This window comes from Stenotrophomonas sp. CASM114 (assembly GCF_049384325.1).
GTDB lineage: Bacteria > Pseudomonadota > Gammaproteobacteria > Xanthomonadales > Xanthomonadaceae > Stenotrophomonas > Stenotrophomonas muris.
Map to the genome: position 1 here is coordinate 1 of NZ_JBMRGJ010000020.1, position 56,333 is coordinate 56,333.

Sequence of the window (56,333 nt, forward strand, 5' to 3'; positions counted from 1 at the left end):
GGGGTACGCGGGGGACGCCGTGAATCCGTCCCTGGAGGCTTGGCAGCCGCATCCATGCGGCTGACACCCCCGCGTACCCAACCCGACCGGCCTCTGACAGATTTTGGCGGTCTGCCACTCACGGAGAAGAAAGAGAAAATCAAAAGCGGGTCGCGGCGCTGCGCTTGCTTGTGAGCCGAGCATGGCTCGGCTCCACGCAAGGCAATGAAGCGACCCGCCAGGCCGCTTTTGCTTTTGATCTTCTCTTTCTTCTCCGTGGGTAGACGCGCACGGAACCTGTCCGTGGCCGGGTAGATGGGCTGCGCAGGGGCGTGAGCCGCATGGATGCGGCGACCGAGCTTACATGGACGTACTTGCAGCGGCCCCTGCGCAGCCCATCTACCTGGCCTCACCCGTTAACTGCTTTTCGCGACCACCCACGAGGGGCTGCGCCGTTGGCTGGAAACCCTATCCCCCGTGCACGGGCCGGTGCCCGCGCACCGCCATCACCAGCCCGATACCCGCCAGCAGCGACACCGCCGAGGTACCGCCATAGCTGATCAACGGCATCGGAATGCCCACCACCGGCAGCAGGCCGGAAATCATCCCGCCGTTCACCAGTACGTACACGAAGAACGCCAAGCCCAGGCTGCCGGCCAGCAACCGTGCGTGCGTGTCGCGGGCGTGCACCGCGATCCACAGGCAGCGGCCGACCACGAACAGGTACAGCGCAAACACGGTGGCCACGCCGATCCAGCCGAACTCTTCGGCCAGCACCGAGAACGCGAAGTCCGTGGTGTACTCAGGCAGGAAGTCCAGCGTGGCCTGCGTGCCCTGCCCCCAGCCGCGCCCGTCCCAGCCACCGGAGCCGATCGCGATGCGTGACTGCAGGATGTTCCAGCCGGTGCCCAGGGGGTCGGCCGCCGGGTCGAGGAAGGTCAACACACGATCCTTCTGGTACTGACGCAGCAGACCGAACCACGCCAGCGGCGCGGCCACTGCCAGCCCCGCCGCGCCGGTCGCCACCCAGCCCCAGTGCAGGCCCGCCAGCAACAACGCGAACACGCCGCTGGCGGTGACCAGCGTGGCGGTGCCGAGGTTGGGCTGCATCAGGATCAACACCGCCGGCGCGCCGATCAGCACCGCGGCGGTCAGTACCGTGCGCGGCGACGGCGGCAGCGGTTGCCGGTGCAGGTACCAGGCCATCATCAACGGCAGGCTGAGCTTGAGCAGCTCCGACGGTTGCAGGTAGAACACGCCGAGGTTGAGCCAGCGCTGCCCATATTTGCCGGTGCCGATCACATACACCGCCATCAGCGGCAGCATCGACAGCGCGTACAACGCTGGTGTCCACGCGCGCAGGCGCAGCAGCGAAACACGTGACAGCAGCCACATCGCCAGCAGTCCACCCGCAAAGCGCGCCGCCTGCCCGGCCACCGGCCCGGACACACTGTGCAGCACCGCCAGGCCCGCGCCCATCAGGATCAGCAATGCGACCAGCAACGGCAGATCGATCGTGCGCACTGCCTCACGGCAGCCGCCAAACAGTCGTTTCCATTCCACGCACAGCACGCTAGCAACGGGCGCTTGCGTGAAGCTGTCAGGGTGCTTCTGATCTCCGTAGCCGGGCTGTGGGGTCAGATCCCTTTTCCCTGTGGAAAAAGGGATCTGACCCCGACGCCGTACTCAGCCGTAGCCGCCGTGCACCGGGTTGTGACTGCGCACCGCCATCACCAATCCGAAGCCGGCCAGCAGTGACACCGCCGAGGTGCCGCCGTAGCTGATCAGCGGCATCGGCACGCCCACCACCGGCAGCAGGCCGGAAATCATCCCGCCGTTCACCAGCACATAGACGAAGAACGCCAGGCCGGTGGCGCCGGCCAGCAGGCGCGAATACGAATCGCGCGACTGGCTGGCGATCCACAGGCAGCGCCCGATCACCACCAGGTACAGCGCCAGCACGGTGGCCACGCCGATCCAGCCGAACTCCTCGCTCAGCACCGAGAACGCGAAGTCGGTGGTCTGTTCGGGAATGAAGTTCAGGTGCGACTGCGAGCCCTCGCCCCAGCCCTTGCCATCGAAGCCGCCGGAACCGATCGCGATCTTCGACTGGATGATGTTCCACCCGGCCCCCAGCGCATCCATCTCCGGGTCCAGGAACATCATGATGCGGTCCTTCTGGTACGGCCGCAGCAACCAGAACCAGGCCACCGGCGCGACCGCGGCCACGCCACCCACACCCAGGCCAACCCACCACCACGGCAGGCCGGCCAACAACAGCACGAACACGCCACTGGCGGCGATCAGCACACCAGTACCGAAGTCCGGCTGCAGCATCACCAGGCCAGTGGGCACGCCGATGATGACCAGGGCCACGAGCACGGTGTTGAAGCGCGGCGGCAGCGGCATCTTGTGCAGGTACCAGGCCACCATCATCGGCAGGCTGACCTTCAGCAGCTCGGCCGGCTGCAGGTAGAAGAACTTCAGGTCCAGCCACTGCCGGCCGTACTTGCCGGTGCCCAGCACGAACACCGCCAGCAACGGGATCATCGAGATCGCGTAGATCATCGGCGTAGCCGAGCGGATGCGCAGGATCGGCACCCGCGAGATGCCCCACAGCGCGGCCATGCCCACGGCGAAGCGCGCGCCCTGGGCCATCACCAGGCTGTCGCCACCGGCGCTCTTCAGGGTGGCCAGGCCGATCACCATCAGCGTCCCCAGGGCCAGGCACAGCACCCAGTCAAGCGTGCTGAAGAAGCGGCGCAGCATGTCGCCGGCCCAGCGCAGGAACACTCTCATCGTACGGGCTCCGCGACGGTCGGGCGTGGCGTGGCGGGCAACACGGCGGCGGCCGGCGTACCCGGCTGCGGTGCGGGTACAGGTTCCGGCGCCGGCACGCCGACCAGCACCGGATGTTCACCCAGCTGCGCCGCGGCGAGGTCGCCAGCCTGGCGCGCGCCGGCATCTTCGTTGTCGAACGCGGTGGCGCCGATGGCGGTGGTGCCGCGCTCGCTGTCCAGCGGCTGCATGCCCTCGGGCATCTTGCCCAGCAGGTAGGCATCGAACACCTTGCGGGCGATCGGCGCAGCCGCCGAACCACCATAGCCACCGCCTTCCACTGCCACCGCGATCGCGATCACCGGGTTTTCGACCGGCGCGAAGCCGACGAACAGCGCGCGGTGGCGCAGGTGCATCGGCAGGCTCTTCGGGTTCACCGCTGCGGTGCCCTTGCGGCTGATGACCTGCGCGGTACCGGTCTTGCCGGCCATCACGTACGGCGCACCGACCGCCACGCGCCAGCCGCTGCCGCCCGGCCGCATGGTCGCCATCATGCCCTCGCGCACCGCCTGCACGTTGTTGGGGTTGGGGCTGACCGGCTTGCTCTCGCCGGGCGGCGTCGCGGTCCAGTCGCTGTCGAAGCCGTCGCGCTGCTGGATCACCAGGTGCGGGGTGCGCAGCTGCCCGTCGGCCAGCGCGCTGACGCCGCGCGCCAACTGCAGCGGGGTGACCTTCCAGTCGCCCTGGCCGATGCTGATGTTGACCGTATCGCCGGGGTACCAGGCTTCCTTGCGGGTCTTCCGCTTGTAGGCCGGCGACGGCAGGATGCCGCCGATTTCGCCGGTGAGGTCGATACCGGTCGGCTGGCCGAAGCCGTAGTACTCCATGTAATGGTCGAAGCGCTCGATGCCCAGGTCCAGCGCCAGCTTGTAGTAGTAGGTGTTGACCGATTCGGCGATGGACTTGCGCAGGTCGGTCCAGCCATGGCCGCCACGGTGGGCGTCACCCCAGCCGCGCGAGGTGCCCGGCAGATAGAACATGCCGGTGGACAGCACCTTGTCTTCCGGGCGTCGAACGCCCGAATCCAGGCCGGCCAGGCCGATCAGCGGCTTCAACGTGGAACCGGGGGCGACGCCACCGAGCACCAGGCGGTTGAACTGCGGCCGCGACGGGTTTTCGTTCAGCGCCTTGAAGTCGGCATGCGAGATGCCGTTGACGAACAGGTTGGGGTCGTAGGACGGCAGGCTGACCATCGCCAGCACTTCGCCGGTGCGCGGGTCCATCGCCACCGCCGAGCCTTCCTGGTCGCCGAAGGCGGCCACCATGGCGCGCTGCAGGTCGGCGTCGATCGACAGCCGCAGGTCGGCGCCGGACTGCGCGGCGACGCGGCCGATGGTGCGGATCGCGCGCCCCTGCACGTTGGTCTCGACCTGCTCGTAGCCGACCTTGCCGCGCAGCTGCTGCTCGTAGTAACGCTCCAGGCCGGACTTGCCGATGTGGGTCAGCGCGGCATTGCCTTCGCCGAGGATCTCCAGATCCTTGTCATCAACGCGGCCGACGTAGCCGATGATGTGCGCGAACAGATCGCCGTAGGGGTAGCGGCGGGTCAGGTAGGGCTCCAGCTCGACGCCGGGGAAGCGCCAGCGGTCGACCGCGAAGCGCGCCATCTCCTCGTCGCTCATGCGCAGCTTCAGCGTGACCGGCAGGAACTTGCGGCGCGCCTTGCGCGACTTGTTGAACGCTTCCAGCTCTTCTGGGCTGATGTTGATGATCTTCGCCAGCCCTTCCAGGGTGGCGTCCATGTCCTTGACCTTGTCCGGGGTCACGTCCAGGCGGAACGCCGGCACGTTCTCGGCCAGCAGGCGGCCATTGCGGTCGTAGATCATGCCGCGCCCGGGCACCACCGGCCGCGGCTTGATGCGGTTGGCTTCCGAGCGCGTGGCATAGACGTCGTGGTCCAGCACCTGCAGCTTGAAGTACCAGCCGCCCAGGCCCAGCAGGCAGACCAGCACGCCCAGGAAGCCCAGCGCCGCGCGGCGGCGGAACTGTTCGGCTTCGGCGTGCGGGTTCTTGACCTGGCGGCGCGGGATCATGGCTCAGCGCCCGCGCTTGCCGAAGCGCACCGCGTCCAGCAGCACGAACACCAGCGGCCACAGGCCCATGCCCAGCAGCGGTGCCCACCAGTACGACCACGGCAGGGTCGGCTCATCCACCACGATGTGGACCAGCGCGCTGACGATGCGGTCGTTGAACAGCAGGCCGCCGATGGCCAGCATCTGCTGGGACATCGGGAAGAAGCGGATGCGGGCGCGGAAGCGCTGCAGGATGAAGGCCAGCATCACCAGCCGCAGCGCCTGTTCGCCCAGCACGCCGCCGTACAGCAGGTCGGCAACCACGCCGCTGGCGAAGGCGATGCCCAGGCCGACGCGTTCGGGGGCTTCGATGACCCAGTACGCCAGCACCAGCGCCAGCCAGTACGGGCGCAGCGGCTGCAGCAGCGCCGGCAACGGCAGCAGGCCCAGCAGCAGCGCCACCACCAGGCTGGCCGGCAGCACCCACGGGTTGTCGCGCAGGCGGCTCATCGCTGGGCCTCCGGCGTGGTCGGTTGCCGGCCAGCGGCCGGCACTACCGTGGACCCGCCTGGGGTGGAGCCCCCCTCTTGTTGAGGGGGGCGCGCCAACGGCGCGGGGGTAAGGGAGGATGCGCGGGCCGGTTGCGCCGAAGGTGCAGTCGGCTGAGGGGCGCGCGCCGAAGGCGCGGGGGTAAGGGAGGATGCGGGGGCAACAGTCCTCGTTTGCGACGAGGGCTGTTGCCGGCCAGCGGCCGGCACTACCGGGGAGCTGGCCGGAGCCGGCGTCGTTGCCGCTGGCGCGGCTCCCGCAGGCACGCTGGCGCCGGTGGCCGGCCCCCCCGGGGCGGTTTCTTCCAGCTGCAGGCGCAGTCCCGGCGGAATGCGGATCGCCGCCCCCGGGCGCAGCAGCAGCACGTCGCGGCCGCGGTCGAGCTGGGCCGCCGGCTTCAGTTCGCCGACCAGGAAGGCATGGGTGTCGTCCGGGCGCAGGCCGGTGATGGTGCCGACCGGGAAGCCGGCCGGGAAACGCCCGCCGAGGCCGGAGGTAACGATCTCATCGCCCACTTCCACGCCCGCGCTGAGCGGAATGTCGCGCAGCTCCAGCGTATCGCCGCGGCCGTAGACGATCAGGCGCACGCCGTTGCGGGCCACGGTAACGGGCACCGCGTGGTCGGGGTCGGTCAGCAGCAGCACGGTGGAAGTGCCGCCGGTGACACTGATCACCTGCCCCATCAAGCCGCCGGCATCGATCACCGCCTGGCCGACGTGCACGCCTTCGCGGGTGCCGGCGTCGAGCACCAAGCGCTGCTTCACCGGGTCCAGGTCGATGTCCAGGATCGGCGCCAGCTGCACGTCCAGGCCGCTGCGCTCGGCCACGTTCAGCAGTTCGCGCAGCTGGGCATTGTCCAGCGCGGCGGTCTGCAGGCGGGTCAGGCGCGCGTTGGCCAGCAGCAGCTGGTTGCGCAGCTCGCGATTCTCGGTCACCAGCTGGGTATGGCTGGCGGCGGAATCCTTGACCTGGTTGCCGAGCTTGCCGGGCAGGCCGGCCAGCGCCCACACCGGCTGCACCAGGCTGTTGGCCTGCTCGCGCAGGCGCGCCAGCCAGCCGGCCTGGTCGTCGAGCACGATCAGGGTGATGGCCAATGCGAGATAGGCCAGCAACCGCAAGGGGCTGGCGGCATCACCGGATCGGGAGGCAACGGGAGGACCGGCGTAGGGCGGCACGGCAACGATTCAACTGGCAGAAGGCGAAAGGGAAACACGCGGGCGCCCCGCCGGTGCCGGCCCGCCATCACGGCGGGCCGCACCCCGGAAGGGCGCGGCGGGCAGGAACGGCCGGGACGGCTTATTCCGGCGCAAAGAACTCGTTGCCGTGCATGTCCACCAGCTCCAGCGCACGGCCGCCACCGCGGGCCACGCAGGTCAGCGGATCGTCGGCCACCTGCACGTGCAGGCCGGTTTCCTCGGAGATCAGGCGGTCCAGGTCGCGCAGCAGGGCGCCACCACCGGTCAGCACGATGCCGCGCTCAGCGACGTCGGCGCACAGTTCCGGCGGGGTCTGCTCCAGCGCCAGCTTGACCGCGCTGACGATGCCCGACAGCGGCTCGTGCAGGGCCTCGAGCACCTCGTTGGAGCTGATCTTGATCATCTTCGGCACGCCCTCGGCGAGGTTGCGGCCGGAGATTTCCATCTCGATCACTTCCGCCTGCGGGTAGGCGCAGCCCAGCTCGACCTTGATGCGCTCGGCGGTGGCTTCACCGATCAGCATGCCGTGGTTGCGGCGCACGTAGTTGGTGATCGACTCGTCGAAGCGGTCGCCGCCGATGCGGACCGAGGCCGAATAGACGATGCCGTTGAGCGAGATCACCGCCACTTCGGTGGTGCCGCCGCCGATGTCGATGACCATCGAGCCACGGGCCTCGGTGACCGGCATGCCGGCGCCGATCGCGGCCGCCATCGGTTCTTCGATTAGGAACACGTCACGGGCACCGGCTTCCTCGGCCGATTCCTTGATCGCGCGGCGCTCGACCTGGGTCGAGCCGGCCGGCACGCAGACCAGCACGCGCGGGCTCGGGCGCAGCACGCGCGATTTGTGCACCTTCTTGATGAAGTGCTTGAGCATCGCCTCGGTGTAGGTGAAGTCGGCGATGACGCCGTCCTTCATCGGGCGGATGGTGGTGATGTGACCCGGGGTACGGCCCAGCATCTGCTTGGCTTCGGCGCCCACGGCTGCCACCGAGCGGGTGCCACCGATGGCACGGTCCTGGCGCACGGCCACGACCGACGGCTCGTTCAGCACGATCCCCTGCCCGCGCACGTAGATGAGGGTGTTGGCCGTGCCCAGGTCGATGGACAGGTCGTTGGAGAACATGCCACGGAGTTTCTTGAACATCTGAGGAAGGAGTCCTGAGGGGTGTCGTGCCCGCCGCGGGATGGCGAAAAAATGGGCAGAAATCGAGGCCGACAAGCCTAGCAACCCGCCTGCCGCCGAGCAAGGAAAAAACTAGCTGAACCCGCGTCTTCACAGGCTTTCGGCCTGATCGGGCATCACCCGGTTCTGGCCCTGAGCGGCACCAGCGGGTAACCTTTGCGCCGTCGGGCGCCCAAGGGCGCCGTTTGCTTGCCCGCTGAACCGGGCTGGCCCACCCCAAAATTCACCGCATAGGCTTACATCGATGTCCGCTCTGATCTGTGGTTCTCTTGCCTTCGACACCATCATGGTGTTTCCGGACCAGTTCAAGAATCACATCCTGCCGGACAAGGTGCACATCCTGAACGTGTCCTTCCTGGTGCCGCGCATGCGCCGCGAGTTCGGCGGCTGCGCCGGCAACATCGCCTACAACCTGCACCTGCTGGGCGGCCAGCCGATCCCGATGGGCACCGTGGGTTCGGACTTCGGCCCGTACCGCGAGTATTTCGAAGGCCTGGGCATCGACCTGTCGCGCGTGCGCGTGATCGATGAGCTGTTCACCCCGCAGGCGTTCATCACCACCGACCACGACAACAACCAGATCACCGCCTTCCACCCGGGCGCGATGATGCGTTCCTACGAGAACCATGTGCGCGGCGTGCCGGGCGTGACCCTGGGCCTGGTCGGCCCGGACGGCCGCGAAGGCATGATCCAGAACGCGCAGGAATTCCACGAGGACGGCATCCCGTTCATCTTCGACCCGGGCCAGGCCATGCCGCTGTTCAACGGCCCGGAACTGCGCGCCTTCATCGACCAGGCCGACTACGTGGTGGTCAACGACTACGAGTCGAACCTGCTGCAGGAGCGCACCGGGTGGGACGAAAAGGAGATCGTCAGCCGGGTCAAGGCCTACATCACCACCCGCGGCCCGAAGGGCGCGGTCATCCACACCCCGGAAAAGAGCTACGACATCCCGCCGGCGCACGAGCGCCGCGTGGTCGACCCGACCGGCTGTGGCGACGCCTTCCGCGCCGGCCTGATCTACGGCATCCAGAAGGGCTACGACTGGCTGACCATCGGCCGCATGGGCAACCTGATGGGCGCACTGAAGGTCGAGCACCCGGGCACGCAGAACCAGCGCTTCACCTTCGACGAGTTCAACGAGCAGTTCAAGCAGCAGTTCGGTTACGCGCTGGGCGCGTAAGCCGCACTGCCCGCGCATCGCTCGGTGGGTGTCGACCTGGGTCGACACTGCCGGCCGACGGCCGGCACTACCGGAACTTCCGACCGACACGTTGCCTGCTCTCTGTAGAGCCGAGCCCATGCTCGGCTTGCGCGCGCCTGCGCGATCTGACCGCAGAGCAGCCGAGCGTGGGCTCGGCTCTACACGGTCATGCGGCCTGCCAGGCCGCCAACAGCGCGCGGCAATCGGCGAAATGCCAGTCGGCACGGCCGGGCCACGGGTTTTCCGGCAGGTTGACCAGCACGGTATGGGCGCCCGCGGCGCGGCCGCACTCCAGGTCGTAGGCGTGGTCGCCGACCATCACCGCCTCCCTCGCTGCAATGCCCCAGCGCCGCAGGTGCTGCTGCAGGCCATCCGGCGAGGGCTTGGGCACCGCTTCATCACGGCCGACGATGTCGGCATCATCGAACAGTTCCCCGACCCCGATCGCGTCCAGCGTCAGCTTCGCCAGTGCATGATCGTTGCGGGTCAGGATGCCCAGCCGGCAACCGTCGGCTGCCAGCGCACGCAGCAGCGTCACCGCACCCGGCGCCGGCAGCGCCTCCTCGGCCAGCACACGTTCGTGATCCAGCAGCCACTCACGCTTGGCCTGCGCCGGCGCATCCGGCAACGCTGCGATATGGTCCAGGATGTCCTCCTCGGCCGCGATCTGCAGCGCACGGCGGATCGCGGCGAAATCATGCACGGCGACGGTCAGCGTGCCATCCATGTCGAAGACCCAGTGCCGGATCGCGGACAACGCGTGCACTGCGCTGCCCGTCGCGATCATCACTGCCACCACTGCGGCATGCGACTGGCGTCGACACCGCCGGTCTCGAACACGGCCGTACGCGTGCCGCCAGCCTTGACCGGGAACTCGATGCTGATCGACTTGCCCTTGCGCGCCAGCTTCCACAACGCCTTCTGGTCGGTGATGAACAGGGCGATGGCTTCATCGGTCTTCGGGCGCCAGGCCGCCATCGACACCGGCTTGCCATCGTCCACGGTCACCTTCACCGTGCACTGCGGGCAGCGGAAATCGCCGGCCTGCAGCACCAGGTAAGCGTGCCGCTTCCACTCCGGGTGATCGCGGAACACCAGCTGCACCGGCTTGGCGCCGCTGCCATCCACGTCCACCCGTTCCTTGCTGTAGATCTGCGCCGAAACCTGGTTGCCCTTGTTGCCCACCGGGATCTGGTTGTACTGCCACAGCGCCTGCATGCGGCGCAGGTCGCGCGCGGCATCGCCCTTGGCCTTGACCTCGTCGAAGCCCGCGGCGATGCGCTCGGCGGCGGCGGTGTCCTTGTACTGGTCCAGCAGCGAGGCGCCATGCAGGCGCGCGCGTTCCCAGTCCTGCGCGGCCACGGCCATGTCGTACTGCTTGGCCACGTCCTCGGCCTTGGCTTCCTTCTGCGCCTGCACGGCGGCCGCGGCGGCTTCCTGCGCCTTGCGCTCTTCCTCGGGGTTGCTGCAGGCGGCCAGGGCCAGGGTGCAGGCGGTGAGCAGGATCAGTCGTTTCATGGCGGAGGTCCTATGCGAGTGCATCCCGATTCTATCGGCAGCGAAAAGCGGATACAGCAACGGCGGGTTTCCCCGCCGTAGCTGGTGAAGCAGTGACCGGTTGCCGGCCAGCGGCCGGCACCACCGGTTACTTGGCTTCAGCCTTGGCCAGCATGTCCTGGACCGAGGCCGTGGTGATCGGGTGGTAGCCCGGCTTGGCCTTTTCAAAGGCCTGCTTGGCCAGCTCCAGCCCCTTCGGGGTCTTCACCAGTTCGGCGTAGATCGGCAGGATCAGCTTGCGACGGCCGACGCGCTCGATGAACGCGGCAGCACCTTCATTGGCCTGCTCGTAGCCGCTGCGGATCGCCAGCGGGTACCAGCGCATGGCGATCTCGCCATTCGGGGTGCCGGTGAAGTGGAACGCCTTGTCCAGCGTGGCCAGCTTGTCCAGCGGCTGGGTCGCACCCAGGCCGTCGATGAAGCGCACCCATTCCTGCGTGCTCCAGTCGGCGATGACCTGGCTGCTCGGCACGGTGCCGGCGCTGGCGAAGGCAATGCGCGCGGTATCGACGCTGCTGAAGTTGCGCGACTGCGCCTTGGCCGCGAACGCCGGAATGCCCGGCTCGTCCAGCCACGCCTTCAGTTCGGCCTCGGTCACTGCCGAGGGATTCTTCGGCAGCAGGTTCTTCTTCATGTACGCGACGAACTGGTCGGTGTTCGCGCTCTGGAAGGCATGGTCATCGAACCAGCCGCGCAGGAACGGATCGAAGGTCTCGCGGCCGAAGCGCTGCTCCAGGAATTCCAGGAACCACGAACCCTTGACGTAGGCGACCTGGCTGAGGGCTTCGTCGGGGTCACGCTCGTTCAGCGGCGGCAGCGCCAGCGCCTGGTCGGCCGGGCTCATGTCCTTCACTTCGGCCAGCAGGTCGGTCTGGTCGATCTGCTTCTCCATCTCGGCCATCTCCTTGCCGTACAGGGCTTCGGTGATGCGGCCCTGGACGTAGGTGGTGAAGCCTTCATTGAGCCAGATGTCCTTCCAGCTGGCGTTGGTCACCAGGTTGCCCGACCAGCTGTGCGCCAGTTCATGGGCGACCAGCGAGACCAGCGACTTGTCACCGACGATCACGGTCGGGGTGGCGAAGGTCAGGCGCGGATTCTCCATGCCGCCGAACGGGAACGACGGCGGCAGCACCAGCATGTCGTAGCGGCCCCAGCGGTATTCGCCGTAGAGCTTCTCGGCGGCACCGATCATCTTCTCGGTGTCTTCGAATTCCTTGGCGGCCTTGTTGACCATGGTCGGCTCGGCCCAGACGCCGGAGCGGCCGGAGATCGGCTCGAACACCAGGTCGCCGGCGGCGATGGCCAGCAGGTAGGACGGAATCGGCTGCGGCATCTTGAAGGTGTAGTCACCGTCACGCGCGGCCTTCGGATCGTTGTCGGCGCTCATCAGCACCATCACGTCCGGGCGCGAGACCACGTGCGCGCTGTAGGTGAAACGCACGCTCGGGGTGTCCTGCAGCGGCACCCAGGAGCGGGCGTGGATGGCCTGCGACTGGCTGAACATGAAGGGCAGCTTCTTGCCTTCGGTCATCGACGGCGCCAGCCACTGCAGGCCCGAGGCGGTCGGTGCGGTGTGGTAGGTCACTTCCACCTTGGCCGGCTGTTCCGGGGTCTCGATGGTCAGCTTGCTGCCGAACACCTTGTCGACCGGGGCCAGCGCGAACTGCAGCGGGCTGCGCGCGCCATCGGCGGCGACGGCCTCGACCTTGGACACGGTCAGCTCGCGGGTGTCGAGCACCAGCTGCCTGGCGTCCTTCTGCTTCCATTCCAGGGTGTAGGTGGCGGTGCCGCCGATCTGCTTCTGGTCGAAGTCCAGCTTCAGATCCAGCGCGATGTCCTTGATGGCGACCTTGTCCGGCTCGGCATACGAGCTTTCGTCGTGGCTGCGGTTCTCGGCGTTCACGGGGGCGGCGGGGGCCTTTGCGGCAGTCGGGGCGGCGGCGGGCGCGGCCGCCTCCTGGGAGCAGCCGGCGGCCAGGGCCACGGCCAGCGGAAGGAGCATCAGCGGATTACGCATGAATCGGGACCGTTACGGGGATCAAACCCCAATGGTACCTCCCTCCGGCCGCGCAGGCGTTGCGCGGTGCGGGGTAATGCAGGCCGGGGCCGTTCCTGCGCCTCCGGCGCATGCCAACCAAGGTTGGCATCTACAGGTAGGTGCCAACCTTGGTTGGCATCTACAGGCAGGTGCCCACCTTGGTTGGCACGGATCCATCAACGCACGCGGCAGGCCCGTGCCGACCAAGGTCGGCACCTGCCAGAGCGGATGACCGCAGCGGGCGAGTACCAACCAAGTTGGCACCCACCAGAGCAGGGCTTACAGCTTGTAGCCGGAGTGGATCGAGACGATGCCGCCGGTCAGGTTCTTGTAGTGGCAGCGCTCGAAGCCGGCCTGCCCCATCATCGCCTTCAGTTCGTCCTGCGGCGGGTGCTTGCGGATGCTCTCGGCCAGGTACTGGTAGCTGTCCGAATCGTTGGCGAACAGCTTGCCCAGCTTGGGCAGGATCTTGAACGAGTGGAAGTCGTAGATCGGCTTGAACCAGTCCGCGGTGACTTCGGAGAATTCCAGCACGCGGGCCTGGCCGCCCACCTTCAGCACGCGGTACATCTCGCGCAGGCCAGCGTCCTTGTCGGTCACGTTGCGCAGGCCGAAGGCAATGGTGACCAGATCGAAGCTGTTGTCCGGGAACGGCAGGGCTTCGGCGTTGCACTGCACGTAGTCCAGGCCGAGCACGAGGCCGCGGTTGGTCAGGCGGTCACGGCCGACCGACAGCATGCCGGCGTTGATGTCGCCCAGCACCACCGAGCCCTCGGCGCCGACGCGCTCCTTCAGCAGGGCGGCGATGTCGCCGGTGCCGCCGGCCAGGTCGAGCACGCGGTCGCCCGGCTTCACCTGCGCGGTGGCCACGTAGTAGCGCTTCCACGCCCGGTGCACGCCCAGGCTCATCAGGTCGTTCATCAGGTCGTAGTTGCGCGCGACCGAGGTGAACACCTGGCCGACCAGCTTCTGCTTGTCCTTGGCGGCGACGTCGCGGAACCCGAAATGGGTGGTACCGGCTTTGTAGGGGGATTCGCTCATGGCCCCGATTATCGCACCGCCGGGGTCCAGCGGCACCCCCTGCCCGTATGATGGCGGGCCACGACTTACCGGAGCCCCGCATGATCACCACGCCCGACTACCAGGCCCTGCTGCAGACCGCCATCGCCGAAGCCCGCCAGGGCCTGGCCGAGGGCGGCGTGCCGATCGGCGCGGCGCTGTACCACAACGACGGCCGCCTGCTCGGCTGCGGCCACAACCGCCGCGTGCAGGAAGGCGACCCGTCGGTGCATGGGGAAACCGACGCCTTCCGCAAGGCCGGCCGCCAGCGCCGTTACCAGGACACCATCATGGTCACCACCCTGGCCCCGTGCTGGTACTGCTCGGGGCTGGTGCGCCAGTTCAACATCGGCACCGTGGTGGTGGGCGAATCGCGCACCTTCCAGGGCGGCATCGACTGGCTGCGCGAAAACGGCGTCAACGTGATCGACCTGGACAACCCGGAATGCGTGGACCTGCTGGGCGATTTCATCAGCCGTCATCCCGACATCTGGAACGAGGACATCGGCGAATGAGCCACGCGCGCTCGTCTCTGCAACACATTTAATGAACGCTTCAGCGCCGGTGCGCCCTTGTGCCGGCGGCCTTTGCGGGCATCGGCGTGACCGCGCGCACAGTCAGCCAGGCCACGCGCACACATTGCGGTAACACCCCACGCGGCTGACACGCCTACGGTGGGGTCACCGGGGCACCCTTTCCCCGGCGGAGCCAGCCATGTGCGCGCACGCCGTACGCCCTACGACAGACCCGATCCTCGATCCGATCCGCGAACGCTTGCAGCGGCAATATGCGCTGCACCGGCGCGGCGCGCCGTTCTGGACTGCCTATCAGCACATGCAACTGGAGCTGGTCCGCCGCCACCCGCTCGACCACGAACGCCTGTGCAATGCGATGGCCACTCTGGCCGAAGACCTCGGTGCGGTCGAACATGCGCAGTTGATCGGCCATGCCAACGCAGGCTCCACATCCCGCTGACGCGGCATGCACCGCCATATACGCCACACTCGGATGAACCCCCACTCCCTTTCCACTCAACCGAACTGGATTGTCATGCACGCTGAAGTCCCCACCATTCCTCCGGTCATCAACGTTGACGCCGAGCTTGACCACTGGCGCCGCCAACATGCCGAAGGCGCACTGCCGCACAACTCGTTCGGCTCGTACGTGCCGTGGATCAAGTTCGCCTGTGATTCGCTGATCACCCAGCCGCGCGCCAGCGAGGCCGAACGTGACGAGATGTTCCAGACCCAATACGCCCTGCAGATCATGCCGCGGCTGAGCGAAGCCCAGGCCCGTGAGTTCGTCGACCGTTGCTGGCAGCACGTCTACCAGAGCAGCCCGGTGCGCAGCCTGCAGGCGCCACGACTGCAGCGCATGCGCGCCTGACCGCCGCTGCACAACCCCTGCACGGGCCACTGCCGATCATCCTCGTCACCTGAGTGGGACGACGACGATGAAAGCACGCAACCTGTTCAATACGATCGCCAAGAAGGCCGCGGCCGCCACCGGCTCGCCGTGGACCTTCCTGGCTGCAGTAGCGATCGTGGTGATCTGGGGCATCAGTGGCCCGGTGTTCGGTTTCAACGACACCTGGCAGCTGGTGATCAACACCGGCACCACCATCATCACCTTCCTGATGGTGTTCCTGATCCAGCACACGCAGAACGCGGATACTGCCGCAATGCAGATCAAGCTGGACGAGCTGATCCGGGCGACGGCCGAAGCCAACAACGAACTGTTGGATCTGGAAGAACTGGATGAAGCGCGCCTGGAAGAGATCCGCGCCGAGTACGAGCAGATGGCGCGCGAAGCCGGCGATGCGCTCGCGCGGGTGCGCGCCTGCCATGCGGCGCGGCGCGACGATGAAGCGGTATAGCAGGCCTCCGAATGACAATGCCGGCCAACGGCAGGCACTACCCTCGATCTCCAGGTAGGTGCCAACCTTGGTTGGCACAGGGCCAGCCGCCTGCGCTGACGCATCCGTGCCAACCAAGGTTGGCACCTACCAGAAGCACTGCTTACCCGCGCTCGTGCCAGCCGCCGCCCAGCACCTTGTACAGGGTGATGCGGTTGGCCTGCTGCGCCAGCTGCGCCTGCAGCTGGGTCTGCTGCGCGTCGTAGGCGGTACGCCGCGCGTCAAGCAGGGTGACAAAGCTGTCCAGCCCCGCGTCGTAGCGTGCCTGCGACAGGCGATTGGCCTGTTCGGCCGCTTCCACCAGGCGCTGCTGTGAACTCACCTGCTCATCCAGGCTGACATTCAACGCCAGCGCATCGGCCGTTTCGCGGAATCCCACCTGGATCGACTTCTCGTACTGCGCCAGTGCGATATCACGATCCGCGTTGGCGATGGCCAGGTTGGCGCGCAGCTTGCCGCCCTGGAAGATCGGCAGGGTGATCTTCGGCAGGAAGCTCCACACACGGGTGCCGCTGTCGAACAGGTTGGACAGTTCGCTGGAGCCGCTGCCGATGCTGCCGGTCAGCGAGATGCTCGGGAAGAACGCTGCGCGTGCCGCACCGATGTTGGCATTGGCGGCCAGCAGCTGGTGCTCGGCGGCCATGATGTCCGGGCGCTGCAGCAGCACGTCGCTGGGCAGGCCGGCCGGCGGCGGGGCCAGCGCCAGCAGCTGCGGTTCGATGCTGTCCGGCAGCAGTGCCGGATCGAGCTGGCCACCGGCCAGCAGCGCCAGTGCGTTGCGGTCCTGGGCCAGCTGGCCGCGCAGGCGCGCGGCATCGGTGCGTGCGGTCTCGACCAGGGTACGGGTCTGGGTCAGCTCCAGCGCCGAACTGCCGCCGCGTTCGTGGCGGGCCTCGGCCAGGCGCAGCGAATCCTCGTAGGTCTTCAGCGTGGCATCGGCGATCTTCAGCCGCTGCGCATCAGCCCCATAGGTCAGCCACGCGGTGGCGGTCTCGGCCACCAGGCTCAGCTGCGCGTTGCGGCGGTTGGCAGCCACGGCGAAGTACTGCTGCAGCGCCGCCTCGCTGAGGTTGCGCACGCGACCGAACAGGTCCAGCTCGAACTCGGCCACACCCACGCCCGCGCTGAACTGCTCGGTGACACCGGCATCGGTACCACGGCGGTCCATCTGGCCGGTCACGGCCACGCCGGGCACGCGATCGGCGCGCTGCACGCGGTACTGGCCACGCGCGCGCTCGACATTGAGCACGGCCACGCGCAGGTCGCGGTTGTTCTGCAGCGACTGCTCGATCACCTGCTGCAGGCGCGCATCGGTGAAGAAATCGCGCCAGCCGACGGCGGCGACATCGGCCACCTCGCCCTGCGCGGCCTCGGCCGGCCACTGCGCAGGAATCGCCGGAGCGACGGCGGTGTTCTTCGGCGCCAGGGTGGAGCAGCCGGCCAGCGCGAGCGTGGCGGCAATGGAGAGGAACAGGGATGCACTTTTCATGGGGATCACTTCCATCGGTACTGCCGGATGGCAGGAGGCAGTGCCGGCCAGCGGCCGGCACTACCGTTTCGATAACGCCAGCCTGAGGCCGGCATGACCGTTTCAGGTCACGTCGTGGATCTGCGCTTGAACACGCGCTGCACCACCACGAAGAACAGCGGCACGAAGAACACGCCGAGCACGGTGCCGACGATCATGCCGCCGAGCACGCCGGTGCCGATCGCCTGCTTGGCGCCGGAGCCGGCACCGGTGGAGATCGCCAGCGGTACCACGCCCATGCCGAAGGCCAGCGAGGTCATCACGATCGGGCGCAGGCGGTCGCGCACGGCGTGCATGATCGACTCGATCAGGCTGGCGCCCTTTTCCAGGTTTTCCTTGGCGAACTCGACGATCAGGATCGCGTTCTTGCTGGTCAGGCCCACCGTGGTCAGCATCGCCACCTGGAAGTAGATGTCGCGCTCCAGGCCCTTGAAGGTGTTGGCCAGCACTGCGCCGAGGATACCCAGCGGGGCCGCCAGCAGCACCGCGGTCGGTACGCTCCAGCTTTCATACATCGCGGCCAGGCACAGGAACACGATCATCAGCGACAGCGTGTACAGCAGCGGCGTCTGCGAGCCGGCCTGGCGTTCCTGGTAGGACATCGCCGTCCATTCGATGCCGAAACCCGCCGGCAGCTGCTTGGCCAGCTGTTCGATCTCGGCCATGGCATCACCGGAGGCGACACCCGGGGCCGGTTCGCCCTGGATTTCCATTGCCGACACACCGTTGTAGCGTTCCAGGCGCGGCGAACCGTAATCCCAGTGCTTGGTAGCGAAGGCGCTGAACGGCACCATCTGACCCTTGTCGTTCTTCACGGACCAGAGATCGAAGTCCTCCGGCACCATGCGGAACGCCTGGTCGGCCTGCACGAACACACGCTTGACGCGACCACGATCGACGAAGTCATCGATGTACGAGCTGCCCCACGCCGCGGCCAGCGTGCCGTTGATCTGATCGATCGACAGCCCCAGCGAGGTCGCCTTGGCCGCGTCGATGTCGATGCGGAACTGCGGCGTGTCTTCCTGGCCGTTCGGGCGTACGTTGGCCAGCTTCTTGCTGCCTGCGGCCAGGCCGAGCAGCTGGTTGCGCGCGGCCACCAGTGCCTCGTGGCCCTGGCCGCTGTTGTCCTTCAGGAAGAAGGTGTAGCCCGAGGCGGTCCCCAGCTCCGGAATGGCCGGCGGCGGGAAGGCGAAGATGAAGGCATCCTTGATCTGGCCCAGGGCCGCCATCGCACGGCCGGTGATCGGCATCACGCCATTGTCGGCGTCACGCTCGCTCCAGTCCTTCAGCTTGACGAACGCCATGCCCGCGTTCTGGCCCATGCCGGCGAAGCTGAAGCCCTGCACGGAGAACACCGAGTCCACCGCATCCTTCTCGTTCTGCAGGAAGTGGTTTTCCAGTGCCGCGATCGATTCCAGCGTGCGTTCCTGGGTGGCACCGACCGGCGCCTGCACCAGCGCCATCAGCACACCCTGGTCTTCGTTGGGCAGGAACGAGCTGGGCAGGCGCACGAACAGCACGCCCATCAGCACGAACAAGGCCGCCACGATGCCCATGAAGCGCCACGGACGGTGGATGATGCCGCGCACGCCGCGCTGGTAGCTTTCGCTGGTGCGGTCGAAGCCACGGTTGAAGCCATTGAAGAAGCGACCGGCCAGGCCACGGTGGGCGACGTGGTGTTCACCCTTCTTCAGCGGCTTGAGCATGGTCGCGCACAGTGCCGGGGTCAGCACGATCGCCACCAGCACCGACAACGCCATCGCAGAGACAATCGTGGCCGAGAACTGCCGATAGATCACGCCGGTGGAGCCGCTCATGAAGGCCATCGGCACGAACACCGCCGACAGCACCAGGCCGATACCCACCAGCGCACCGGTGATCTGGCCCATCGACTTGCGGGTCGCTTCGAGCGGCGACAGCCCTTCCTCGGACATGATGCGCTCGACGTTCTCCACCACCACGATGGCATCGTCCACCAGCAGGCCGATCGCCAGCACCATCGCGAACATGGTCAGCATGTTCACCGAGAAGCCCAGCATCGCCAGCACGCCGAAGGTACCCAGCAGCACCACCGGCACGGCGATGGTCGGGATCAGGGTGGCGCGGAAGTTCTGCAGGAACAGGTACATCACCACGAACACCAGCACGATCGCTTCGATCAGGGTCTGCACCACGCCCTTGATCGACACGCGCACGAACGGGGTGGTGTCGTACGGGATCTCGGCCTTCAGGCCGGCCGGGAAGAAGCCCTTCATGTCTTCCAGCGCGGCATCCACACCGGCCGCGGTATCCAGCGCGTTGGCGCCGGTGGCCAGGGTGACCGCCAGGCCACTGGCCGGCTGGCCGTTGTAGCGGGTGACGAAGTCGTAGGACTCGGCACCCAGCTCGACGCGGGCGACATCACCCAGGCGCAGCTCGGCACCGTCCTGCGCACCGCGCACGATGATGTTTCGGAACTGTTCCGGGGTCTGCAGGCGCGACTGCGCGTTGATGGTGGCGTTGAGCTGCTGGCCCTTCACCGACGGCGCACCGCCGAGCTGGCCGATCGCCACCTGGGCGTTCTGCGCCTTGATCGCGGCGGTCACTTCCGGCACCGACAGGCCATAGGTATGCAGCTTGTTCGGGTCCAGCCAGATGCGCATGGCGTACTTGCCACCGAACACCTGGATGTTGCCCACGCCCGGCACGCGGCTCAGGCGGTCGACGACATTGGAACCGACGTAGTCGGCGATGTCGTTGGCGTCCATGCTGCCGTTCTCGGACACGAACGCGATGACGTTCAGGAAGCCCGAGCTGGACTTGGCCACGTTGATGCCCTGCCGCTGCACTTCCTGCGGCAGCAGCGGCATGGCCAGCTGCAGCTTGTTCTGCACCTGCACCTGGGCGATATCCGGGTTGGTGCCGCTCTCGAAGGTCAGGGTGATGGTGGCCTGGCCGTTGGACGAGCTGTTGGAGGAGAAGTAGATCAGGCCATCAAGGCCCTTCATGTTCTGCTCGATGATCTGCGTCACCGAGTCCTCGACCACCTTGGCCGATGCACCCGGGTAGGTGGCACTGATTTCCACCGCCGGCGGTGCGACGTTGGGGTACATCGAGACCGGCAGCTTGAACAGGGCCAGGCCGCCGGCGAGCATGATGATGATGGCGATCACCCACGCAAAGATGGGTCGATCGATGAAAAAGCGTGCCATGGGGTTCTCCGCTTACTTCGCGTCGCCGGCCGGGGCGGCAGGCTGGGCGGCTGCCGCCGGCTTGGCCGGTGCGTCGCCCTTCTCGGTGGCCTTGACAGGCATGCCGGGGCCGATCTTCTGCAGGCCTTCGACGATGACCTTGTCACCGGCCTTCAGGCCGTCCTCGACCAGCCACTTGTCGCCGACCGTGCGGCTGACCTTGACCGGGCGCACTTCGGCCTTGTTGTCCTTGCCGACCACCATCGCGGTGGTGTCGCCCTTCGGATCGCGCGCGATGCCCTGCATCGGCACCAGCACCGCGTCGCTGCGCACGCCGCCGCCGATCACCGCACGCACGTACATGCCCGGCATCAGCAGGCCGTCCGGGTTGTCCACCTTCACGCGCAGGCCGAAGCTGCCGGTGGTCGGATCAACGCTGACTTCGGAGAACTCCAGCGTGCCCTTGTGCTCGAAGGTGCTGCCGTCTTCCATCAGGATGCTGACCGGCAGGGTCTGGTTGTCCTGCAGGCGGCCGGCGGCCAGTTCGCGGCGCAGCTGCAGCAGCTCGGCCGAGGACTGGGTCAGGTCGACATAGATCGGGTCCAGCTGCTGCACGGTGGCCAGTGCGTTGGCCTGGCCGGCGCTGACCAGCGCACCCTGGGTGACGCTGGACTTGCCGATGCGGCCGCTGATCGGCGCGGTGATGCGGGCGTAGCCCAGGGTGACGTTGGCCGCATCCAGCGAGGCCTTGGCGGCACCGACGTCGGCCTCGGCCTGCTTCTGCGCGGCGACGGCGTTCTCCAGGTCCTGCTGGCTGACCGCATCGACCTTGGCCAGCTCGGTAATGCGCTTGGCACTCAGGCGCGCGGCATTGGCGGTGGCTTCGGCGCGGGCCAGCTGGGCGCGGGCGTTGTTGGCCTCGGCCCGGTAGCTGGCATCGTCGAGCTGGTACAGCGGCTCGCCGGCCTTGACCATGCCGCCCTCGGTAAACAGGCGCTTGGCCACGATGCCATTGACCTGCGGGCGCACTTCGGCGACCAGGAAGGCATTGGTACGGCCCGGCAGTTCGCGGGTCAGGCCCACGGTCTCGGACTTCAGCGTGACCACGGTGACGTCACCCGGGCCCTGCTCGGGGGCCTGGGGTTGGCCGCCGCAGGCAGCCACGGTCGCGGCGATTGCCAGCGACAGTGCAAAGGGTCGGATTCGGCTCAGCAACATGACGGAAAGGCTCTTGGAGGAAGGAATCTCAGAGGGAGCTGATATCGATGGACGTTCCCCTTCCGGTGAAAGCCCGCAGATCGCGCCCACCCGGGTGGAGTGGGCGCCGGACCGGCCTGCCACGCACACGACGGGAATGATGGGTGCGAAATATACATACATGATTGTTTGTTTGTAAACCGGTACAATTCAGCCACGTTTCACCCGCACTCGTACCCACACCCATGGCCCGCAAGACCAAAGAGGACACCCAGGCAACCCGGGAAGGCATCCTTGACGCCGCCGAAGCCTGCTTCCATGAACACGGCGTGGCCCGTACCACGCTGGAGATGATCGGTGCCCGCGCCGGCTACACCCGTGGCGCGGTCTACTGGCACTTCAAGAACAAGAGCGAGGTGCTGGCCGCGATCGTCGAGCGCGTGCACCTGCCCTTCATGCAGGAACTGGAGCGCACCTCCACCGACCAGCGCGACACCCCGGTGCACGACCTGCGCGCGGTGATGATCCACTCGTTCATCGAGCTGTCCGAGGACGAGCGCCTGCGCAAGACCATGGAGATCATGCTGCGCAGCGATGCGTCGGCGGACACCAGGGTGCTGACCGAAATGCAGCAGGCCGGATTCCGCGATGCGCTGGACCGGATGGAGCGTGCCCTGCGCCGCGCCCGCGATCTGGGCCAGCTGCGCGAAGGCGCCGACCCGAAAATCGCCGCGCGCATGCAGCACGCCACCGTGCTGGGCGTGCTGCACGGCGCGATGGTCGAACCGGAACTGATGGACCTCAAGCGCGACGGCATGCTCGCGCTGGACATGACCCTGGCCGCCTACGTGAAGGACGGCGTGTTCGTGCCCGGAACGGTGCCCGAGCCCTTGCCGGAAGCGTGAGTGGCGCTGCTGCCGCCACCACTGCACCCATCTGAGGACAGACACATGATCCTGGACAACGTGGTGTGGGGCCTCATCGGCTGCGGCAGTGTCACCGAGAAGAAGAGCGGCCCCGCCCTGGCCAGCACACCCGGCTCACGGGTGGCAGCGGTCATGCGCCGCAATGCGGCATTGGCCGAGGATTATGCGCGGCGCCACGCGATTCCGCGCTGGTACGCGGACGCCGACGCACTCATCGCTGATCCGGAAGTGAACGCGGTGTACGTCGCAACGCCGCCCTCGACGCACATGCAATACGCGCTGCAGGCGATCGCCGCGGGCAAGCCGGTCTACATCGAAAAGCCGATGGCCATGGACCACGACGAGTGCCAGCGCATCATCGCGGCCAGCGCCCGCAGCGGCGTGCCCGTGTTCGTGGCCTACTACCGCCGTGCCCTGCCCCGCTTCGCACAGGTGAAGCAGCTGCTGGACAACGGCGCGATCGGAACGCCGCGCAGCGTGCGCGCCACCCTGCATCGGCCGCATTCGGCGAATGCCGCATCGCCCGACTTCTGGCGGACCAATCCGTCGATCGCCGGCGGCGGGCTGTTCGTCGACCTGGGCTCGCATACCCTGGACCTGCTCGACCATCTGCTGGGGCCGCTGAGCGATGTGCGTGGCCTGGCCAGCTCGTTGACCGGCGCCTACGCCGCCGAGGACAGCGTCTCGATGTGCTTCCGCACCGGGACGGGGACGCACGGCATCGCGCAATGGAGCTTCTGCGCGTTCCGCCGCCAGGATCAGATCGAGATCACCGGCGACCGTGGGCAGCTGCGCTTTGCCACCTTCGAGGACGTTCCGGTGGAGCTGGAAACCGAAGCGGGCGTGCAGGCCTTCGACATCCCGAACCCGTCGTCGATCCAGCAGCCGTTGATCGCCTCCCTCGTCGACGAACTGCGCGGCAACGGGCACTCGCCCTCGAACGGCATCAGCGCCGCCCGCACCAGTGCAGTGATCGACCAGGTGCTGCGGGACTACCGCACCCGGCAATCGCACTGACCGCACAGGAAAAAGGCCACCTTGCGGCGGCCTTTTCTGCTGCAGTGGGCGGGGTCAGCGCCCTCGCCACGGCGAGGGATCCGACCCCACCGGGCATTACAGGATGTAGCGGCTCAGGTCCGGGTCCTGCACCAGTTCACCCAGGTGCTTGTCCACGTAGGCGCTGTCGATGGCCAGGGTTTCGCCGTCGCGGTCCGGTGCCTCGTAGCTGAGCGAATCCAGCAGGCGCTCCAGCACCGTATGCAGGCGACGCGCGCCGATGTTTTCCTGGCGTTCGTTCACCTGGAAAGCGATCTCGGCCAGACGATCAATGGCATCGGCAGTGAAGCTGACCTTGACGCCTTCGGTGGCCAGCAGTGCTTCGTACTGCTTGGTCAGCGCGGCCTTCGGTTCGGTCAGGATGCGCACGAAATCGTTCTTGCTCAGCGCACCCAGCTCCACGCGGATCGGGAAGCGGCCCTGCAGCTCCGGAATCAGGTCGCTGGGCTTGGCCAGGTGGAACGCGCCCGACGCGATGAACAGGATGTGGTCGGTCTTGATCGTGCCGTACTTGGTGGACACGTTGGAGCCTTCCACCAGCGGCAGCAGGTCGCGCTGCACGCCTTCGCGCGACACGTCACCACCACCCACGTTGTCGCCACGCTTGGCGACCTTGTCGATCTCGTCGATGAAGACGATGCCGTGCTGCTCGCAGGCCTCGATCGCGGCGGTGCGGATGTCGTCCTCGTTGACCAGCTTGCCCGCTTCTTCCTCGATCAGCAGCGGGCGCGCGGCCTTGATGGTCAGCGTGCGCTTGTGCGCCTTGGCGCCGCCGCCGAGGTTGGCGAACATCGACTTCAGCTGCTGGCCCATTTCCTCCATGCCCGGCGGGGTCATGATGTCCATGCTGACGTTGGCGGCCAGGTCGAGTTCGATCTCGCGCTCGTCCAGCTCACCGTTGCGCAGCATCTTGCGGAACTTGATGCGGGTCTCGTTGTCCTGCGCCGACGGCTCGTTGCGGGCGACTTCCGGATCGAAGCCGATGCCACCGCTGCGGCGCGGCAGCAGCGCATCCAGGATGCGGTCTTCGGCACGCTCTTCGGCCTGGGTGCGTACGCGCACCTTGGCCTGTTCGCGATAGAGCTTGACCGCGGTATCGGCCAGGTCGCGGATGATCTGCTCGACGTCCTTGCCGACGTAGCCGACTTCAGTGAAGCGGGTGGCTTCGACCTTCACGAACGGTGCGTTGGCCAGCGTGGCCAGGCGACGCGCGATCTCGGTCTTGCCGACGCCGGTCGGGCCGATCATCAGGATGTTCTTCGGCATCACTTCATTGCGCAGCTCGGGCACCAGCTGCATGCGGCGCCAGCGGTTGCGCAGGGCGATGGCCACGGCGCGCTTGGCGTCGTGCTGGCCGACGATGTGCCGGTCCAATTCCTGCACGATCTCGCGCGGGGTCATGGTGGCGGAGGAAACTTCGATCTTCGACATGGATGTGCTCACGGATTCTTTGTCGGTAGTGCCGGCCGCTGGCCGGCAACCAGGCACGCGTGCGGGGGATCATGAGGTTGCCGGCCAGCGGCCGGCGCTACCCTCACAGCTCCTCGACCACCACGTTGCGGTTGGTGTAGATGCAGATGTCGCCGGCGATGCCGATCGCTTCGCTGGCGATGGTGCGCGCATCCAGTTCGGTGTGCGCCATCAAGGCGCGTGCGGCCGACAGTGCATACGAGCCACCCGAGCCGATGGCGATGATGCCGTCCTCCGGTTCGATCACATCGCCGGTGCCGCTGATGATCAGCGAGGTTTCCTTGTCGGCCACCGCCAACAGGGCTTCCAGCTTGCCGAGGCGGCGCTCGGTGCGCCAATCCTTGGCCAGTTCGACCGCAGCACGCTGCAGCTGGCCGTGCTTTTCCAGCTTGGCCTCGAACAGCTCGAACAGGGTGAAGGCATCGGCGGCGGCACCGGCGAAGCCGGCCAGCACCTGGCCATCACGACCAAGGCGGCGCACCTTGCGCGCATTGCCCTTCATCACGGTGTGGCCCAGCGTGACCTGGCCGTCGCCGGCAATGGCCACGTGCTCGCCGCGACGGACGCAGACGATGGTGGTGGCGTGGAAAACGTTGGGGTTCTGACTGGGGTCCATGATGCCTCCGGGGTGACAGAACCAGAGGTGGGGACTGCGCTGCGCCCTTCAAGCCACCCGCGACCGGCTGCCGCAGGGGCAACGTTCAGCTTTCTCCGCTGCCGTCGTTGCTGCGTCGACGCTTCGCGCGCGGATGCGCGGCGTCGTAGACCTTGGCCAGGTGCTGGAAATCGAGGTGGGTATAGATCTGCGTGGTGGCGATGTCGGCGTGGCCCAGCAGCTCCTGCACACCGCGCAGGTCGCCGGACGATTCCAGGATGTGGCTGGCGAAACTGTGCCGCAGCATGTGCGGGTGCACGTGCTTGAACAGGCCCTGGCGCTGCGCCAGCTGGCGGATGCGGATCTGCACTGCACGCTGGCTGATCGGCCCGTTGCGGCCGGGGAACACCGGCGAGGCCGGACCTCCCCCACTTTCCGTGCGCCACGCCTGCAGCGCTTCGCGCGCGGGCCGGCCGAACGGCACCCGGCGCTGGCGGTTGCCCTTGCCCAGCACGTTCACCAACCCGCTGTCGAAATCCAGATCGCGCCAGGTCAGCGCGCAGACTTCGCTCAGGCGCAGGCCAGAGGAATAGAACAGTTCCAGCAGCGCGCGGTCACGGCGGCCGAGCTCACCCTCCGGCTCCAGCTCGACCAGCTGCACCGCCTCATCGGCGTCGAGGACCTGTGGCAACCGGCGCGGTGCGCGCGGTGCCTTCAGCGTCGCTGCCGGGCTGACCTCGATACGCCCGTGCTTGAGCAGCCAGGCATAGAAGCTTCGGCAGGCCGACAGGCGGCGCTGCAGGCTCTTGGCCGACAGGCCGCGGCGGTGCTCGTCGGCAACGAACTGGCGCACGGCCTCGGCATCCAGTGCCTCCACCGCCACGCCACGCGGCTCGGCCCAGGCCGACAGCGCGTCCAGGTCGCGGCGGTAGGCGTCGAGCGTATGCGCCGACATCCGCCGCTCCACCTGCAGGTGCTGCAGGAAGGCCTGTACCGCGCTCATCGTCGTCGCAACCTGCTCAGCCCGGGAAGCGCTTCAGGCCAGTGACCAGCGCGTCGCCCATCATGCGCAGGAACAACGTCCCCATGCCCGGGTAGAAGCGGTTCGGGTCGTGGCTGCCGACCGCGATCAGGCCCACGCCCGGTAGCGGCAGCAGCGCGGTGGTCTGCACTTCCTCGCTGCGCACGCCGTACAGCACGGCATTCTTTTCCGGCTGCAGGCGGCCGCAGATCGGCTCGCCATCGTTCAGGCAATCGCGGAACGGGCCCAGCTGCGGATCATCCGCGGCAATCACCTGCAGCCAGTCGGCCTGTTCCAGCCCGGCCACTGGCGTGTGCACCACCAGCCGCACCAGGTCGCCGGCGAAGTCTTCCTGCAGCGAGGCGGCCATCGCGCGCAGGGTGTCAGCCGCGTTGTCCTGCTTCATCAGCGCCAGGGTCAGCTGGTGCGTGCGCACCGCCAGGTGCTCATTGACCTGGGCGGTCGCGCCCAGATCGGCCAACCGTCGTGCCAGCTCGCGGTTCTTCTCGCGCAGCACTTCCAGCTGGTAGCTGGCCAGCGACGCGGTCGGGCCGTCGTCACGCGGCACCACCAGGGTCAGGGCCAGGTCCGGGAACTGCTTGAGGAAGCCGGGATGACGCCGCAACCAGGCAGCGACTTCATGGGCCCCGAGCTTGTCGACGGTTTCGGTCATGCGATCCACTCCCCTTCGAAGACGAATGCGGTCGGGCCCGCCATCACCACCGGCTGGCCATCGCCCGGCCACTGGATGCGCAGGTCGCCACCGGGCAGGCTGATGCGGGCATCGCGCTGCAGGCGACCGCGCTGCATCAGGGTCACCGCGGCGGCACAGGCACCACTGCCGCAGGCCAGGGTCTCGCCGACACCGCGCTCGAACACGCGCAGGCGGGCGTGGGCCGGGCTCATCACCTGGGCGAAGCCCACGTTCACCGAGCGCGGGAACGACGCATGCTGCTGCAGCAGCGCACCGACGCGCTCGACCGGTGCAGCATCGACCAGGCCCACTTCGATCACCGCATGCGGGTTGCCCATCGACACCGCGGCGAAGCGTACGCTCTCGCCCTGCAGCGGCAGCAGGTATTCCTCGCGCGCGTGCGCAAAGCCCATCAGCGGCACGTTGGCCGGCTCGAAGGCGGGCACGCCCATCGTCACCGCAAACTGCCCTTCGCCCAGCACCTTCACTTCATGGCTGGCCAGCGGGCTGTCGATGACGAATGCATCGCCCTGCGCACTGCCCTCGCGCACCAGCCAAGCGGCGATGCAGCGCGCGCCGTTGCCGCACTGCTCGGAATTGGAGCCGTCGGCATTCCAGATGCGGTACGAGGCCACCGAACCGTCCGCACGCGGTGCCTCGATGGTCAGGATCTGGTCGCAGCCAACGCCGGTGTGGCGGTCGGCCAGGCGCGCGGCCAGCTCGGGCGTGGGCGGCGCGGTGCCGTCACGCAGGTCGATCACTACGAAATCATTGCCCGCGCCATGCATCTTGCTGAAACGCAGGGCCCTGGAACCGGCCTTACTCATTCCCGCTGCCCGCCTTCTTCGCGGGCGTGGGCGCCGGCTGGGTGGCCGGTGCGGCCGGCTCCACGGTCGTGGCCGGGGTGCCGCTGCCCTGGGTCTGCGGCGCAGTCGCCTCGGTGGCGGGCTCGGCAGCGGGTTCGACAGTTTCTTCCACCGGCACCGGCTTCTGCGGCAGTACCAGCGGGCCCTTGTTGCCGCAGGCGGCGAGGAGCAGCAGCGAGGCCGCTGCCAGCGGAATCAGGATGGCGTTTCGATGGGGGATCTTCATGCCCCGAGTATAGCCATTGGCGGCTGAGCGGTTGGTGCAGGGAATCGGGTTGCCGGCCAGCGGCCGGCACTACCGCCGGCGCTCAATCCGCGGGAGGCGGTGGCAGCGGCCGCGTCCACAGCCAGATTGCGACCACGGTCATGCTGCCGATCGAGAACCACTTCACCCAGGCGATCGGCACGCACCACAGCATGATGCCGGCGCATACCGCCATGGTGATCGTGGCCATCCACTTGCCGTAGCGGCTGACCGCCCCGTGTGCCTGCCAGTTGGCGATGGCCGGGCCGAAACGCGGATGCTGCAGCAGCCAGGTATGCAGGCGCTCCGAACCGCGCGAGGCGGCCCAGGCCGAGATCAGGATGAATACGGTGGTCGGCAGCCCCGGAACGAAGATGCCGACGATGCCGGTGCCCAGGCTGACGTACGCCAGCAGCCACCATGCCCAGCGGAAACGCACCACGCGCGGCGTCGTGGCGCTATCGCGGGGTGCAGATGGCTCGGGCTGGCTCATGGCCGCAAGGATACCGGTTCGGGGTGCCAGGCAGCGCCCGGCGCCCCTTCGCCGTTACGGCTGGGCGATGCCCAGCTGCTGCAGCACGAACGCGTACGACTCGGACAGTTCGCGGTAGCGCTGGAAGCGCCCCGACTTGCCGCCGTGGCCAGCTTCCATGTTGGTGCGGAACAGGATCGGGTAGTGGCCGGTGTTGTCATCACGCAGCCTGGCCACCCACTTGGCCGGCTCCCAGTACTGCACCTGCGAATCCCACAGGCCGGTACCCACGTACAGCGCCGGGTACGCCTGCTGCTTCACGTTGTCATAGGGCGAGTAGGACAGCATGTAGTCGTAATACGGCTTCTGCTCCGGGTTGCCCCACTCGTCGTATTCGTTGGTGGTCAACGGAATGGTCGGGTCGAGCATGGTGGTGACCACGTCGACGAACGGCACCTGCGCCACCATCACCCGGTAATCCTGCGGCGCCTGGTTGGCCACCGCGCCCATCAGCAGGCCGCCGGCGCTGCCACCGGACGCGGCCACGCGATCCTTCGCCGCCCAGCCCTGTGCTACCAGGCCACGGGTGACGTCGATGAAGTCGTTGAAGGTGTTCTGCTTGTGCAGCAGCTTGCCGTTCTCGTACCAGTCGCGCCCCATCTCCTGGCCGCCACGGATGTGGGCGATGGCATACACCACGCCACGATCAAGCAGGCTGACCGCGGTCTGGTTGAAGTACGGATCCATCGACATGCCGTAGCTGCCGTAGGCGTACTGGAACAGCGCGCCCTTGCCGTCCTTCTGGTAGCCCTTGCGGTAGACCAGCGACACCGGCACCTTCACGCCATCGCGCGCGGTGATCCAGACGCGGTCGGTCTCGTACTTCGAGGCGTCATAGCCGATCACCGGCTGCACCTTCAGCTGGCGACGCTCGCCGGTGGCGGTGTTCAGCTCGAACACGGTGGTCGGGGTGGTCATCGAGGTGTAGACGTAGCGCAGCCACGGCGTATCGGCCTCGGTGTTGTCGCCCAGGCCCATCGAATAGGCCGGCTCGTCGGCCTTCACGTAGTCGCTGCGCCCGTCCTTGAACAGCAGGCGGATGCGCTCCAGGCCCTCGGAACGTTCGGCGATGGCGGTGTACGTGTCGAACAGTTCGAAGCCTTCGATGAACACCGCATCGTCGTGCGCGATCCAATCCTTCCATTGCGCGCGCGAGGTGGCATCGGTCGGCGCGGTGACCAGCTTGAAATTCTTGGCACCATCATTGGTGCGGATCACCCAGCGGCCGTCATGGTGGTCGGCGTCGTACTCGACATCGCGCTGGCGCGGGGCCAGCACGGTGAAGGTGGTCGGGTCGCTGGCCGGCGCGTAGCGCTCTTCCGAGGACACGGTGCTGTGCACGCCGATGGTGATGAAGCGATCGTCGCGGGTGCGGCCGATGCCCATGTAGAAACTGTCGTCCTTCTCTTCGTAGACGACGGTGTCGGCGCTGGCCGGGGTGCCCAGCACGTGCTTCTTCACGCGCACGGTCAGCAGCGTTTCCGGATCGTTCTCGACATACAGCACGGTGCGGTTGTCGTCGGCCCAGACCAGGTCGCCGGAGCTGCCGGTGATCACATCGGGCAGCACCGTGCCGGTGGCCAGGTCCTTGAAGCGGATCGTGTACTGGCGGCGGCCGACGTCATCGTCGGCCCAGGCCAGCAGCTGGTTGTCCTGGCTGACTTCCATCGAGCCGACGCTGAAGTAGCCCTTGCCGGCGGCCATTGCGTTGACGTCCAGCAGGATTTCCTCGGCCGCCTCCATGCTGCCCTTGCGGCGCGCGTGGATGGGGTAATCCTGGCCGGTCTCGAAGCGGCTGTAGTACCAGTAGCCGCGCTCGCGCGCCGGCACGCTGGAATCATCCTGCTTGATGCGGCCGACGATCTCCTTGTACAGGGTGTCTTCCAGGGGCTTCAGCGGTGCCAGCAGCTGGTCGGCGTAGGCATTCTCGGCCTGCAGGTAGGCCAGCATGTCCTTGTTCTCGCGCTTGTCGTCGCGCAGCCAGTAATAGTCATCGTTGCGGGTCGCGCCGAACGGCGCCTTGACCACGTGCGGATGCTTGGCGGCATCCGGCGGAACGGGCGGCGTGGCGGCGGTAGCAGTCGTGGTCATCAGGCTGGCGAGCAACAGGCAGAGGGTGGACTTCATGAGATAAGGCTCCTGGCGCATCAATGCAATGGTCTTCGACGGGGTCAGATCCCTTTTCCCGAAAAGGGATCTGACCCCAATCTCGGCAATGCGGCAACCCTGCGGAACGTCATGGGTTGCGCCGGCCGGCGTACCATGGGCACATGAGCACCCCGCCCCACACGCCGGGCTACAGCCGGCGCAGCCATGAAATCGCTCCGTTCCACGTGATGTCCCTGCTGGCCCGCGCGCAGGCGCTGGAACAGGCAGGCCACGATGTGATCCACCTGGAAATCGGCGAACCGGACTTCACTACCGCCGAACCCGTCGTGCGTGCCGGCCAGGCCGCACTGGCCGCCGGCCACACCCGCTACACCGCCGCGCGCGGCCTGCCGGCGCTGCGCCAGGCGATCAGCGGTTTCTACCGCAGCCACTATGGGCTGGATGTCGATCCCGAACGCATCCTGGTCACCCCGGGTGGGTCCGGTGCGCTGCTGCTGGCCAGCAGCCTGCTGGTCGATCCCGGCCGCCACTGGCTGCTGGCCGACCCCGGCTACCCCTGCAACCGCCACTTCCTGCGCCTCGTCGAGGGCGGCGCGCAGCTGGTGCCGGTCGGCCCGGACACCGCCTACCAGCTGACCCCTTCGCTGGTGGAACAGCACTGGAATGACGACAGCGTCGGCGCGCTGGTCGCCTCACCGGCCAATCCGACCGGCACCGTGCTGTCCGCCGACGAACTGGCGGCACTGTCGCAGGCCCTGCACGCGCGAGGCGGCCACCTGGTGGTGGACGAGATCTACCACGGCCTGACCTACGGCCTGGATGCGCCCAGCGTGCTGCAGGTGGACGACAGCGCGTTCGTGCTGAACAGTTTTTCCAAGTACTTCGGCATGACCGGCTGGCGGCTGGGCTGGCTGGTGGCACCGCCTGCAGCGGTACCGGACCTGGAAAAGCTGGCGCAGAACCTGTACATCAGCGCCTCCAGCATCGCCCAGCACGCCGCGCTCGCCTGCTTCAGCGAGGAATCGATGGCGATCTTCGAACAGCGCCGTGAAGCGTTCCGCCAACGCCGCGACTTCCTGCTGCCCGCGTTGCGTGAGCTCGGCTTCCGCATTGAAGTCGAGCCGCAGGGCGCGTTCTACCTGTACGCCGATGTCAGCGCGTTCACCGACGACGCGCAGGCGTTCTGCGCGCACTTCCTGGAAACCGAGCACGTGGCGTTCACCCCGGGCCTGGATTTCGGCTTCCATCGCGCCAACCAGCATGTGCGGCTGGCGTATACCCAGCAAGTACCGCGGTTGCAGGAGGCGGTGGCGCGGATCGCGCGCGGGTTGAAGCGTTGGCAGGGATCACGTTGAGGGTAGTGCCGGCCGCTGGCCGGCAAGCCGGGAATACCTGAATGATGCGGTTGCCGGCCAGCGGCCGGCACTACCGGTAAAGAAAAACGCCGCCCTGGGGCGGCGTTTTCCGTTCTGCTTACTTGCCGCCCAACCGCTCCCACAGGAAGCTGTAGGCCAGCGCGGACATATGCGCGGCCTGTGCGTTGTTGGCTGCGCCGCCGTGGCCCCCTTCGATGTTCTCGTAGTAGGTCACGTCCTTGCCGGCGTCGATCATCTTCGCCGCCATCTTGCGGGCGTGGCCCGGGTGCACGCGGTCATCGCGGGTGGAGGTCGTGAACAGCACCGGCGGGTAGTTCTTCTTCGCGTTGAACAGGTGATACGGCGAGAAGGTCTTGATGAATTCCCAGTCGCTGGTGTCCGGGTTGCCGTACTCGGCCATCCACGAGGCGCCGGCCAACAGGTGGCTGTAGCGCTTCATGTCCAGCAGCGGCACCTGCACCACCACCGCACCGAACAGCTCCGGGTACTGGGTCAGCATGTTGCCGGTCAGCAGGCCACCGTTGCTGCCGCCCTGCACGCCCAGGTGCTTGGCGCTGGTGATCTTGCGCTTGACCAGGTCCCGCGCCACCGCGGCCATGTCTTCATAGGCTTTGTGACGGTTCTGCTTCAGCGCCGCCTGGTGCCAGCGCGGGCCGTACTCGCCGCCGCCGCGGATGTTGGCGACCACGTACACGCCGCCCTTCTCCAGCCAGGCGCGGCCCATGCCACCGGAATAGCTCGGGGTCAGCGAGATCTCGAAACCACCGTAGCCATACAGCAGGGTCGGGTTGGAGCCATCGAGCTTCATCGCCCTGTCGTGCACCACGAAATACGGCACGCGGGTGCCGTCCTTGCTGGTGGCGAAGTGCTGCTCGATCACCTTGCCCTTGGCATCGAAGAAGGCCGGCATGGTCTTCAGCGTTTCCGGTGCCTGGCCGATCTCGGCCAGGGCCAGCGTGGTCGGCGTCAGGTAATCGGTGGCGGTCAGCCACACCGCGTCGCTGTCATTGCTGTCCACCGCAGCCACGCCCAGCGTGCCGAAGGCCGGGGCGCCGACGAAGCGGCTGGTCTGCCAGCCGTCGGCGCCCGGGGTCAGCACCGACAGGCGGTTCTTGACGTCGTCCAGCACATTCAGCACCAGGTGGCTCTTGGTCCAGCTGGCACTGGCCAGCGAGGTGGTCGCGGTTGGGGTGAACAGCACGTCGAAGTCGCGCTTGCCGGCCAGGAAGTCGTCCAGCTTCGTCGCCAGCAGCGAACCGGACGCGTAGGTCTTGCCGCCCACGGTCCACGGATCGCGCAGTTCCAAGGTCAGCCACTGCTTGTGCAACCCCTTCTCGGCCGAGTTCGGCGCATCGATCTTGGTCAGCGTGCCGTCGTCGCCACGCAGGTAGAGCTCGTTGTTGTAGAACGCCAGGGTGCGGCTGACCAGGTTGCGTTCGAAGCCCGGGGTGTCATCGTGCATCGCCGCGATGTACATGTCCTCCGGCTTGCCTTCGTACACCACGGTGGCCGAGGCCATCGGCGTGCCGCGCTTCCACAGCTTGGCCACGCGCGGGTAGCCGGAGGTGGTCATCGAGCCGGCACCGAAGTCGGTGTAGACGAACACGGTGTCGCGATCGACCCAGTTGAGGCCGCCCTTCGACTCCGGACGGAAGAAGCCGTCCTTGATCCAGGTCTTGTTGGCCAGATCGAACTCGCGGGTGACGTCGGCGTCGGCGCCGCCGCGCGACAGCGCGATCAGGCAACGGCTGTAATCCGGGCGCAGGCAATCGGCGCCGTGCCAGACCCAGTTCTCACCCTCGGCCTTGTTCAGCGCATCCAGGTCGAGCACGGTCTCCCACTGCGGCGAGGCCTTGCGGTACTCGGCCAGGGTGGTACGCCGCCACAGGCCGCGCTCGTGCTGCTGGTCCTTCCAGAAGTTGTAGTAGTAATCGCCGATCTTCTGCACGCCGGGAATCTTGGCGTCGGAGTCGAGCACCTCGCGGATGCTGGTCTCCATCTGCTTGAAGGCCGGGGTCTGCGCCAGGCGCGCCTCGGACTTGGCATTCTGTTCCTTGACCCAGGACAGTGGCTTGTCGCCGGTGACGTCCTCCAGCCAGGCGTAGCGATCGGTGTCTTCAGCGGCCACGGCGGTCCCCACCGAGGCAGCGGTCATCATGCCGGCCAGCAGGCAGGCGGAAGCGAGTCGTGACATTGCAGCTCCAGGCAGTCATAAGCCGGGGAACGCTAGCACGGAATGTCGCGGCCTCCCCCGTGTCGAAGGTCAGGCCGTGGCCGACGGCGCGCCTGTCCACCGGTACGCCGCGCCCGCCATCGCCATGACGGGTGCGGCAGCGGAAAGCGCAGCAGCGCCCACCAGGCCGCAAGCGGCATGCCCACCAGCCACATCGGCAGCCAGCCCAGCCATGCGCTGCTGCCACGCGCCGCCGGCCAGACCAGTACCAGCGCCAGCCCAGCCAGGGTCAGCTGCCGCACGCCGCGCAGCAGGCGCGGGTCGGCGCGTTCGATGACGCGTTCAGTTGCAGGGCGACGGACGGAACGAGCGTTCATGGGGGCTTCTCCGGTAGACAATGCAACACAGCTTGGGCAAGCCCCTTCTCACAGGATGCGACACCATTGACGGATCGCGTGCACACAGTCGACCATGCGCGTGCAAGCCCACTGGAGCCCGCTCCCGCATGACTTCGATCCGCCCGTTCTGCGCCGTGCTGCTGGCTCTGTCCCTGGCAGGTCCTGCCATGGCCGCCAGTGAGCCGCCGTCGCCCCGCGCCAGCGCCACCGACGCGGCCGACCCGGGGGCGCCGATCGACCTGAAGCGCTTCATGGGCACCTGGTATGTGATCGGCCGCGTGCCGAACTTCATCGAACGCGGGCATGTCGCCAGCGTCAACGAGTACGAGCTGCGCGACGAGCACAAGGTCGCCATCACCTACCGCTACCGTGATGGTTTCGGCGAACCACTGCAGGAAATTCGCGCACGTGCCAGCGTCGATCCGGACAGCGGCAACCATGGCTGGCGAACCTGGTTCTATCGCGTGGTGCCGACCCATTCGCGGGTACTGGAAGTGGCCCCGGACTATTCATGGGCACTGATCGGTTATCCGGGCCGCGAAATGGCCTGGATCTTCGCGCGCAAGCCGGACATGGACAAAGCCCTGTACAAGGAGCTGGCCGAGCGCCTGCGCGACGAGTACGGCGTGAACACCGACAAGCTCAAGCGCGTGCCTCAGCATCCGGAACAGGTCGGCAAGCTGGGCTACGAAGTACCGAACGCGCGTTGACCGCACGTGGAATTGCCGGCCAGCGGCCGGCACTACCGTTTTTTTCCCGGCAATCGGGTAGAGCCGGCCGCTGGCCGGCTGCCGCCCGGCATTCTGTTACTTGCGGCTGTAATGCGCGACCAGGCGGTCGCCGAGCATCTGCAGCAGCTGCACCAGGACCAGCAACAGGACCACGGTGACCAGCGCCACGTCGGTGTGCGAACGCTGGTAACCATCGCGGAACGCCAGGTCGCCGAGGCCACCGGAACCAATCGCACCGCCCATCGCGGTGAAGCCGATCAGGGCCACGGTGGTGACCGTCGCCCCGGCGATCAGCCCCGGTCGTGCTTCCGGCAGCAGCACCCGGGTGACCAGCTGCCAGGTGGTGGCGCCCATCGCCTGGGTCGCCTCGATCACGCCACGATCCACTTCGCGCAGCGCGGTCTCGACAAGGCGCGCGTAGAACGGCGCCGCGCCGATCACCAGCGGCACGATCGCGCCGCGCACGCCCAGCGAGGTACCCATCAGGAACAGCGTGACCGGGATCAGCACGATCATCAGGATGATGAAAGGCACCGAGCGCAGCAGGTTCACCACCAGAGCCAGCACGCCATAGGCAAACGGCCGGCGCTTCATCTGCGGCGCCCCGAACAGGTACAGCAGCACGCCCAGCGGCAGGCCGATGGCCAGGGTCAGCGGCAGCGAACCGAGCAGCATCAGCAGGGTGTCGAGGGTGGCCTGGCCGATGTCGGCCCACTTGCCCGCATCCAGGTGACGGAAGAAACCGCCGGCAGTGGCGATGATCATCGACGCAGCTCCTCGACATGCACGCCGGCAGCCACGAAGGCAGCCTGCGCGGCGGACTGGTCACCGCCCACCAGGGCGACCACCAGCTGGCCATAGGGGGTGTCCTTGATCCGGTCGATACGGCCGGACAGGATGTTGTAGTCGACCCCGGTCTGGCGCGCGACGCTGCCAAGCAGGGGTTCGTAGGTGTCGCCGCCGAGGAAGGTCAGGCGCACGATGCGCCCGCCCACCACGTCGAAATCGCGGTGCAACGCCCCTTCGTCCACGTGCTCCGATTCGCTGACGAACCGACGCGTGGTCGGGTGCTGCGGATGCAGGAACACCCGGGTAACCGGGCCGGTCTCGACCATCTGGCCAGCATCGAGCACGGCCACGCGGTCGCAGACACGGCGGATCACGTCCATCTCGTGGGTGATCAGCACGATGGTCAGGCCCAGCTCGCGGTTGATCTTCGACAACAGCGACAGCACAGAGGCGGTGGTCTGCGGATCCAGCGCGCTGGTGGCCTCGTCGCACAGCAGGATCTGCGGGCGGGTCGCCAGCGCACGGGCGATGCCGACACGCTGCTTCTGGCCGCCGGACAGCTGCGCCGGATACTTCTGCGCATGCGCTTCCAGGCCCACGGTCTGCAGCAGCTCGGCCACGCGCGCGTCGATCTCCGCTTGCGGCGTGCCGGCCAGCTCCAGCGGGAAGGCGACATTGCCAGCCACCGTGCGCGACGACAGCAGGTTGAAGTGCTGGAAGATCATGCCGATGCGCCGGCGCAGCGTGCGCAGGCCGTCCGCGTCCAGTGCGGTGACATCCTCGCCACCGATCAGCAGCCGGCCACCGCTGGGTTCTTCCAGGCGGTTGATCATGCGGATCAGGGTCGACTTGCCGGCGCCGGAATGGCCGATGATGCCGAATACCTCACCGGCCTCGATGGTCAGGTCCAGCGGTTGCAGCGCGCTGACTTCGCGGCCGGCAACGGCATAGGATTTGTGCAGGCGCTGGAACTCGATCACGGGCGTGGCTCACCGGCTGGGTGACGGAAGGGGGCGTGCAGCCTACCAGCGCAGGCGGTCGCGCGCCCGCGCCATGGGCCAGAATGTTATTCCTTTTGGTTCTAAGCCGCCCGCGCCGACGTGTTGGCTGGGGTCAGAGCCCCTGCGGGGATCCGACCCCGGGGTCGGATCCCCGCAGGGGCTCTGACCCCATTCCCAGGCCCAACCGGCTCAGGGATGGTCCAGCGGCTTCGGTGGCTGCACCCGGTTCAGGCGCTCACGATGCAGCAGGTACAGTCCCGAAGCCACGATGATCGCGGCGCCCACCCAAGTATAGCCATCAGGCAGCTGGCCCCAGAAGGCCAGATCCCAACCGATCACCCAGACCAGGCCACTGTATTCCAAGGGCGCGATCATCGAGGCCTCTCCCAGCTGGAACGCCTTGGTCAGGGCGATCTGGCCCAGCGCCCCGGCCAGGCCCATGCCGGCGATCAGCGGCGCATGCGCCAGCTGCAGCGGCACCCAGCCGGGAAGGGACAGCAGGCCGGCACCGATGGCCATGATCACCAGGAACCAGACCACCATCGACTGCGAGGTATCGGTGCGGGTCAGCAGGCTGACCGTGATCGCCGCCACGGCATAGGCGGTGGCCGCAGCCAGCACCATCAGGCCGGGCACCGAGATGAAACCGTCCACGCCCGGCCGCAGCACCACCAGCACGCCGACCAGGCCGATGCCGATGGCGACCCAGCGCCGTGGCCCGACCCGCTCGCCCAGCAGCGGTACCGACAAGGCGGCGATCAGCAGCGGGGCGACGAAATAGATGGTGTAGGCGGTGGACAGCGGCAGTTCGCGCAGGGCGAACACGAAGCAGCCAATCATCGCCATGCCCAGCGCGCCACGCAGCAGGTGCAGGCCCCAGCGACGCGGCACCAGCGAGCGCGGGCCGGCGCTGGCCAACACCCAGACCAGCACGAACGGCAACGAGGCCGCGCCGCGCAGGAAGGTCACTTCCAGGGTCGGATAGCTGGCCGACAGCTGCTTCATGCCAGCGTCCATCAGCGAGAAACAGGCGACCGCAGCGACCATCCAGGCCACCGCACGCGAAGGGGAGCGTTGCACGTTCATGGCCCATTATCGCCCGGTCGTCGCTTTCTGTAGAGCCGAGCCCACGCTCGGCTGCCCTTCACAAAGCCGCCGAGCGTGGGCTCGGCTCTACAAAGGGCGGGCATGCGGGCCCTCGCGATAGAATGATCGCCACTGAAACCTGCGGAGCACCGCCCATGCCTTCCTTCGACGTCGTGTCCGAAGTCGACACCCACGAGCTGACCAACGCCATCGACCAGGCCAACCGCGAACTGGCCACCCGCTTCGACTTCAAGGGCGTGGACGCAAAATTCGAGCGCGACGGCGATGTCATCAACCAGACCGCGCCGACCGAATTCCAGCTCAAGCAGATGAACGACATCCTGCGTGCTCGCCTGGCCGCACGCGGCATCGACGTGCTCAGCCTGGAGTTCGGCGACATCGAGACCAACCTGGCCCAGGCCCGGCAGAAGATCACCGTCAAGCAGGGCATCGAGCAGAAGATCGCCAAGAAGATCGCGGCAGCGCTGAAGGATGCCAAGCTGAAGGTGGAAAGCCAGATCAACGGCGACAAGCTGCGCGTGCAGGGCAAGAAGCGCGACGACCTGCAGGACGCCATCGCCGTGCTTAAGGCCGGCAAGTTCGAGCTGCCGCTGCAGTTCAACAACTTCCGCGACTGAGGCATCCGCCGGGCATGCCCCGGCGCTGCCAGCGGCAGGCACGACGGCGCGTTGCCAGCGACGCGCCTACAATGGCGGCCCCGCCAGCCGACGTGCCCGCCATGACCGATTCCCCCCTGCCCACCGATGACCCGATCGCTGCCACCCGCCTGTGGCTGGAGCGCATCGTCATCGGCCTGAACCTGTGCCCGTTCGCCAAGGCGGTGTATGTGAAGGACCAGGTCCGCATCGTGCTCAGTGATGCGACCACGCCGGAAGCGCTGGTTGAGCAGCTGGCCGAGGAACTGGTGCTGTTGCGCGATACGCCGGCCGAGCAGATCGATACCACGCTGATCGTGCATCCGCAGGTGCTGACGGACTTCCTCGACTACAACGATTTCCTCGACAACGCCGACGCCGCGATCGAGGCACTGGACCTGCAGGGGATCCTGCAGGTGGCCAGCTTCCACCCGGACTACCAGTTCGACGGCGTGGCAGCGGACGACGCCAGCAACTACACCAATCGCGCGCCCTTCCCCACCCTGCACCTGCTGCGCGAAGACAGCGTGGCGCGCGCAGTGGATGTCTATCCGGACCCGGACGTGATCGTCGAGCGCAACATCCAGACCCTGGACCGCATCGGTGTGGACGGCTGGCATCGCCGCCTGCGTGGCGAAGACCTGACGTGAGCACGGTGCCGCCGATTGCCGCATGGCCGGCCGCGCCGCTGTCGGGCAAGGTGGTGCTGGTCACCGGCGGCGCCAACGGCATCGGCCGTGGCATCGCCCAGGCCGTGCTCGGTGCCGGTGGACGCGTGCTGATCGGCGACCTGGACGTGGAGGCCGGCGAGGCGTGCCTGGCGGAATGGCAGCGTAGTGGCGAGGCCGCATTCCAGCGCCTGGACATCACCGACGAAGCCAGCGTGCGCGACTTCATCGCCGTGGCCCTGCGGCGTTTCAGCCGTATCGACGGGCTGGTCAACAACGCGGGCATCGCCGGACCGCATGGCACGCAGCTGCAGGACATGGACTGGGACGAGTGGCAGCGCCGCCTGTCCTCGCTGCACGGTGCCTTCCTGTGCAGCAAGCACGCACTACCGGCGCTGACGGCCAGCGCCGCCGGCGCAATCATCAACATCGCCTCGACCCGCGCCTGGCAATCCGAAGCGCACAGCGAGGCCTATGCTGCGGCCAAAGGCGGGCTGGTGGCGTTCACCCATGCGCTGGCGATCAGTGCCGGCCCAACGGTGCGGGTCAACAGCATCAGTCCGGGCTGGATCGGCACCACGGCCTGGCAGGCCCCCTCGCGGCGACACGCACCGGAGTACTCCGCCATCGACCAGGCACAGCACCCGGTCGGCCGGGTCGGCCGCCCCGAGGACATCGGCGCGCTGGCGGTGTACCTGCTGTCGTCGCTGTCCGGCTTCAGCACCGGCCAGGACTTCATCGTCGACGGCGGCATGACCCGGAAGATGATCTACGCCGAATAGAAAAAGGGGACGGAGGGGATTAAGTCGTTTGTGCACAAACGACTTAATCCCCTCCGTCCCCTTTTTTTCGCTTACGCCATGCCCGAGTGCCGCAGCAGCGCGTCGATCTGCGGCGCGCGGCCGCGGAAGGCCTTGAAGTTCTCCGCCGCCGGGCGGCTGCCACCACGCGACAGGATCTCATCGCGGAAGCGTGCACCGGTTTCAGCCAGTGCCTGCGGCGCTTCCTCGAACGCGGCGTAGGCATCGGCGCTGAGCACTTCGGCCCACTTGTAGCTGTAGTAACCCGCGGCGTAACCACCGGCGAAGATGTGGCTGAACTGGTGCGGGAAGCGGTTCCAGACCGGCGGGTGGTTCACGGCCACTTCCGCGCGCACTCGGTCCAGCAGTGCCAGCACGCTGTCCTGCGCCGGTTCGAACTGGCTGTGCAGCAGCATGTCGAACAGGCCGAACTCCAGCTGGCGCACCGTGGCCATGCCGCTATGGAAATTGCGCGCCGCCAGCATGCGCTCGTACAGCGCGCGCGGCAGCGGCTCGCCACTGTCCACGTGCGCGGTCATGCCCTGCAGGTGGTCCCATTCCCAGCAGAAGTTCTCCATGAACTGGCTGGGCAGCTCCACCGCGTCCCATTCCACGCCGTTGATGCCGGCCACGCCCAGTTCGCCGATGCGGGTCAGCAGCTGGTGCAGCCCGTGGCCCATCTCATGGAACAGCGTGGTCACTTCATTGTGGCTGAAGGTCGCCGGCCTGCCGTTGGCGCCCCGGCCAAAGTTGCACACCAGGTAGACCAGTGGCGTCTGCACGCTGCCGTCGCCACGCACGCGACGGTTGCGGCAATCGTCCATCCACGCACCGCCGCGCTTGCCCTCGCGTGCGTACAGGTCCAGGTAGAACTGGCCGACCAGCGCGCCCTGCGCATCGACCAGGCGGAAGAAGCGCACGTCTTCGTGCCACACCGGTGCGCTGTCTTCCTGCACATGCAGGCCATACAGCTGCTCGATCACCGAGAACAGGCCGCCCAGTACCTTCGGTTCGGTGAAATACTGCTTCACCTCCTGCTCGGAATAGCTGTAACGCGCCTGCTTCAGGCGGTCGGCGGCGAACGCCAGGTCCCAGGCCTGCAGGTCATCGATGCCCAGCTGCTCGCGTGCGAACTGCTCCAGCTCGGCGCGGTCCTTGGCCGCGAACGGCTTGGCTCGCGCGGCAAGGTCACGCAGGAAACCCAGCACTTCGGCCGGGTCCTGCGCCATCTTGGTCGCCACCGAGTAATGGCCGTACGAATCGAAGCCGAGCAACGCGGCCAGTTCGGCGCGCAGGGCAAGGATACGGTCGATGTTGCCACTGTTGTCCAGCGCGTCATCGCCGAACTCCGATGCACGCTGCGCGCTGGCACGGTACAGGATCTCGCGCAGGTCGCGGTCTTCAGCCCAGGTCTGCACCGGCAGGTAGCACGGCATCTGCAGGGTCAGTTTCCAGCCGGTCCTGCCGTCCTTCTCTGCCGCAGCGCGCGCGGCAGCCTTCACGTCTTCCGGCAGGCCCAGCAGTCGCGCTTCGTCCTCGATGTACAGCGACCATGCATCGGTGGCGTCGAGCACGTTCTGCGAGAACTTCGCCGACAGCGCCGACAGTTCCTCCTTGATCGCCGCAAAGCGCTGCTGCGCCTCAGGTGCCAGCTCGGCACCGCCCAGGCGGAAGTCACGCAGCGTGTTGTCCAGCACCTTGCGCTGGGCTTCATTGAAATGCGCCGCCTCCGGGCTGGCGGCCAGTGCCTGGTACTGGCGATACAGCGCCAGGTTCTGGCCCAGCGCGCTGGCGAAACGGGTCACCCGCGGCAGGTTGCCGTTGTAGGCCTCACGCAGTTCCGGGGTGTTGACCACCCCCTGCAGGTGGCCGACCAGGCCCCAGGCACGCCACAGGCGCTCGGTGGCGTCATCCAGCGGGGTGACGAAGGTGTCCCAACGCACCGGCTGCACCCGCTCGGCTGCGCTGACGGCAGCTTCGGCCTCGGCCAGCAGCACATCCAGCGCCGGCGCGACGTGCTCGGGGCGGATCGCGTCAAAGCGCGGCAGTCCGGAAAAGTCGAGCAGGGGGTTGGCAACGGTCACGGCAGATCTCCAGGGAACGGGCCCGGCGGGCGGGCAGCTTCCCAGATATGGCGCTGACAGGCGCGGCTGACAAGGGGGCATGCGCCGGCGTTCACGTCGGCCTGACGGCCGCGCACCGAAGCTCTGGCTGCGGGGGAGTCCGCAGCGGTACTTACCGAACGAGGCCCTACATGGAAGGTCTGGCTGCAGTGGCATCCATCTCACCGGCGCGCTCGCTGGCGCTGTCCGCCAGCCCGGCAGAACTGGCCTGGATCGCCGCGCTGTGCGATGCCGGCGACGACGCCCCCCGCCATTTGGAGCAGCTGCAGGCGGTATTGCAGCAGGGCGGCACGTTCAACGATGCCCAGGAGTGGTACCCGTTCGAGGTGATCGAGCGCGGCGCCAGCCAGTTGCAGCTGGGCCACGAGCGCGAGTTCGTGATCTGCGTGCTGCTGTGGCTGCAGGCATTGGCCCAGGGACGCGCCAGCATCCTGGACCCCAGCCTGCACCTGGATGACCGCGCGATGGACATCGAGGCGTTGCCTGATGCGCTGCGCGATGCGGTGCTGGATGCGTTCACCGCAGCGGGGTATTGAGACGCCCCGGCGACCGGGTGGAGTCGACTGTGGGTCGACTTTCGCGCGCAGCGCGGGATTCCGGCGACCTGAACGTGGAGCGGTCGACCAACAGTAGACGCTACCCAGCCGATGCACAGCCGGCCGTGCGTTGCCGCGTTACAACGCTTCCAGGCTGCACCACGGCAGTTCGGGCAACCCCTGCCCGGCCACCGCCGCCGCCAGCTGCGCATCGGCGCCGTCGACATCGATCCCCTGTCGCCCATACCACGCCGGGTCGTAATAGCTCTGCGCATAGCGCTCGCCACTGTCGCACAGGATGCTGACGATGCTGCCCTGGTGGCCCGCCTCACGCATCCATTGCGCGGCCTGCAGCACGCCGATGAAGTTGGTGCCGGTGGAGCCACCGACACGGCGGCCGAGCTGGCGGCTGACATGGCGCATCGCGGCCAGGCTCAGCGCATCGGGCACCTTCACCATCGCATCGACACTGGTCGGGATGAAACTCGGCTCCACCCGTGGCCGGCCGATGCCTTCCACGCGCGAGCCACCGCTACAGGTCAGTCCACGCCAGTCCTGTTCACCGGCCACGGCAGCCTTGTAGCCGTCGAAGAACACCGACACTTCCGGGTCCGCGCAGAGGATGCGGGTGTCATGCCGGCGGTAGCTGACATAACGGCCCAGCGTGGCGGCGGTACCGCCGGTACCCGGGCTGCACACGATCCATTCCGGAACCGGGCTGGGCTCTTCGGCCATCTGCTTGAAGATGGATTCGGCGATGTTGTTGTTGGCACGCCAGTCGGTCGCCCGCTCGGCATAGGTGAACTGGTCCATGAAGTGGCCGCCGGTTTCGCGGGCCAGCTTTTCCGAATCACAGTTGAGGTCGCAGGCGCGCTCGACCAGGTGGCAGCGGCCCCCATGGAACTCGATCGCCGCGATCTTTTCCGGCGAGGTGGTGGCCGGGATCACCGCAATGAACGGCAGGCCCAGCAGGCGCGCGAAATAGGCTTCGGACACGGCGGTCGAGCCACTGGAGGCCTCGATCACTGGCCGGCCCTCGCGCAACCAACCGTTGGCCAGCGCGTACAGGAACAGCGAGCGCGCCAGCCGGTGCTTGAGGCTGCCGGTGGGATGGCTCGACTCGTCCTTCAGGTACAGGTCGATGCCCTCGAACCCGGGCAGCGCCAGCGGGATCAGATGGGTATCGGCGGAACGGTTGAAATCGGCTTCGATCTTGCGGATGGCGGCGGCCACCCATTCACGCTGCGACATGGCGGGCAATCGTTATCAGGACGGAACGGTGCGATCCGGCCATTGTACGTCGCGGTGCCGTCAGGTGCGGGCCGGTAGAATGGCGCCATCCGGCCGGCAACGGCCCCGTCTGAAGGACCTCCCCCATGACCATTCCCGCCCTGCGCGATGTCCCCGGCGTCGCCGCCCAGGCCCCGGCCGAAACCAGCGGCTTCGTGTTCAACCACACCATGCTGCGGGTGAAGGACATCACCGCCTCGCTGGACTTCTACACCCGCGTGCTGGGTTACCAGCTGATCGACAAGCGCGACTTCCCGGACGCCCGGTTCAGCCTGTACTTCCTGGCCTACGTGCCGGCCGGCGCAGTGGTGCCAGAAGACGACAGCCAGCGCCGCCTGTGGATGGCCGGCCTGCCGGGCGTGCTGGAACTGACCCACAACCACGGTACCGAAACCCAGGCCGGTGCGGTGTACCACGACGGCAACAGCGACCCGCGCGGCTTCGGCCACATCTGCGTGTCGGTGCCGGACATCGAGGCCGCCTGCCAGCGCTTCGAGGACCTCGGCGTGACCTTCCAGAAGCGCCTGACCGACGGCCGCATGAAGAACCTGGCCTTCATCAAGGACCCGGACGGCTACTGGGTCGAAATCATCGCCAACTGACAAAAAGGGGACGGAGGGGATTAAGTCATTTCTGGCACTATTGGTCGGAAGCGACTTAATCCCCTCCGTCCCCTTTTTTGCGAGGTTCGTATGGAAACGATGGAACTGCACCGCGGCCGACTGATCGACCATCTGCAGCTGGTGGTGCGTGACCTGGCCGCCAGCCGCCGCTTCTACCAGGCGGTGTTCGACACCATCGGCATCCCGATCGCCGGCGAAGGCGATGATTACTTCTGGGCCGATGAGCTGTTCATTTCCAGCGCCAGCAGCGAGGCCGCCGCCGGCCAGCTGACCGGCCGGCACCATCTGGCCTTCCAGGCCCGCGACAGCGCCACCGTCGATGCCTTCCATACCGCCGCGATCGCCGCCGGCGGCACCGATAACGGCGCGCCGGGCGAACGCCCCTACCACCCGGGCTACTACGGCGCCTTCGTGCTCGACCCGGACGGCAACAACATCGAAGTGGTCTATCACGGTCCGGCGAACTACAGCGCCGACTCGGTGAAGGTCACGTTCTGATATCACCGAAGCCGTGAACGAAGAAGCCGGGCAATGCCCGGCTTCCCTGCTTCCAGCGCTGCAGCCCTCAGTGGGCGGCCATGTAGATGTCCTGAAGCACGGCCTTTTCCAGTTCCAGCTCGCCCAGCAGGTTCTTCACGATATCGCCCAGGCTGAGGATGCCGACCAGCTGGTTGCCGTCGGTCACCATCAGATGACGGCGCCGCGAGTACGTCATCAACGACATGGCCTGCTTCAGCGTCGCGTCCGGCGCAATGCCTTCCAGGCCGGTGGACGGCAGGCTGGAGATCACCCGGCGGCCGGCCTGCGGGCCGTCGTCGGCCAGGGTACGCACGATGTCCTTCTCGGAAATGATGCCGACCGGGGCATCGTCCTTCATCACCACCAGCGCAGCGATCCTGTTCGCGCTCATCTTGTGGGCGGCGGCACCGATGGTGTCCTCGGCGTCGATGGTGATGACAGCTTCTTTCTTGGATTGCAGGAGTTCGCGGACGTTCATTCTTGTTTCCTGGTGCAGGTCACTGAAGTCAAAAAAGTGTGCTCTTCCGATACGCCCCCTCCCCGGGAACAGACCTTTCAGCGCACGTCTGGCGCACCCGCCCGCCGCGTGGAATGGATCGGCAGGCGATGTGCTGCAACGCGAACGAGGTGGGCTCAACCGCTCAACCCGGACCTCGGTCAAATCGATTCTACGACTGCGACCATCGGTCACTACCGGCATCGATAGGACAGTTCGTCGTGGGAACCAACCGACGATCCAGAGAATGGCACCGCGGCTGAAACCGCCGCTGAATACAGCCAATGCCACGCATTAAAGAATGATTGCCTGCTGCCGACGGCGGACAGAACACCCGGCGGCTGTCCCACTTGGCATGGCCAACCACGCAAACGAAAGGGGCCACGCGGGCCCCTTTTCGCATGCAGCATTCAACGGATCCGGGAGTGTTACTCCACCGTCACGCTCTTGGCCAGGTTGCGCGGCTTGTCCACGTCGGTGCCGCGTGCCAGCGCGGTGTGGTAGGCCAGCAGCTGCACCGGAATGGTGTGCACGATCGGGCTGAGCACGCCGGCATGGCGCGGCGTGCGGATCACGTGCACGCCTTCGGACTCATTGAAGTTGCTGTCCTGGTCGGCGAACACGAACAGCTCGCCACCACGGGCGCGCACTTCCTGCATGTTCGACTTCACCTTCTCCAGCAGGCTGTCATTGGGGGCGATCACCACCACCGGCATGTCCTCGTCCACCAGCGCCAGCGGGCCATGCTTCAGCTCGCCCGCCGGGTAGGCCTCGGCGTGGATGTAGGAAATCTCCTTGAGCTTGAGCGAGCCTTCCAGCGCGATCGGGTAATGCAGGCCACGGCCCAGGAACAGCGCATTGGACTTGCGCGCGAAGCGTTCGGCCCACGCCGCGATCTGCGGTTCCAGGTTCAGCGCGTGCTGCACGCTGCCCGGCAGGAAGCGCAGCTGCTCCAGGTAATCCGCTTCCTGCGCCGCGTCGATGCGGCCATGCAGCTTGCCCAGCACCACGGTCAACTGGAACAGCGCGGCCAGCTGGGTGGTGAAGGCCTTGGTCGAAGCCACGCCGATCTCGGCGCCCGCGCGGGTGTAGCAGACCAGCTCGCTGGCGCGCGGAATCGCGCTTTCCGGCACGTTGCAGATCGACAGCGTGTGCTTGTGGCCAAGCGCCTTGGCGTACTTCAGCGCCTCCATCGTATCCAGCGTTTCGCCGGACTGGGAGATGGTGACGATCAGGTGCTTCGGGTTGGCATACGCGGCGCGGTAGCGGTACTCGCTGGCAATCTCCACGCTGCACGGCAGGCCGGCGATGGCTTCGATCCAGTAGCGCGCGGTCAGGCCGGCGTAGTAGCTGGTGCCGCAGGCAATGATCTGCACGCCCTCGATGCCCGACAGCACCGCTTCGGCGTTCTTGCCGAACAGCTCGGCCGGGAAACCACCGGCGTCGATCGCCGCCTCGATGGTGTCGCCCAGCGCACGCGGCTGCTCGTGGATTTCCTTCTGCATGAAGTGGCGGTACGGGCCAAGCTCCAGCGATGCCAGCGACACGTCGGACAGGTGCACATCGCGCTCGACCGGCCGGTCATGCTCATCGAAGATGCGCACGCCATCGCGACGGATCTCGGCGGTGTCGCCCTCTTCCAGGAAGATCACCTTGCGGGTGGCCGAGATCACCGCCGAGACGTCGGAGGCGACGAAGTTCTCGCCCTCGCCCAGGCCCACCAGCAGCGGGCAGCCCATGCGCGCGCAGACGAAGCGCTCCGGCTCGGCGCGGCTGACCACGGCCAGCGCGTAGGCGCCGGTCAGGTCCTTCACCGTGTGCTGCAGCGCCACCAGCAGGTCATCGCCGCCCTTCAGGTGATGATGGATCAGGTGCGCGATGACTTCGGTGTCGGTCTGCGACTCGAAGGTGTAGCCCAGCGCCCGCAGCTTCTCGCGCTGCTCTTCGTGGTTCTCGATGATGCCGTTGTGCACCAGCGCCACGCCGTGGCTGATGTGCGGATGCGCGTTGGCCTCGGTGACGCCGCCGTGGGTGGCCCAGCGGGTGTGGCCGATACCCAGCACCGCATTGAACCCTTCGGCCTCGGCCGCCGTGGCCATTTCCGACACGCGACCGGTGCGGCGGACACGACGTACTTCGGGGCGCTCGGCGTGATCGATCACCGCGATGCCCGAGGAGTCGTAACCACGGTACTCAAGCCGCTTCAGGCCTTCGATCAGCACCGGCACCACGTCGCGATCGGCGATTGCACCCACGATTCCACACATGTCACGCGTTTCCTTGAAGACGATCGGCGCATTCTAGCCCGCGTGTCCGGCTTCCCCCTCCTGTCCGCTTAATGAAAGTGTCCGGAAAGGTGTCCGCGGACACCCGGACACTCCAGCGTCCCGCCCAACCTGTTGAACTAAAAGGAAATAAAGTTGGCACGCTACGTGCTTGGTACTGGCTACCACCGTCAGGCACGCACCCGATGATCCGCGACACTTCCGCACAGGACCAGATCGTTTCCTCCGCCCCCGCCGGCGCCACCCGCGCCAACTGGCAGCGCTACCGCTGGCCGGCGCTGGGCGCCATCGTGCTGCTGGCCGGCATCGGCTGGGCCGTGCATGCCTGGTCCAATGCCAGCCGCTCCTTCGACAGCAGCCGGGTGCGCATCGCCGAAGTGAAGCGCGGCGACCTGGTCCGCGACATCGCCGCCGACGGCCGGGTGATCGCCGCCAACAGCCCGATCCTGTACGCCATCTCGGCCGGCACCGTGGACCTGAAAGTGGTCGCCGGTGACGTGGTCAAGAAGGGCCAGGAACTGGCGGTCATCGACAGCCCGGAACTGCGCAGCAAGCTGGCCCAGGAACAGGCCACCCTGGCCGGCCTGGAAGCCGAGGCCAGCCGTGCCGCGCTGGACGCCACCCTGGCCCGCGCCAAGTCGCGCAAGGAAACCGACCAGGCCACCATCGAGCGCCAGGCCGCCGACCGCGACCTGCAGCGCTTCCAGCGCGGCTACGACGGCGGTGCGGTGCCACAGATCGACCTGGCCAAGGCCAAGGACTCGCTGAAGAAGGCCGACATCACCCTGGCCAACGCCACCACCGATGCGCGCCTGCAGAGCCAGGGCGCCGACCTGGATGCCCGCAACAAGCGCCTGCTGGCCGACCGCCAGAAGGCCGTGGTGGCCGAAGTGCAGCGCCAGGTCGACGCACTGACCCTGCGCGCACCGTTTGACGGCCAGGTCGGCCAGGTGCAGGCGGTCCAGTCCACCAACCTGGCTGCCAACGCGCCGGTGCTGGGCGTGGTCGACCTGTCCAAGTTCGAGGTCGAGATCAAGGTGCCGGAGAGCTTCGCCCGCGACCTGGCGATCGGCATGCCGGCGCAGCTGACCGGCGGCAATGGCAAGCCGTTCCCGGGCGAGATCAGCGCGGTGTCGCCGGAAGTGGTCAACGGCGAGGTCAACGCCCGCGTGCGCTTCGCCAGCGCGCAGCCGGAAGGCCTGCGCCAGAGCCAGCGGATGTCGGTGCGCGTGCTGCTCGATACCCGCAAGGACGTGCTGAAGGTCGAGCGCGGCCCGTTCGTCGAACAGGGCAATGGCGTGGCCTACGTGATGGATGGCCGCACCGCGGTGCGGCGTCCGGTGGAACTGGGCGTCAGCAGCCTGGGCGAAGTGGAAATCAAGTCGGGTGTGCAGCCGGGCGACCGCATCGTGGTCTCCGGCAGCGACCTGTTCAAGGACGCCGAACGCGTCTCCGTCAACTGATACCTGATACCTGAATCCTGGAGAGAGGACACCCCATGTACATGCTCGAAATGCGTTCGGTCGCCAAGGTCTTCCGCACCGAACAGGTGGAAACCCACGCGTTGCGCTCGCTGGAACTGCAGGTCAAGGAAGGCGAGTTCGTCGCGGTCACCGGCCCGTCCGGCTCCGGCAAGACCACCTTCCTCAACATCGCCGGCCTGCTGGAAACCTTCACCAGCGGCACCTACCTGCTTGACGGCCAGGACGTGAGCACGCTGGGCGATGACGCCCGCAGCCGCCTGCGCAACCAGAAGATCGGCTTCATCTTCCAAGGCTTCAACCTGATTCCCGACCTGAACCTGTTCGACAACGTCGACGTGCCGCTGCGCTACCGGAAGATGAGTGCCAACGAGCGCCGCGAACGCATCGAAAAGGCGCTCACCCAGGTCGGCCTGGGCTCACGCATGAAGCATTACCCGAACGAACTGTCCGGCGGCCAGCAGCAGCGTGCGGCGATCGCGCGTGCGCTGGCCGGCAGCCCGCGCCTGCTGCTGGCCGACGAACCGACCGGCAACCTGGATACGCAGATGGCCCGCGGCGTGATGGAACTGCTGGAGGAGATCAATGCCGCCGGCACCACCATCGTGATGGTCACCCACGACCCGGAACTGGCCGCGCGCGCGCAGCGCAACGTGCACATCGTCGATGGCCAGGTGACCGACCTGGTGCGCGAACCGGTGCTGGCTACCCCGCCGCGCCACATCGTTGCCGTCAACGAGTGAGGGCACTCCCATGTTCGCCTACTACACCCGATTGGCGGTACGCAGCTTCCGCCGCAACAAGATCCTGACCGCACTGATGGTGGTCGCCATCGCGCTCGGCATCGGTGCCTCGATGACCACGCTGACGGTGTTCCACGTGCTGTCCGGCGACCCGATTCCCGGCAAGAGCGACCAGCTGTTCTACGTGCAGGTCGATCCGCGCCCGCGCGGCGGCTATACCCCGGGTGAGGAGCCTGAGGAACAGATGACACGGCGCGACGCCGAGACCCTGCTGCGCGAGAAGCGCGGCATCCGCCAGGCGATGATGAGCGCGGGCGGCGGCACGGTGGAACCGGAGCTCAGCACGCTCAAGCCGTTCTCGGTGGATACGCGCTGGACGTCGGCCGATTTCTTCCCGATGTTCGACGTGCCGATGCAGTACGGGCGTGCCTGGAACAGCAGCGATGATGACAATCGCAGCCGGGTGGTGGTGCTGTCGAAAGCGATCAACGACAAGCTGTTCCAGGGTGCCGACAGCACCGGTCGCGAGATCCGCCTGAGTGGCCATTCACTGCGGGTGATCGGCGTGATGAAGAAGTGGAATCCCGAACCCCACTTCTTCGATCTGACCACCGGCAACTACGGCAAGGATGAAGACCTGCTGGTGCCGTTTTCCACTGCGATGGACCTGGAGTTCGGCAGCAACGGCAACATGAACTGCTTCGGCGAGAATCCGGATGGCAGCAGCAACTCGATCAACGCGCCCTGCAGCTGGATCCAGTACTGGGTGGAGCTGGATCCGGCCAAGGTCGAGGACTACCGCAGCTACCTGGCCAACTACTCGGACCAGCAGCGCGCAGCGGGCCGTTTCGAGCGCCCCACCAACGTGCGCCTGCGCCCGGTGATGGAGTGGTTGACGTTCAAGAATGCCGTGCCTAGCGATGTGCGCCTGCAGATGTGGCTGGCATTGGGCTTTCTCGGCGTCTGCCTGGTCAACACGGTGGGCCTGCTGCTGGCGAAGTTCCTGCGCCGCAGCGGCGAGATCGGCGTGCGCCGCGCCCTCGGTGCCAGCCGTGGGCAGATCTTCCTGCAATGCCTGGTTGAAGCCGGTGCGATCGGCGTTGCCGGCGGCGTGCTCGGCATCGGCCTGGCCCTGCTCGGCCTGTATGCGGTGCGCCAGCAACCCGTGGACTACGCGAGCCTGGCCCACCTGGACGGCAGCATGCTGCTGCTGGCCATTGGCCTGACCCTGTTCGCCAGCCTCGCCGCTGGTTTCCTGCCCGCCTGGCGCGCGATGCAGGTTACCCCGGCCATCCAGCTCAAGTCGCAGTAAGCACGAGTACGAGGACCTCCCATGGATATCCGCCCCATCCTCAGCACCCTGCGCCGGCACAAGACAGCCGCCGCCCTGATCGTGCTGGAAGTCGCCCTGACCTGCGCCATCGTCTGCAATGCCCTGTTCCTGGTCACCCAGCGCGTTGAACGGATCAGCCAGACCAGCGGCCTGGCCGAGAACGAGCTGGTGTTCGTCCGGGTCAGCGGCATCGGCAAGCAGACCAATGGCCAGGCCCGCACCCAGGAGGACCTGTCCGCCCTGCGCGCCGTTCCCGGGGTCACCGCCGCCGCGAAGGTCAACCAGCTGCCGTTCCGCCCGAACTCCTCCAATACCAGCGTTTCGCTGAAGCAGGAACAGGAACGTCCGACCGCCTTCGTCACCATGTACATGTTCGGCGAAGATGGACTGTCCACGCTTGGACTGCAGCTGACCGCCGGCCGCGACTTCCAGCCCAGTGAATACAGCAACGTCGAGGATGCACAGAAGAACGCCTCCACCAATACCGCCTCCTCGGTGATCATCAGCCGCACGCTCGCCGACAGGTTGTACCCCGGCGAGAACGCACTGGGCAAGACGTTCTACATGGGCAAGCAGCCACTGCACGTGGTGGGTATTGTCGCGTCATTGGCCACGCCCACCGATTACAACAACAACACCACGCTGTCGATGGTGCTGCCTGTGCGGACCGATTTCACCCAGGGCCCGTACGTCCTGCGCACCGCTCCGGAACGGCGCGAGGAAGTACTCAAGGGCGCGATCGCCGCGCTTGAACGCAACGACCCCAACCGGCTGGTGCGCGAGAAGCTGACCTATGAGGCGCAGCGCAATGACTACTTCAAGAACGACAGGGCCATGGTCGGGCTGCTGATCACGGTGTGCATCTCGCTGCTGGTGGTCACCGCACTGGGCATCATCGGCCTGGCCAGCTTCTGGGTGCAGCAGCGCAGCAAGCAGATTGGTATCCGTCGCGCGCTCGGCGCGACGCGTGGGCAGATCCTGCGCTACTTCCAGACCGAGAACTTCCTGCTGGCCACGCTGGGCATCGTGCTGGGCATGCTGGCCGCCTATGCGATCAACCTGGCACTGATGAACATGTACGAGCTGCCGCGCATGCCGCTGCACTACCTGCCGCTGGGCGCACTGCTGCTGTGGGTGCTTGGCCAGATCGCGGTGTTCGGGCCGGCCCGGCGCGCGGCAGCGGTACCGCCTGCGGTTGCCACGCGGGGCGCATGAGATGCGTATCCGCTGGATGCTGATGATGATGCTCCTGCCACTGCCGGCACTGGCCGGCGGTGGCAGCTCGCAGACACTGGAGTGGCGCCAGGACGATGCGCGCCTGGCATTGCGTTCGAGCGAAGGCCAGGTGCGCGTGGAAGCCGCCGGCCCGGAAGCCCGCTTCGGCGTGCGCAGCGGCGATCGCATCCTGCGGGTGGATGACACCACCGTACGCAGGATCGAGCATCTTGCCGAGGCCCTGCGGCGTTCAAGCGCCGCCAGGGCCTATCTCCTGCTGCAGCGCGACAGGCAGGAACTGACGGTCGCGGTGGACGCCGCTGCCTGGCGCAGGGCGCTGGTCGCCCCGCCTCCGCCAGCACCACCACCGCCGCCGCCCCGACGCTGAGCCCGCCGCCCCGACGGCTACGGGTTTGGCTATGCTTGATGGGTGGCGCCGGGCTCTCCCGGCGTATGGACACGAACACGGCTCCATCGGCGCCGCCCATCCCTTTCTGCAGAACCGCTTGATGCCTTCGATCCTGATCATCGACGACAACGCCAGTGTGGGCACTGCACTGGACGTGCTGTTCTCCCTGCACGACATCGACACCCTGCAGGCGCAGAGCCCGGCCGAGGGGCTGGCCCTGCTCGAGTCGCAGCCGGTCGACCTGGTGATCCAGGACATGAACTTCAGCGAGGACACCACCTCCGGCGAGGAGGGCGAAGCGCTGTTCGCACAGATCCGCGCACGCCACCCGGACCTGCCGGTGATCCTGCTGACGGCCTGGACCCACCTGAGCAGCGCGGTGGACCTGGTCAAGGCCGGCGCCGCCGACTACCTGGCCAAGCCCTGGGACGACCGCAAGCTGCTGACCACGGTCAACAACCTGCTGGAGCTGTCCGAGGCGCGGCGCGAACTGGACCGCCGCCGCAGCCGTGAGCTGCGCCAGCGCAATGCGCTGGAAGAAAAGTACGACCTGTGCGGTGCGGTCTTCGCCGATCCGGCCAGCGAGCGCGTCATCGCCCTGGCCTGCCAGGTCGCGCGCTCCGAGCTGCCGGTGTTGATCACCGGTCCCAATGGTGCCGGCAAGGAGAAGATCGCGCAGATCATCCAGGCCAATTCACTGGTGGCCAAGGGCCCGTTCATCACGGTCAACTGCGGCGCGTTGCCGTCGGAGCTGATCGAGGCCGAACTGTTCGGTGCCGAGGCCGGCGCCTACACCGGCGCCAACAAGGCACGCGAGGGCAAGTTCGAAGCCGCCGACGGAGGCACGCTGTTCCTGGATGAGATCGGCAACCTGTCGCTGGGCGGGCAGATGAAGCTGTTGCGCGTGCTGGAAACCGGCCGCTTCGAGCGCCTGGGTTCCAATCGCGAACGCCAGGTCAAAGTCCGCGTGGTCAGCGCGACCAATGCCGACCTGCCGGCGATGATCCGCGACGGCACGTTCCGCGAAGATCTCTACTACCGCCTCAATACAGTGGAACTGGTACTACCGCCGTTGGCCGAGCGCGCGGGCGACATCGTGCCACTGGCCGAGCGTTTCCTGACGGCCGGCAAGCCGCTGTCCAGTGCCGCCAGTGCCGCCCTGCAACGGCACCCGTGGCCGGGCAACGTGCGCGAACTGCGCAACGTGATCCAGCGTGCCGAACTGCTGGCGACCGGCAACCGCATCGAGGTGGCCGACCTGAACCTGCCGCGCACCGCACCGGCGCCACGCCCCGCACCGAGCGCTGGCAACGATCCCGACCGCGAGCGCATCGAGGACGTGCTGGCACGCAACCACGGCGTCATCGCCCAGGCGGCTGCCGAACTCGGCCTGAGCCGCCAGGCCCTGTACCGGCGCATGGACCGCCACGGCATCCCACGCGAATGAAGCGGCGCTCGTTCACCTTCCGCCTGTTCCTGCGCCTGCTGCCGGTGCTGGCGCTGGCCGCTGCGCTGCCGTGGCTGCTGGCGTACTGGATGAACCATGGCTGGGTGGTGACCACGGCGTCGGCCGTGATCCTGCTGGCGTTGATGTGGTGGACCCTGCGCCGCGCCACCGCACCGGTGCGCTCGCTGATGCGCGCACTGTCCGGCACCACCAGCAGCTACCGCGACGGCGAGTACAACTTCGGCGTGTACTGGCCGGGCAACGACGAACTGGGCGACCTGGTGCAGGCGCACCGCGAGCTGGGCGATGTGCTGCGCGAACAGCGGCAGGGCCTGGTGCAGCGCGAACTGCTGCTGGACACCATGGTGCAGAACACGCCGGTGGCCATGCTGCTGATTGCCTCCGGCGGCGATGGCATCGCCCGCGTGGTGTTCTCCAACCTGGCTGCGCGCAAGCTGCTGCATGGCGGCTGGAAACTGGAAGGCCAGCGTCTGGAAGAGGTGCTGGAACAGGTGCCGGTAGAGCTGCGCGATGCCATCGCCCGTGGCGGCGACAGCCTGTTCGCGGTGCATGCCGAGGGCGAGGACGGCGACGAGGATGACGAGCAGGTCTACCACCTGTCGCGCCGCGCCTTCCAGCTCAACGGCCGTCCGCACGACCTGCTGCTGGTACGCCTGCTCACCGCCGAACTGCGCCGCCAGGAAGTGCAGACGTGGAAGAAGGTGATCCGGGTGATCAGCCACGAGCTCAACAACTCACTGGCACCGATCGCCTCGCTGGCCCACTCCGGTGGCGTGCTGGTGCAGCGCGAACGCTTCGACCGGTTGCCGGAGATCTTCACCACCATCGAGGACCGCGCACGCCACCTGGAAGGCTTCATCCGTGGCTATGCACGCTTCGCAAAGCTGCCGCAGCCGCAACTGCAGACCGTGCACTGGGCGCCGTTCCTGTCCAGCCTGCGCCAGCAGATCCCGTTCACCATGGAACGCGAGCCGGACGAGGACCTGAGCAGCCGCATCGACATCGCGCAGTTCGGGCAGGCATTGCTGAATCTTCTGAAGAACGCGCATGAAGCCTGCGCCGAGGCCGATCCGCCCAACGATGACGTACAGGTGCAACTCACGCGGCTGCCGCAATGGCTGCGCCTGGACGTACTGGATCGCGGCAAGGGCATGAACGAGCAGGTGCTGCAGAACGCCTTGATGCCGTTCTAT

General features: G+C 67.1%; 52 protein-coding genes (1 of these 52 running past the window's edge). 22 read left to right on the forward strand and 30 right to left on the reverse strand.

Annotated elements, in window-relative coordinates:
- Positions 1–447: 447 nt before the first annotated feature.
- From rodA (VG566_RS16310) to VG566_RS16335, 6 genes are all read right to left on the reverse strand, one after another.
- Entirely contained in the window at positions 448–1,542 is a 1,095-nt protein-coding gene (gene rodA / locus VG566_RS16310; RefSeq protein WP_241884191.1) for a rod shape-determining protein RodA, read from the reverse strand.
- Positions 1,543–1,665: 123 nt separating this feature from the next.
- Positions 1,666–2,778 carry a rod shape-determining protein RodA gene (rodA, locus tag VG566_RS16315; RefSeq protein ID WP_014648447.1) on the reverse strand — a complete coding sequence of 371 codons (1,113 nt, stop codon included), beginning with the start codon at positions 2,776–2,778 and terminating at the stop codon, positions 1,666–1,668.
- On the reverse strand, positions 2,775–4,850 hold the full coding sequence (gene mrdA / locus VG566_RS16320) for a penicillin-binding protein 2 (RefSeq protein ID WP_164110165.1): 2,076 nt from the start codon (positions 4,848–4,850) through the stop codon (positions 2,775–2,777). Before mrdA ends, rodA (VG566_RS16315) begins: the two co-directional genes overlap by 4 nt.
- A 3-nt stretch (positions 4,851–4,853) precedes the next feature.
- Positions 4,854–5,339 (reverse strand): rod shape-determining protein MreD, encoded by a 486-nt coding sequence (mreD, locus tag VG566_RS16325; RefSeq protein ID WP_005419400.1) that lies wholly within the window; start codon positions 5,337–5,339, stop codon positions 4,854–4,856.
- Positions 5,336–6,553 (reverse strand): rod shape-determining protein MreC, encoded by a 1,218-nt coding sequence (gene mreC, locus VG566_RS16330; protein WP_241884190.1) that lies wholly within the window; start codon positions 6,551–6,553, stop codon positions 5,336–5,338. Before mreC ends, mreD begins: the two co-directional genes overlap by 4 nt.
- Before the next feature lie 121 nt (positions 6,554–6,674).
- The gene (locus VG566_RS16335) at positions 6,675–7,721 is read right to left on the reverse strand and encodes a rod shape-determining protein (RefSeq protein ID WP_005419402.1); all 1,047 of its coding nucleotides are present in this window, start codon (positions 7,719–7,721) and stop codon (positions 6,675–6,677) included.
- 283 nt (positions 7,722–8,004) lie between these two features.
- Here VG566_RS16335 and VG566_RS16340 point away from each other — a divergent pair, with 283 nt between their 5' ends.
- On the forward strand, positions 8,005–8,943 hold the full coding sequence (locus VG566_RS16340; RefSeq protein WP_005411078.1) for a carbohydrate kinase family protein: 939 nt from the start codon (positions 8,005–8,007) through the stop codon (positions 8,941–8,943).
- 187 nt (positions 8,944–9,130) lie between these two features.
- On the opposite strand, the gene VG566_RS16345 is transcribed toward VG566_RS16340, so the two are convergent.
- The 4 genes from VG566_RS16345 to ubiE all read right to left on the reverse strand — a co-directional run bounded on the left by VG566_RS16345 (position 9,131) and on the right by ubiE (position 13,600).
- The gene (locus VG566_RS16345; protein ID WP_049406055.1) at positions 9,131–9,751 is read right to left on the reverse strand and encodes an HAD family hydrolase; all 621 of its coding nucleotides are present in this window, start codon (positions 9,749–9,751) and stop codon (positions 9,131–9,133) included.
- Positions 9,751–10,482, reverse strand: a complete 732-nt coding sequence (locus VG566_RS16350) for a hypothetical protein (RefSeq protein ID WP_008265071.1) — start codon at positions 10,480–10,482, stop codon at positions 9,751–9,753. The genes VG566_RS16345 and VG566_RS16350 overlap by 1 nt, the downstream gene beginning before the upstream one ends.
- Positions 10,483–10,609: 127 nt before the next feature.
- Positions 10,610–12,538, reverse strand: a complete 1,929-nt coding sequence (locus tag VG566_RS16355) for a M1 family metallopeptidase (RefSeq protein WP_241884189.1) — start codon at positions 12,536–12,538, stop codon at positions 10,610–10,612.
- A 300-nt stretch (positions 12,539–12,838) separates the two neighbouring features.
- The gene (gene ubiE / locus VG566_RS16360) at positions 12,839–13,600 is read right to left on the reverse strand and encodes a bifunctional demethylmenaquinone methyltransferase/2-methoxy-6-polyprenyl-1,4-benzoquinol methylase UbiE (RefSeq protein ID WP_005411082.1); all 762 of its coding nucleotides are present in this window, start codon (positions 13,598–13,600) and stop codon (positions 12,839–12,841) included.
- Positions 13,601–13,680: 80 nt separating this feature from the next.
- Here ubiE and VG566_RS16365 point away from each other — a divergent pair, with 80 nt between their 5' ends.
- From VG566_RS16365 to VG566_RS16380, 4 genes are all read left to right on the forward strand, one after another.
- Positions 13,681–14,133 (forward strand): nucleoside deaminase, encoded by a 453-nt coding sequence (locus VG566_RS16365; protein ID WP_241884188.1) that lies wholly within the window; start codon positions 13,681–13,683, stop codon positions 14,131–14,133.
- 199 nt (positions 14,134–14,332) lie between these two features.
- The gene (locus VG566_RS16370; protein ID WP_069117845.1) at positions 14,333–14,593 is read left to right on the forward strand and encodes a hypothetical protein; all 261 of its coding nucleotides are present in this window, start codon (positions 14,333–14,335) and stop codon (positions 14,591–14,593) included.
- A 75-nt stretch (positions 14,594–14,668) separates the two neighbouring features.
- On the forward strand, positions 14,669–15,004 hold the full coding sequence (locus VG566_RS16375) for a hypothetical protein (RefSeq protein WP_005411085.1): 336 nt from the start codon (positions 14,669–14,671) through the stop codon (positions 15,002–15,004).
- Between the two features lie 67 nt (positions 15,005–15,071).
- Entirely contained in the window at positions 15,072–15,494 is a 423-nt protein-coding gene (locus tag VG566_RS16380) for a low affinity iron permease family protein (RefSeq protein ID WP_032961193.1), read from the forward strand.
- Positions 15,495–15,636: 142 nt separating this feature from the next.
- Here VG566_RS16380 and smeF read toward each other — a convergent pair whose 3' ends face one another.
- The 3 genes from smeF to smeD all read right to left on the reverse strand — a co-directional run bounded on the left by smeF (position 15,637) and on the right by smeD (position 21,449).
- The gene (smeF, locus tag VG566_RS16385; RefSeq protein ID WP_164110167.1) at positions 15,637–17,037 is read right to left on the reverse strand and encodes a multidrug efflux RND transporter outer membrane subunit SmeF; all 1,401 of its coding nucleotides are present in this window, start codon (positions 17,035–17,037) and stop codon (positions 15,637–15,639) included.
- Positions 17,038–17,129: 92 nt separating this feature from the next.
- Positions 17,130–20,252: a multidrug efflux RND transporter permease subunit SmeE gene (smeE, locus tag VG566_RS16390; protein WP_164110169.1), complete on the reverse strand. Its 3,123-nt coding sequence runs from the start codon at positions 20,250–20,252 to the stop codon at positions 17,130–17,132.
- A gap of 12 nt (positions 20,253–20,264) precedes the next feature.
- Positions 20,265–21,449, reverse strand: a complete 1,185-nt coding sequence (smeD, locus tag VG566_RS16395; protein WP_423172684.1) for a multidrug efflux RND transporter periplasmic adaptor subunit SmeD — start codon at positions 21,447–21,449, stop codon at positions 20,265–20,267.
- 224 nt (positions 21,450–21,673) lie between these two features.
- Between smeD and smeT the strand changes: the two genes are divergently transcribed.
- Both smeT and VG566_RS16405 read left to right on the forward strand, forming a co-directional pair.
- Entirely contained in the window at positions 21,674–22,333 is a 660-nt protein-coding gene (smeT, locus tag VG566_RS16400) for an efflux transporter SmeDEF transcriptional repressor SmeT (protein ID WP_169433046.1), read from the forward strand.
- Positions 22,334–22,378: 45 nt separating this feature from the next.
- Entirely contained in the window at positions 22,379–23,371 is a 993-nt protein-coding gene (locus VG566_RS16405) for a Gfo/Idh/MocA family protein (protein WP_241884187.1), read from the forward strand.
- Positions 23,372–23,467: 96 nt separating this feature from the next.
- On the opposite strand, the gene hslU is transcribed toward VG566_RS16405, so the two are convergent.
- From hslU to VG566_RS16445, 8 genes are all read right to left on the reverse strand, one after another.
- Positions 23,468–24,841 carry an ATP-dependent protease ATPase subunit HslU gene (gene hslU, locus VG566_RS16410; RefSeq protein ID WP_014648461.1) on the reverse strand — a complete coding sequence of 458 codons (1,374 nt, stop codon included), beginning with the start codon at positions 24,839–24,841 and terminating at the stop codon, positions 23,468–23,470.
- Between the two features lie 103 nt (positions 24,842–24,944).
- On the reverse strand, positions 24,945–25,496 hold the full coding sequence (gene hslV, locus VG566_RS16415; RefSeq protein WP_005411093.1) for an ATP-dependent protease subunit HslV: 552 nt from the start codon (positions 25,494–25,496) through the stop codon (positions 24,945–24,947).
- A gap of 85 nt (positions 25,497–25,581) precedes the next feature.
- Positions 25,582–26,478, reverse strand: a complete 897-nt coding sequence (gene xerC / locus VG566_RS16420) for a tyrosine recombinase XerC (RefSeq protein WP_164110176.1) — start codon at positions 26,476–26,478, stop codon at positions 25,582–25,584.
- A gap of 16 nt (positions 26,479–26,494) precedes the next feature.
- On the reverse strand, positions 26,495–27,169 hold the full coding sequence (locus VG566_RS16425) for a DUF484 family protein (RefSeq protein ID WP_134967143.1): 675 nt from the start codon (positions 27,167–27,169) through the stop codon (positions 26,495–26,497).
- Entirely contained in the window at positions 27,166–28,017 is an 852-nt protein-coding gene (gene dapF, locus VG566_RS16430) for a diaminopimelate epimerase (RefSeq protein WP_032961204.1), read from the reverse strand. Before dapF ends, VG566_RS16425 begins: the two co-directional genes overlap by 4 nt.
- Positions 28,010–28,282: an LPS translocon maturation chaperone LptM gene (gene lptM, locus VG566_RS16435; protein WP_014648465.1), complete on the reverse strand. Its 273-nt coding sequence runs from the start codon at positions 28,280–28,282 to the stop codon at positions 28,010–28,012. The genes dapF and lptM overlap by 8 nt, the downstream gene beginning before the upstream one ends.
- Positions 28,283–28,364: 82 nt before the next feature.
- Entirely contained in the window at positions 28,365–28,793 is a 429-nt protein-coding gene (locus tag VG566_RS16440; protein ID WP_241884798.1) for a YbaN family protein, read from the reverse strand.
- A 54-nt stretch (positions 28,794–28,847) separates the two neighbouring features.
- A complete protein-coding gene (locus tag VG566_RS16445; protein WP_014648467.1) occupies positions 28,848–30,959 on the reverse strand; it encodes a S9 family peptidase in 2,112 nt (703 codons plus the stop codon).
- Between the two features lie 143 nt (positions 30,960–31,102).
- Here VG566_RS16445 and VG566_RS16450 point away from each other — a divergent pair, with 143 nt between their 5' ends.
- Positions 31,103–32,296 (forward strand): pyridoxal phosphate-dependent aminotransferase, encoded by a 1,194-nt coding sequence (locus tag VG566_RS16450; protein ID WP_049406038.1) that lies wholly within the window; start codon positions 31,103–31,105, stop codon positions 32,294–32,296.
- Between the two features lie 118 nt (positions 32,297–32,414).
- On the opposite strand, the gene VG566_RS16455 is transcribed toward VG566_RS16450, so the two are convergent.
- A complete protein-coding gene (locus VG566_RS16455) occupies positions 32,415–34,511 on the reverse strand; it encodes a prolyl oligopeptidase family serine peptidase (protein ID WP_049406036.1) in 2,097 nt (698 codons plus the stop codon).
- Positions 34,512–34,543: 32 nt separating this feature from the next.
- Complete coding sequence (locus VG566_RS16460; protein ID WP_241884797.1) at positions 34,544–34,867, reverse strand: hypothetical protein; 324 nt, start codon at positions 34,865–34,867, stop codon at positions 34,544–34,546.
- 128 nt (positions 34,868–34,995) lie between these two features.
- Between VG566_RS16460 and VG566_RS16465 the strand changes: the two genes are divergently transcribed.
- On the forward strand, positions 34,996–35,598 hold the full coding sequence (locus VG566_RS16465) for a lipocalin family protein (RefSeq protein WP_014648471.1): 603 nt from the start codon (positions 34,996–34,998) through the stop codon (positions 35,596–35,598).
- Positions 35,599–35,694: 96 nt separating this feature from the next.
- Here VG566_RS16465 and VG566_RS16470 read toward each other — a convergent pair whose 3' ends face one another.
- From VG566_RS16470 to VG566_RS16480, 3 genes are all read right to left on the reverse strand, one after another.
- On the reverse strand, positions 35,695–36,384 hold the full coding sequence (locus tag VG566_RS16470) for a methionine ABC transporter permease (protein ID WP_134809318.1): 690 nt from the start codon (positions 36,382–36,384) through the stop codon (positions 35,695–35,697).
- Entirely contained in the window at positions 36,381–37,388 is a 1,008-nt protein-coding gene (locus VG566_RS16475; RefSeq protein ID WP_014648473.1) for a methionine ABC transporter ATP-binding protein, read from the reverse strand. Before VG566_RS16475 ends, VG566_RS16470 begins: the two co-directional genes overlap by 4 nt.
- A gap of 210 nt (positions 37,389–37,598) precedes the next feature.
- On the reverse strand, positions 37,599–38,495 hold the full coding sequence (locus tag VG566_RS16480) for a DMT family transporter (protein ID WP_241884796.1): 897 nt from the start codon (positions 38,493–38,495) through the stop codon (positions 37,599–37,601).
- A gap of 155 nt (positions 38,496–38,650) precedes the next feature.
- Here VG566_RS16480 and VG566_RS16485 point away from each other — a divergent pair, with 155 nt between their 5' ends.
- The 3 genes from VG566_RS16485 (at position 38,651) to VG566_RS16495 (ending at position 40,601) form a co-directional block, all read left to right on the forward strand.
- On the forward strand, positions 38,651–39,133 hold the full coding sequence (locus tag VG566_RS16485) for a YajQ family cyclic di-GMP-binding protein (protein WP_006471121.1): 483 nt from the start codon (positions 38,651–38,653) through the stop codon (positions 39,131–39,133).
- Positions 39,134–39,234: 101 nt separating this feature from the next.
- Positions 39,235–39,801 carry a DUF1415 domain-containing protein gene (locus VG566_RS16490; RefSeq protein WP_049406028.1) on the forward strand — a complete coding sequence of 189 codons (567 nt, stop codon included), beginning with the start codon at positions 39,235–39,237 and terminating at the stop codon, positions 39,799–39,801.
- Positions 39,798–40,601, forward strand: a complete 804-nt coding sequence (locus VG566_RS16495) for an SDR family oxidoreductase (protein WP_032961223.1) — start codon at positions 39,798–39,800, stop codon at positions 40,599–40,601. The genes VG566_RS16490 and VG566_RS16495 overlap by 4 nt, the downstream gene beginning before the upstream one ends.
- 71 nt (positions 40,602–40,672) lie before the next feature.
- Here the strand turns inward: VG566_RS16495 and VG566_RS16500 are convergent, their stop codons facing one another.
- A complete protein-coding gene (locus VG566_RS16500) occupies positions 40,673–42,703 on the reverse strand; it encodes a M3 family metallopeptidase (protein ID WP_032961226.1) in 2,031 nt (676 codons plus the stop codon).
- Between the two features lie 170 nt (positions 42,704–42,873).
- Here VG566_RS16500 and VG566_RS16505 point away from each other — a divergent pair, with 170 nt between their 5' ends.
- Entirely contained in the window at positions 42,874–43,278 is a 405-nt protein-coding gene (locus tag VG566_RS16505) for a hypothetical protein (RefSeq protein WP_014648478.1), read from the forward strand.
- Between the two features lie 138 nt (positions 43,279–43,416).
- Here VG566_RS16505 and VG566_RS16510 read toward each other — a convergent pair whose 3' ends face one another.
- Positions 43,417–44,529 (reverse strand): PLP-dependent cysteine synthase family protein, encoded by a 1,113-nt coding sequence (locus VG566_RS16510; protein WP_014038552.1) that lies wholly within the window; start codon positions 44,527–44,529, stop codon positions 43,417–43,419.
- 125 nt (positions 44,530–44,654) lie between these two features.
- Between VG566_RS16510 and gloA the strand changes: the two genes are divergently transcribed.
- Both gloA and VG566_RS16520 read left to right on the forward strand, forming a co-directional pair.
- Positions 44,655–45,170: a lactoylglutathione lyase gene (gene gloA, locus VG566_RS16515; RefSeq protein WP_241884795.1), complete on the forward strand. Its 516-nt coding sequence runs from the start codon at positions 44,655–44,657 to the stop codon at positions 45,168–45,170.
- 90 nt (positions 45,171–45,260) lie between these two features.
- A complete protein-coding gene (locus VG566_RS16520) occupies positions 45,261–45,689 on the forward strand; it encodes a VOC family protein (protein WP_032961230.1) in 429 nt (142 codons plus the stop codon).
- 67 nt (positions 45,690–45,756) lie between these two features.
- On the opposite strand, the gene VG566_RS16525 is transcribed toward VG566_RS16520, so the two are convergent.
- Entirely contained in the window at positions 45,757–46,188 is a 432-nt protein-coding gene (locus tag VG566_RS16525) for a CBS domain-containing protein (RefSeq protein WP_014648481.1), read from the reverse strand.
- A gap of 446 nt (positions 46,189–46,634) precedes the next feature.
- Positions 46,635–48,473: a glutamine--fructose-6-phosphate transaminase (isomerizing) gene (glmS, locus tag VG566_RS16530; RefSeq protein ID WP_241884794.1), complete on the reverse strand. Its 1,839-nt coding sequence runs from the start codon at positions 48,471–48,473 to the stop codon at positions 46,635–46,637.
- Positions 48,474–48,676: 203 nt separating this feature from the next.
- Here glmS and VG566_RS16535 point away from each other — a divergent pair, with 203 nt between their 5' ends.
- The 7 genes from VG566_RS16535 to VG566_RS16565 form a co-directional block, all read left to right on the forward strand.
- Complete coding sequence (locus tag VG566_RS16535) at positions 48,677–49,954, forward strand: efflux RND transporter periplasmic adaptor subunit (RefSeq protein ID WP_014648483.1); 1,278 nt, start codon at positions 48,677–48,679, stop codon at positions 49,952–49,954.
- Between the two features lie 35 nt (positions 49,955–49,989).
- The gene (locus VG566_RS16540; protein WP_014648484.1) at positions 49,990–50,715 is read left to right on the forward strand and encodes an ABC transporter ATP-binding protein; all 726 of its coding nucleotides are present in this window, start codon (positions 49,990–49,992) and stop codon (positions 50,713–50,715) included.
- A gap of 10 nt (positions 50,716–50,725) precedes the next feature.
- A complete protein-coding gene (locus VG566_RS16545; RefSeq protein ID WP_014648485.1) occupies positions 50,726–52,027 on the forward strand; it encodes an ABC transporter permease in 1,302 nt (433 codons plus the stop codon).
- 21 nt (positions 52,028–52,048) lie between these two features.
- Positions 52,049–53,263, forward strand: a complete 1,215-nt coding sequence (locus tag VG566_RS16550; RefSeq protein WP_241884793.1) for an FtsX-like permease family protein — start codon at positions 52,049–52,051, stop codon at positions 53,261–53,263.
- Positions 53,264–53,279: 16 nt separating this feature from the next.
- Positions 53,280–53,651, forward strand: a complete 372-nt coding sequence (locus VG566_RS16555; protein WP_014648487.1) for a PDZ domain-containing protein — start codon at positions 53,280–53,282, stop codon at positions 53,649–53,651.
- A gap of 121 nt (positions 53,652–53,772) precedes the next feature.
- Positions 53,773–55,119 carry a sigma-54-dependent transcriptional regulator gene (locus tag VG566_RS16560; RefSeq protein WP_014648488.1) on the forward strand — a complete coding sequence of 449 codons (1,347 nt, stop codon included), beginning with the start codon at positions 53,773–53,775 and terminating at the stop codon, positions 55,117–55,119.
- On the forward strand, positions 55,116–56,333 hold the 5' portion of the coding sequence (locus VG566_RS16565; protein WP_014648489.1) for a sensor histidine kinase. 135 nt of this gene lie beyond the right edge of the window; the window shows 1,218 of its 1,353 coding nt (coding positions 1–1,218); the start codon lies at positions 55,116–55,118; its stop codon lies beyond the right edge, outside the window. The genes VG566_RS16560 and VG566_RS16565 overlap by 4 nt, the downstream gene beginning before the upstream one ends.

What these genes read in the sequence shown, in the direction of transcription:
- smeD (WP_423172684.1), bottom strand. Translation starts at nt 21,449, where the DNA reads ATGTTGCTGAGCCGAATCCGACCCTTTGCACTGTCGCTGGCAATCGCC.
- VG566_RS16355 (WP_241884189.1), bottom strand. Translation starts at nt 12,538, where the DNA reads ATGCGTAATCCGCTGATGCTCCTTCCGCTGGCCGTGGCCCTGGCCGCC.
- hslU (WP_014648461.1), bottom strand. Translation starts at nt 24,841, where the DNA reads ATGTCGAAGATCGAAGTTTCCTCCGCCACCATGACCCCGCGCGAGATC.
- smeF (WP_164110167.1), bottom strand. Translation starts at nt 17,037, where the DNA reads ATGGAAGTGATCCCCATGAAAAGTGCATCCCTGTTCCTCTCCATTGCC.
- VG566_RS16545 (WP_014648485.1), top strand. Translation starts at nt 50,726, where the DNA reads ATGTTCGCCTACTACACCCGATTGGCGGTACGCAGCTTCCGCCGCAAC.
- VG566_RS16465 (WP_014648471.1), top strand. Translation starts at nt 34,996, where the DNA reads ATGACTTCGATCCGCCCGTTCTGCGCCGTGCTGCTGGCTCTGTCCCTG.
- VG566_RS16520 (WP_032961230.1), top strand. Translation starts at nt 45,261, where the DNA reads ATGGAAACGATGGAACTGCACCGCGGCCGACTGATCGACCATCTGCAG.
- hslV (WP_005411093.1), bottom strand. Translation starts at nt 25,496, where the DNA reads ATGGACCCCAGTCAGAACCCCAACGTTTTCCACGCCACCACCATCGTC.
- VG566_RS16425 (WP_134967143.1), bottom strand. Translation starts at nt 27,169, where the DNA reads ATGACCGAAACCGTCGACAAGCTCGGGGCCCATGAAGTCGCTGCCTGG.
- VG566_RS16340 (WP_005411078.1), top strand. Translation starts at nt 8,005, where the DNA reads ATGTCCGCTCTGATCTGTGGTTCTCTTGCCTTCGACACCATCATGGTG.
- VG566_RS16460 (WP_241884797.1), bottom strand. Translation starts at nt 34,867, where the DNA reads ATGAACGCTCGTTCCGTCCGTCGCCCTGCAACTGAACGCGTCATCGAA.
- VG566_RS16405 (WP_241884187.1), top strand. Translation starts at nt 22,379, where the DNA reads ATGATCCTGGACAACGTGGTGTGGGGCCTCATCGGCTGCGGCAGTGTC.
- VG566_RS16350 (WP_008265071.1), bottom strand. Translation starts at nt 10,482, where the DNA reads ATGAAACGACTGATCCTGCTCACCGCCTGCACCCTGGCCCTGGCCGCC.
- ubiE (WP_005411082.1), bottom strand. Translation starts at nt 13,600, where the DNA reads ATGAGCGAATCCCCCTACAAAGCCGGTACCACCCATTTCGGGTTCCGC.
- VG566_RS16380 (WP_032961193.1), top strand. Translation starts at nt 15,072, where the DNA reads ATGAAAGCACGCAACCTGTTCAATACGATCGCCAAGAAGGCCGCGGCC.
- VG566_RS16525 (WP_014648481.1), bottom strand. Translation starts at nt 46,188, where the DNA reads ATGAACGTCCGCGAACTCCTGCAATCCAAGAAAGAAGCTGTCATCACC.
- VG566_RS16445 (WP_014648467.1), bottom strand. Translation starts at nt 30,959, where the DNA reads ATGAAGTCCACCCTCTGCCTGTTGCTCGCCAGCCTGATGACCACGACT.
- VG566_RS16450 (WP_049406038.1), top strand. Translation starts at nt 31,103, where the DNA reads ATGAGCACCCCGCCCCACACGCCGGGCTACAGCCGGCGCAGCCATGAA.
- VG566_RS16510 (WP_014038552.1), bottom strand. Translation starts at nt 44,529, where the DNA reads ATGTCGCAGCGTGAATGGGTGGCCGCCGCCATCCGCAAGATCGAAGCC.
- smeT (WP_169433046.1), top strand. Translation starts at nt 21,674, where the DNA reads ATGGCCCGCAAGACCAAAGAGGACACCCAGGCAACCCGGGAAGGCATC.
- VG566_RS16555 (WP_014648487.1), top strand. Translation starts at nt 53,280, where the DNA reads ATGCTGATGATGATGCTCCTGCCACTGCCGGCACTGGCCGGCGGTGGC.
- VG566_RS16375 (WP_005411085.1), top strand. Translation starts at nt 14,669, where the DNA reads ATGCACGCTGAAGTCCCCACCATTCCTCCGGTCATCAACGTTGACGCC.
- VG566_RS16540 (WP_014648484.1), top strand. Translation starts at nt 49,990, where the DNA reads ATGTACATGCTCGAAATGCGTTCGGTCGCCAAGGTCTTCCGCACCGAA.
- lptM (WP_014648465.1), bottom strand. Translation starts at nt 28,282, where the DNA reads ATGAAGATCCCCCATCGAAACGCCATCCTGATTCCGCTGGCAGCGGCC.
- rodA (WP_014648447.1), bottom strand. Translation starts at nt 2,778, where the DNA reads ATGAGAGTGTTCCTGCGCTGGGCCGGCGACATGCTGCGCCGCTTCTTC.
- glmS (WP_241884794.1), bottom strand. Translation starts at nt 48,473, where the DNA reads ATGTGTGGAATCGTGGGTGCAATCGCCGATCGCGACGTGGTGCCGGTG.
- VG566_RS16345 (WP_049406055.1), bottom strand. Translation starts at nt 9,751, where the DNA reads ATGATCGCGACGGGCAGCGCAGTGCACGCGTTGTCCGCGATCCGGCAC.
- VG566_RS16370 (WP_069117845.1), top strand. Translation starts at nt 14,333, where the DNA reads ATGTGCGCGCACGCCGTACGCCCTACGACAGACCCGATCCTCGATCCG.
- VG566_RS16560 (WP_014648488.1), top strand. Translation starts at nt 53,773, where the DNA reads ATGCCTTCGATCCTGATCATCGACGACAACGCCAGTGTGGGCACTGCA.
- VG566_RS16550 (WP_241884793.1), top strand. Translation starts at nt 52,049, where the DNA reads ATGGATATCCGCCCCATCCTCAGCACCCTGCGCCGGCACAAGACAGCC.
- VG566_RS16470 (WP_134809318.1), bottom strand. Translation starts at nt 36,384, where the DNA reads ATGATCATCGCCACTGCCGGCGGTTTCTTCCGTCACCTGGATGCGGGC.
- mrdA (WP_164110165.1), bottom strand. Translation starts at nt 4,850, where the DNA reads ATGATCCCGCGCCGCCAGGTCAAGAACCCGCACGCCGAAGCCGAACAG.
- VG566_RS16365 (WP_241884188.1), top strand. Translation starts at nt 13,681, where the DNA reads ATGATCACCACGCCCGACTACCAGGCCCTGCTGCAGACCGCCATCGCC.
- VG566_RS16440 (WP_241884798.1), bottom strand. Translation starts at nt 28,793, where the DNA reads ATGAGCCAGCCCGAGCCATCTGCACCCCGCGATAGCGCCACGACGCCG.
- VG566_RS16490 (WP_049406028.1), top strand. Translation starts at nt 39,235, where the DNA reads ATGACCGATTCCCCCCTGCCCACCGATGACCCGATCGCTGCCACCCGC.
- gloA (WP_241884795.1), top strand. Translation starts at nt 44,655, where the DNA reads ATGACCATTCCCGCCCTGCGCGATGTCCCCGGCGTCGCCGCCCAGGCC.
- VG566_RS16455 (WP_049406036.1), bottom strand. Translation starts at nt 34,511, where the DNA reads ATGTCACGACTCGCTTCCGCCTGCCTGCTGGCCGGCATGATGACCGCT.
- mreD (WP_005419400.1), bottom strand. Translation starts at nt 5,339, where the DNA reads ATGAGCCGCCTGCGCGACAACCCGTGGGTGCTGCCGGCCAGCCTGGTG.
- VG566_RS16505 (WP_014648478.1), top strand. Translation starts at nt 42,874, where the DNA reads ATGGAAGGTCTGGCTGCAGTGGCATCCATCTCACCGGCGCGCTCGCTG.
- VG566_RS16535 (WP_014648483.1), top strand. Translation starts at nt 48,677, where the DNA reads ATGATCCGCGACACTTCCGCACAGGACCAGATCGTTTCCTCCGCCCCC.
- dapF (WP_032961204.1), bottom strand. Translation starts at nt 28,017, where the DNA reads ATGAGTAAGGCCGGTTCCAGGGCCCTGCGTTTCAGCAAGATGCATGGC.
- VG566_RS16480 (WP_241884796.1), bottom strand. Translation starts at nt 38,495, where the DNA reads ATGAACGTGCAACGCTCCCCTTCGCGTGCGGTGGCCTGGATGGTCGCT.
- VG566_RS16335 (WP_005419402.1), bottom strand. Translation starts at nt 7,721, where the DNA reads ATGTTCAAGAAACTCCGTGGCATGTTCTCCAACGACCTGTCCATCGAC.
- smeE (WP_164110169.1), bottom strand. Translation starts at nt 20,252, where the DNA reads ATGGCACGCTTTTTCATCGATCGACCCATCTTTGCGTGGGTGATCGCC.
- VG566_RS16485 (WP_006471121.1), top strand. Translation starts at nt 38,651, where the DNA reads ATGCCTTCCTTCGACGTCGTGTCCGAAGTCGACACCCACGAGCTGACC.
- xerC (WP_164110176.1), bottom strand. Translation starts at nt 26,478, where the DNA reads ATGAGCGCGGTACAGGCCTTCCTGCAGCACCTGCAGGTGGAGCGGCGG.